The 57,671-nt window shown below is 49.6% G+C and carries 48 protein-coding genes and 1 riboswitch (1 of these 49 running past the window's edge); of the genes, 21 read left to right on the forward strand and 27 right to left on the reverse strand.

Going from position 1 to position 57,671, the window contains the following annotated elements; genetic code table 11:
* From BFJ94_RS18205 to BFJ94_RS18230, 6 genes are all read right to left on the reverse strand, one after another.
* Window positions 1-2,336: VWA domain-containing protein (locus BFJ94_RS18205; RefSeq protein WP_205571035.1), on the reverse strand; the 2,336-nt coding region annotated here is incomplete at its 3' end.
* A 171-nt stretch (window positions 2,337-2,507) separates the two neighbouring features.
* A riboswitch (cyclic di-GMP riboswitch) is annotated at window positions 2,508-2,612 on the reverse strand.
* A 140-nt stretch (window positions 2,613-2,752) separates the two neighbouring features.
* Window positions 2,753-3,493 carry a Bax inhibitor-1/YccA family protein gene (locus BFJ94_RS18210; RefSeq protein WP_120463936.1) on the reverse strand — a complete coding sequence of 247 codons (741 nt, stop codon included), beginning with the start codon at window positions 3,491-3,493 and terminating at the stop codon, window positions 2,753-2,755.
* An 86-nt stretch (window positions 3,494-3,579) separates the two neighbouring features.
* Window positions 3,580-4,689, reverse strand: a complete 1,110-nt coding sequence (locus tag BFJ94_RS18215; protein ID WP_120463937.1) for an FAD:protein FMN transferase — start codon at window positions 4,687-4,689, stop codon at window positions 3,580-3,582.
* A gap of 132 nt (window positions 4,690-4,821) precedes the next feature.
* Window positions 4,822-5,964, reverse strand: a complete 1,143-nt coding sequence (locus BFJ94_RS18220; RefSeq protein WP_205571036.1) for a hypothetical protein — start codon at window positions 5,962-5,964, stop codon at window positions 4,822-4,824.
* 184 nt (window positions 5,965-6,148) lie between these two features.
* Window positions 6,149-7,555, reverse strand: coding sequence for a hypothetical protein (locus BFJ94_RS18225; RefSeq protein ID WP_120463939.1), 1,407 nt, complete (start codon window positions 7,553-7,555; stop codon window positions 6,149-6,151).
* Between the two features lie 94 nt (window positions 7,556-7,649).
* Complete coding sequence (locus tag BFJ94_RS18230) at window positions 7,650-8,624, reverse strand: aldo/keto reductase (protein WP_120465297.1); 975 nt, start codon at window positions 8,622-8,624, stop codon at window positions 7,650-7,652.
* A 230-nt stretch (window positions 8,625-8,854) separates the two neighbouring features.
* Here BFJ94_RS18230 and BFJ94_RS18235 point away from each other — a divergent pair, with 230 nt between their 5' ends.
* From BFJ94_RS18235 to BFJ94_RS18245, 3 genes are read left to right on the forward strand one after another with little or no spacing between them, the layout of a single operon-like run.
* Window positions 8,855-9,808 (forward strand): iron-hydroxamate ABC transporter substrate-binding protein, encoded by a 954-nt coding sequence (locus tag BFJ94_RS18235; protein WP_120463940.1) that lies wholly within the window; start codon window positions 8,855-8,857, stop codon window positions 9,806-9,808.
* 27 nt (window positions 9,809-9,835) lie between these two features.
* Window positions 9,836-10,846 carry a FecCD family ABC transporter permease gene (locus BFJ94_RS18240; protein ID WP_120463941.1) on the forward strand — a complete coding sequence of 337 codons (1,011 nt, stop codon included), beginning with the start codon at window positions 9,836-9,838 and terminating at the stop codon, window positions 10,844-10,846.
* Complete coding sequence (locus BFJ94_RS18245) at window positions 10,843-11,847, forward strand: FecCD family ABC transporter permease (protein ID WP_120463942.1); 1,005 nt, start codon at window positions 10,843-10,845, stop codon at window positions 11,845-11,847. Before BFJ94_RS18240 ends, BFJ94_RS18245 begins: the two co-directional genes overlap by 4 nt.
* 112 nt (window positions 11,848-11,959) lie before the next feature.
* On the opposite strand, the gene BFJ94_RS18250 is transcribed toward BFJ94_RS18245, so the two are convergent.
* From BFJ94_RS18250 to BFJ94_RS18260, 3 genes are all read right to left on the reverse strand, one after another.
* On the reverse strand, window positions 11,960-12,238 hold the full coding sequence (locus BFJ94_RS18250) for a hypothetical protein (protein WP_120463943.1): 279 nt from the start codon (window positions 12,236-12,238) through the stop codon (window positions 11,960-11,962).
* A 136-nt stretch (window positions 12,239-12,374) separates the two neighbouring features.
* Window positions 12,375-14,051 (reverse strand): M20/M25/M40 family metallo-hydrolase, encoded by a 1,677-nt coding sequence (locus BFJ94_RS18255; RefSeq protein WP_229717003.1) that lies wholly within the window; start codon window positions 14,049-14,051, stop codon window positions 12,375-12,377.
* A gap of 148 nt (window positions 14,052-14,199) precedes the next feature.
* A complete protein-coding gene (locus BFJ94_RS18260; RefSeq protein ID WP_120463944.1) occupies window positions 14,200-14,838 on the reverse strand; it encodes a nitroreductase family protein in 639 nt (212 codons plus the stop codon).
* 191 nt (window positions 14,839-15,029) lie between these two features.
* On the opposite strand from BFJ94_RS18260, the gene thrC reads away from it, so the two are divergent.
* The 5 genes from thrC to BFJ94_RS18285 all read left to right on the forward strand — a co-directional run bounded on the left by thrC (window position 15,030) and on the right by BFJ94_RS18285 (window position 21,077).
* Entirely contained in the window at window positions 15,030-16,418 is a 1,389-nt protein-coding gene (gene thrC / locus BFJ94_RS18265) for a threonine synthase (RefSeq protein WP_120463945.1), read from the forward strand.
* Window positions 16,419-16,572: 154 nt separating this feature from the next.
* Complete coding sequence (locus tag BFJ94_RS18270) at window positions 16,573-17,265, forward strand: response regulator transcription factor (RefSeq protein WP_120463946.1); 693 nt, start codon at window positions 16,573-16,575, stop codon at window positions 17,263-17,265.
* A complete protein-coding gene (locus BFJ94_RS18275) occupies window positions 17,262-18,266 on the forward strand; it encodes a sensor histidine kinase (protein WP_120463947.1) in 1,005 nt (334 codons plus the stop codon). The genes BFJ94_RS18270 and BFJ94_RS18275 overlap by 4 nt, the downstream gene beginning before the upstream one ends.
* 101 nt (window positions 18,267-18,367) lie before the next feature.
* Window positions 18,368-19,138: an ABC transporter ATP-binding protein gene (locus tag BFJ94_RS18280; RefSeq protein ID WP_120463948.1), complete on the forward strand. Its 771-nt coding sequence runs from the start codon at window positions 18,368-18,370 to the stop codon at window positions 19,136-19,138.
* Window positions 19,128-21,077 carry an FtsX-like permease family protein gene (locus BFJ94_RS18285; protein ID WP_120465299.1) on the forward strand — a complete coding sequence of 650 codons (1,950 nt, stop codon included), beginning with the start codon at window positions 19,128-19,130 and terminating at the stop codon, window positions 21,075-21,077. The genes BFJ94_RS18280 and BFJ94_RS18285 overlap by 11 nt, the downstream gene beginning before the upstream one ends.
* Window positions 21,078-21,140: 63 nt before the next feature.
* On the opposite strand, the gene BFJ94_RS18290 is transcribed toward BFJ94_RS18285, so the two are convergent.
* Window positions 21,141-22,202 (reverse strand): LLM class flavin-dependent oxidoreductase, encoded by a 1,062-nt coding sequence (locus BFJ94_RS18290; protein WP_120463949.1) that lies wholly within the window; start codon window positions 22,200-22,202, stop codon window positions 21,141-21,143.
* Window positions 22,203-22,538: 336 nt separating this feature from the next.
* Between BFJ94_RS18290 and BFJ94_RS18295 the strand changes: the two genes are divergently transcribed.
* On the forward strand, window positions 22,539-23,504 hold the full coding sequence (locus BFJ94_RS18295; RefSeq protein ID WP_162944329.1) for a tetratricopeptide repeat protein: 966 nt from the start codon (window positions 22,539-22,541) through the stop codon (window positions 23,502-23,504).
* Window positions 23,505-24,168: 664 nt separating this feature from the next.
* On the opposite strand, the gene BFJ94_RS18300 is transcribed toward BFJ94_RS18295, so the two are convergent.
* Window positions 24,169-24,756 (reverse strand): NAD(P)H-dependent oxidoreductase, encoded by a 588-nt coding sequence (locus BFJ94_RS18300; RefSeq protein WP_120463951.1) that lies wholly within the window; start codon window positions 24,754-24,756, stop codon window positions 24,169-24,171.
* Between the two features lie 120 nt (window positions 24,757-24,876).
* On the opposite strand from BFJ94_RS18300, the gene BFJ94_RS18305 reads away from it, so the two are divergent.
* From BFJ94_RS18305 to BFJ94_RS18315, 3 genes are all read left to right on the forward strand, one after another.
* On the forward strand, window positions 24,877-25,329 hold the full coding sequence (locus BFJ94_RS18305) for a MarR family winged helix-turn-helix transcriptional regulator (RefSeq protein WP_120463952.1): 453 nt from the start codon (window positions 24,877-24,879) through the stop codon (window positions 25,327-25,329).
* Between the two features lie 194 nt (window positions 25,330-25,523).
* Window positions 25,524-26,588 (forward strand): endonuclease/exonuclease/phosphatase family protein, encoded by a 1,065-nt coding sequence (locus BFJ94_RS18310; protein WP_229717001.1) that lies wholly within the window; start codon window positions 25,524-25,526, stop codon window positions 26,586-26,588.
* A gap of 141 nt (window positions 26,589-26,729) precedes the next feature.
* Window positions 26,730-28,019 carry an MFS transporter gene (locus tag BFJ94_RS18315; RefSeq protein ID WP_120463953.1) on the forward strand — a complete coding sequence of 430 codons (1,290 nt, stop codon included), beginning with the start codon at window positions 26,730-26,732 and terminating at the stop codon, window positions 28,017-28,019.
* 229 nt (window positions 28,020-28,248) lie between these two features.
* Here the strand turns inward: BFJ94_RS18315 and BFJ94_RS18320 are convergent, their stop codons facing one another.
* Window positions 28,249-29,607, reverse strand: coding sequence for an IS4 family transposase (locus BFJ94_RS18320; RefSeq protein ID WP_120460909.1), 1,359 nt, complete (start codon window positions 29,605-29,607; stop codon window positions 28,249-28,251).
* Window positions 29,608-29,776: 169 nt separating this feature from the next.
* Here BFJ94_RS18320 and BFJ94_RS18325 point away from each other — a divergent pair, with 169 nt between their 5' ends.
* The 8 genes from BFJ94_RS18325 to BFJ94_RS18360 all read left to right on the forward strand — a co-directional run bounded on the left by BFJ94_RS18325 (window position 29,777) and on the right by BFJ94_RS18360 (window position 38,723).
* A complete protein-coding gene (locus tag BFJ94_RS18325; protein WP_120463954.1) occupies window positions 29,777-30,421 on the forward strand; it encodes a response regulator transcription factor in 645 nt (214 codons plus the stop codon).
* Window positions 30,422-30,444: 23 nt separating this feature from the next.
* Window positions 30,445-31,965 (forward strand): sensor histidine kinase, encoded by a 1,521-nt coding sequence (locus BFJ94_RS18330; RefSeq protein WP_229717256.1) that lies wholly within the window; start codon window positions 30,445-30,447, stop codon window positions 31,963-31,965.
* A 76-nt stretch (window positions 31,966-32,041) separates the two neighbouring features.
* A complete protein-coding gene (locus tag BFJ94_RS18335; RefSeq protein WP_120461597.1) occupies window positions 32,042-32,998 on the forward strand; it encodes an IS30 family transposase in 957 nt (318 codons plus the stop codon).
* A 241-nt stretch (window positions 32,999-33,239) separates the two neighbouring features.
* The gene (locus BFJ94_RS18340) at window positions 33,240-34,484 is read left to right on the forward strand and encodes a glycosyltransferase family 39 protein (protein ID WP_120463955.1); all 1,245 of its coding nucleotides are present in this window, start codon (window positions 33,240-33,242) and stop codon (window positions 34,482-34,484) included.
* Between the two features lie 4 nt (window positions 34,485-34,488).
* Window positions 34,489-35,217 carry a glycosyltransferase family 2 protein gene (locus BFJ94_RS18345; protein ID WP_120463956.1) on the forward strand — a complete coding sequence of 243 codons (729 nt, stop codon included), beginning with the start codon at window positions 34,489-34,491 and terminating at the stop codon, window positions 35,215-35,217.
* Window positions 35,207-35,602 carry a DUF2304 domain-containing protein gene (locus BFJ94_RS18350; RefSeq protein ID WP_120463957.1) on the forward strand — a complete coding sequence of 132 codons (396 nt, stop codon included), beginning with the start codon at window positions 35,207-35,209 and terminating at the stop codon, window positions 35,600-35,602. Before BFJ94_RS18345 ends, BFJ94_RS18350 begins: the two co-directional genes overlap by 11 nt.
* A gap of 30 nt (window positions 35,603-35,632) precedes the next feature.
* Window positions 35,633-37,663, forward strand: a complete 2,031-nt coding sequence (locus BFJ94_RS18355) for a stalk domain-containing protein (RefSeq protein WP_162944330.1) — start codon at window positions 35,633-35,635, stop codon at window positions 37,661-37,663.
* Between the two features lie 61 nt (window positions 37,664-37,724).
* Window positions 37,725-38,723, forward strand: coding sequence for a hypothetical protein (locus tag BFJ94_RS18360; RefSeq protein WP_120463959.1), 999 nt, complete (start codon window positions 37,725-37,727; stop codon window positions 38,721-38,723).
* Between the two features lie 301 nt (window positions 38,724-39,024).
* On the opposite strand, the gene BFJ94_RS18365 is transcribed toward BFJ94_RS18360, so the two are convergent.
* Window positions 39,025-40,320: an IS110 family RNA-guided transposase gene (locus tag BFJ94_RS18365; protein WP_120460554.1), complete on the reverse strand. Its 1,296-nt coding sequence runs from the start codon at window positions 40,318-40,320 to the stop codon at window positions 39,025-39,027.
* Window positions 40,321-40,451: 131 nt separating this feature from the next.
* On the opposite strand from BFJ94_RS18365, the gene BFJ94_RS18370 reads away from it, so the two are divergent.
* Window positions 40,452-42,653 carry an ATP-binding response regulator gene (locus BFJ94_RS18370; protein ID WP_308424715.1) on the forward strand — a complete coding sequence of 734 codons (2,202 nt, stop codon included), beginning with the start codon at window positions 40,452-40,454 and terminating at the stop codon, window positions 42,651-42,653.
* Between the two features lie 76 nt (window positions 42,654-42,729).
* Here the strand turns inward: BFJ94_RS18370 and BFJ94_RS18375 are convergent, their stop codons facing one another.
* The 14 genes from BFJ94_RS18375 to BFJ94_RS18440 all read right to left on the reverse strand — a co-directional run.
* Window positions 42,730-43,686, reverse strand: coding sequence for an SMI1/KNR4 family protein (locus tag BFJ94_RS18375; protein WP_308424716.1), 957 nt, complete (start codon window positions 43,684-43,686; stop codon window positions 42,730-42,732).
* 468 nt (window positions 43,687-44,154) lie between these two features.
* A complete protein-coding gene (locus BFJ94_RS18380; protein ID WP_120463962.1) occupies window positions 44,155-45,495 on the reverse strand; it encodes an FAD-dependent oxidoreductase in 1,341 nt (446 codons plus the stop codon).
* On the reverse strand, window positions 45,488-47,059 hold the full coding sequence (locus tag BFJ94_RS18385) for a helix-turn-helix domain-containing protein (RefSeq protein WP_162944331.1): 1,572 nt from the start codon (window positions 47,057-47,059) through the stop codon (window positions 45,488-45,490). Before BFJ94_RS18385 ends, BFJ94_RS18380 begins: the two co-directional genes overlap by 8 nt.
* Before the next feature lie 136 nt (window positions 47,060-47,195).
* Window positions 47,196-47,669 carry an IS200/IS605 family transposase gene (gene tnpA / locus BFJ94_RS18390; RefSeq protein WP_120460925.1) on the reverse strand — a complete coding sequence of 158 codons (474 nt, stop codon included), beginning with the start codon at window positions 47,667-47,669 and terminating at the stop codon, window positions 47,196-47,198.
* Between the two features lie 115 nt (window positions 47,670-47,784).
* A complete protein-coding gene (locus BFJ94_RS18395; RefSeq protein ID WP_120463964.1) occupies window positions 47,785-48,201 on the reverse strand; it encodes a cache domain-containing protein in 417 nt (138 codons plus the stop codon).
* Between the two features lie 40 nt (window positions 48,202-48,241).
* Window positions 48,242-48,616 carry a hypothetical protein gene (locus BFJ94_RS18400; protein ID WP_120463965.1) on the reverse strand — a complete coding sequence of 125 codons (375 nt, stop codon included), beginning with the start codon at window positions 48,614-48,616 and terminating at the stop codon, window positions 48,242-48,244.
* A gap of 100 nt (window positions 48,617-48,716) precedes the next feature.
* A complete protein-coding gene (locus BFJ94_RS18405) occupies window positions 48,717-50,213 on the reverse strand; it encodes an extracellular solute-binding protein (protein WP_162944332.1) in 1,497 nt (498 codons plus the stop codon).
* Window positions 50,214-50,310: 97 nt separating this feature from the next.
* A complete protein-coding gene (locus tag BFJ94_RS18410; RefSeq protein ID WP_120463967.1) occupies window positions 50,311-51,189 on the reverse strand; it encodes a carbohydrate ABC transporter permease in 879 nt (292 codons plus the stop codon).
* Window positions 51,189-52,133 (reverse strand): ABC transporter permease, encoded by a 945-nt coding sequence (locus BFJ94_RS18415; RefSeq protein ID WP_438803699.1) that lies wholly within the window; start codon window positions 52,131-52,133, stop codon window positions 51,189-51,191. Before BFJ94_RS18415 ends, BFJ94_RS18410 begins: the two co-directional genes overlap by 1 nt.
* Window positions 52,134-52,157: 24 nt before the next feature.
* Entirely contained in the window at window positions 52,158-54,131 is a 1,974-nt protein-coding gene (locus BFJ94_RS18420) for a ligand-binding sensor domain-containing protein (protein ID WP_120463968.1), read from the reverse strand.
* Between the two features lie 466 nt (window positions 54,132-54,597).
* The gene (locus BFJ94_RS18425) at window positions 54,598-55,293 is read right to left on the reverse strand and encodes an ABC transporter permease (protein WP_120463969.1); all 696 of its coding nucleotides are present in this window, start codon (window positions 55,291-55,293) and stop codon (window positions 54,598-54,600) included.
* Window positions 55,286-56,209, reverse strand: a complete 924-nt coding sequence (locus BFJ94_RS18430; protein ID WP_120463970.1) for an ABC transporter ATP-binding protein — start codon at window positions 56,207-56,209, stop codon at window positions 55,286-55,288. Before BFJ94_RS18430 ends, BFJ94_RS18425 begins: the two co-directional genes overlap by 8 nt.
* 85 nt (window positions 56,210-56,294) lie before the next feature.
* Window positions 56,295-57,236, reverse strand: coding sequence for a sensor histidine kinase (locus tag BFJ94_RS18435; RefSeq protein ID WP_120463971.1), 942 nt, complete (start codon window positions 57,234-57,236; stop codon window positions 56,295-56,297).
* 1 nt (window position 57,237) lies between these two features.
* Window positions 57,238-57,671, reverse strand: partial view of a response regulator transcription factor gene (locus BFJ94_RS18440; RefSeq protein WP_120463972.1) — the 3' portion only. The gene runs 292 nt beyond the window's last position; 434 of the gene's 726 nt are visible here — the last part of the coding sequence; its start codon lies beyond the right edge, outside the window; the stop codon is at window positions 57,238-57,240.

Consider the following 57,671-nt stretch of genomic DNA (forward strand, 5'->3'; position numbering starts at 1 on the left):
GTGACAGTTTGTTCATTGGCCGTGTAGTAGAAAATGTACTCGTTTCCTTCAGCCTTCACGGTGTACGTGTCTTCCGCTTTCTCTGGAGTATAGCCCGGAACCGATACCGCCTCTAGATTCACTACTTCTCCCGTTTTTCCTGCTACGGAGATCGGTGAAGATAGCTCTTTTTCCGTGCCTTTCTCCAGATACTTCACCGTGACAGTTTGTTCATTGGCCGTGTAGTAGAAAATGTACTCGTTTCCTTCAGCCTTCACGGTGTACGTGTCTTCCGCTTTCTCTGGAGTATAGCCCGGAACCGATACCGCCTCTAACTTCACTACTTCTCCCGTCTTTCCTGCTACGGAAGTCGGTGAAGATAGCTCTTTTTCCGTACCCTTCTCCAGATACTTCACCGTGACAGTTTGCTCATTCGCCGTGTAGTAGAAAATGTACTCATTTTCTCCGGCTTTCACGGTATACGTATCTTTCACTTTCTCTGGAGTATAGCCCGGAACCGATACCGCCTCTAGATTCACTACTTCTCCCGTTTTTCCTGCTACGGAGATCGGTGAAGATAGCTCTTTTTCCGTGCCTTTCTCCAGATACTTCACAACCACGGTTTGTTCGTTCGCCGTGTAGTAGAAGATATACTCGTTATTGTCTTTGTTTTCCACTAGATAACTGTATTCTGTAGGCTCTTCTGGGGTATAGCCCGGAATTGACTTCGCTTCAAGCTCGATATGCTGGCCGACGACAGCATTATCGATCACATCCGGATCAGCGATGGCTCGATCGGTCTCGCGGTCCACATATTTCACAGTCACCGACTTCTCGATTACCTTCGCATACCCAAACTTAACAATATTGTCTGCGACCGCTTGTGGGGTAACGATTGTCGGATCATCACCGACCTTCAGTTGGTACCCGTCAATCTGCCTGGATGGGACAGAAATTGGCGCTCCGCCGACCGGGAAGGTATTCTCACCGTTGACAGCATGATAATCGCTATACAATTGTTCTGCCAGATCTGGACTCGAGACCACCTCACCAGCCGCATTGACCGGCTCTCCATCCAAGTTGACGGCGTAGCCCTTAACAAGGATTTTCACATGACCGATCTTCACTTCAGGAACTATAAATTCCTTCTCAACATGTGGATCCCCATACACATTCGTGTAATCAATCGTCGTCTTGCCGTTCGTTGGATAGAGCGTATCTGAGACAGGATTCGCGGCAGGATCAATCACCACAATATAGCTTAATGTAGCCGGCTTGCCTTCAGAGATGGTGCCGACCTCCCAACGGAATGTCTCCATCGCTTCATCCCAGACGACCTCGCCTTGAGAGACTTCATAATCCTGTCCATTCAGCGCCCCAGGCTGCAGGTTGAACTTCTCACCCATCGGGTCGCTCACTACCGCATCTCTAGCCGCAAATTTAATGTCGCTGGAGATCTCGGAAAATACCCGCTGAAGATCTTCGCTAGTTGCAGAATAGTAACCCCGATCCTGACTGTTGCCGAGTACGTATTCAGCATTGTTATTGTTGCCCACTTCCAAACCAATGCTATAAATACTAATCCCTTGCTTGAGAAGTAACTTAGCGTGGGATATCGTAGGGAGCCCATTATCCTCGACCTTATATGAACCGATTCTGTAAGGATTCGGGTTTCCGAAAAAGTCGAGAAATTTATAGCTATTCCCTGCCCCTTTTACGGAGTTAAAATCAAATTTAGTAATCGCGAAGTTGTATCTGTTATCAGGCCAGACGGAGTTCTCAGCAGCCGTCCCCTGATAGCTATATGTCGGCTCCCCATCACTTAATAGCACAATATACTTCTTATCAGCCGGACTTCTGTTCAATAGATCATCAGCAGCGTTAAGTCCCGCTTGAATATTAGTACCGCCGGAGGCCGTGATCTTGTCGATATTCTTCTTGAAATCCGCTCTCCCGGAAGCATCTGTAAATCCGGACACCTGAGACGCTTTCCCTTCACTAAACGCGACCGCCGCCAAGCGAATACCTGAATCGCTCGTCAGCAGGGAATCCGCGAAGCTCTTAGCCGCTTCCTTAGCTTTGGTTAGGCGCGTGCCAGTATTCATGCTTCCCGACTTATCAATGACAAGTACGATGTCTGTAGTAGTCTTCAGTTGCTTTCCTTCCAGGGTTAATGTGACCTTCCACTCTCCGAAGTTACCAGTAGGCTCTGCTGTCTTATTCAATTTAATAGATCCTGGATTCGGCCAAGTTGGATCACTTCCATTACTACCAGCCCCCGATGCCATAGCTGGCATACCAATCACTAGAGATATCGCGCACAACCAAGAAACGATCCACCTCATTCTACTTCTCATAGCTCCTCCTCAATTTGTTCTAATCACTCCCTGGCTGCTCATTTTTTCACAAATCTCCTCCCCTCTTCAGTACTAATATTTATCTTACGAAGGCCATTCACTGGGAATGCCTCCACAAGAGAGAAAAGCATATAAAAACAAAAAAACGGCTGCCTCACCTTGAAAAATGGTGAATGCAGCCGGACGATCATCAGACCTAACCTTAAGCAAGGGTCAGGACTATTAGACTCCAAAGCTTTGCGACCTAATCTTTCGACTAGTGTGCCCAAATAAGAAATATAAAAAGGCCCTTGTTCTCTGGATGAAGAACAACGACCTTGATGTGACAATAATATATTTCAGATTTGAAGCTGGAGTCAATCGCTAAAAAAGGTAAATATATACTAGTTTTGTCGAAGCCGGATCACTAGTTTTGTCTAATCTCGGCTCCAGATTTTGGCGATTAAACGGAGCAGTTCGAGATACAGCCAAACGAGCGTGACCATCAGGCCGAACGCGCCATACCACTCCATATACTTCGGAGCCCCGTTCTGTGCGCCATTCTCGATAAAGTCAAAGTCCAGCACCAAATTCAGCGCTGCGATAATTACGATGACTACCGAGATCCCGATACCAATCGGCGTGCTATCATGCAGATAAGGAATCTGAATGCCGAACCAGCGCAGAACGATGCTAAGCAGGTAGACCAGCGCAACGCCACCGGTTGCCGAGACTACACCTAGCTTAAAGTTCTCTGTCGCCTTGATAATTCTAGTCTTGTAAACCAGCAGCAGGGCGAGGAATACTCCCATCGTCAACAAGGCTGCCTGTAAGGTAATTCCGTAATAAGCACTCTCATATATTGCTGAGATCGCTCCGAGGAAGAAGCCTTCGCAAAGCGCATAGACAGGCACCAAATAGGGGGAAATCGCTGGCTTAAACGCCAGGATAAGCGCTATAACAAACCCGGCAATAGCTCCGCCGATGGCGAAAGGAACTACATTCTTGCCCTCGAAGAACATCATCCATGTACTGAAGGCACTTCCCAGTAAAATAATGAGCGTAATGAACGCTTTATTCACTGTGCCTCCAATCGTCATCCGGTTCATATCACTAAACTGACCGGCTCTTTCAAAAGTCTTGTCACTTAAAGTGGGATTTCCGCTACGACCTATCAAGAATAAATCACCTCATCAATGAATTTGTATCTATATTACCATAATACTTCGTCCAATCCCATAATATCCCTACCATTTTAAACAAACTATAATGCCTTTGCCCCACTCGCCCCGCGACTCTTCATGATCTTCTGCATACCCTTCGTAGCTTCCAGCGTCCCGTCAGGCATCACCCAAAGGGCCTCTACCCCATCCAACTGCTTGACCAGAGCAGCACTCTCTTCATAAGGCAGCAGGAATATCACTGTGGACAGAAAGTCAGCCAGCCCCGAGTCCTCAGTGACGACGGTAACCGCGCGATAATAATCGCCCGGCAGTAACGTCTTCGGATCGATCAGATGATGATATCTGACACCGTCTACCGTATAATACCGCTGATAATCACCGCTGCTGACCACAGAAGCATCCTTTATAAAGACCGTATCCAGCAAATTATCCTCTTCCACCGTAATCAGCTTATTCGGATTCTGAATACCAACGCCCCAGCGCTGCCTTACTCCATCCAACGGCTGGCCTACAGAGCGGATATTACCGCCTGCACTGATCATGAAGGAATTCATTCCCGCAGCCTTCATTTCCTTGGCGACCAGCTCCGTTGCGTAGCCTTTAGCGACAGCCCCCACACTAAGCGACATTTGCGGATCAGCCAGATAAACCGTACTATTCACCTCATCGATAATTACTTGGTCAAAATCGGTGTGCTCCGCAGCCTTCCTCAGCGCTTCCATCGGTGGCAGCTCCGCCTTCTCCGGGTTGGCCATGCCGGCCTCACGATAGTCATGCCACAGATCAAGCACAGAGCCCATCGCGATATTGGTCTCTCCGACCTTCCAATACCATTCCTTAGAGAACTGGATGAGTTCAATAATCTCCCGGTCTACCTTCACAGGCTGAATTCCCGCTTGATCATTAATCGTCTTCAGGTTGTTCAAGCCTTCGTAATTGTTGTAGATATCGTATAAGCAATGCAGTTCAAGAAATCGCTCGTGAATTTTCGCAAAATATTGATCGAATTGCGCTTCATTCTCCGTATACGCCACCACCTGGGTCATCGTATCGAAAGCATCAAAGAAGCTGTCGCTAAACTTAGGGTATACAACGTTCTGTTGATCCGCCTTGGCTGTACAGCCTGCCAGCATGAGGACTGCGATCATGATAGCCCATAGCCATCTGCTCTGTTTTACTATTCTATACATGGTTCACCTCTCAACCGCTTCTTTCCGTGCTTCATCTATCTTAACCCGGTTTTAAGCAAAACTCCCCCATAAATATGGGGGAGTCTGTTCTCATTACTATTTGTACAAAAGCTTTATAAAAGAGCAACCTTATTATTTCGCGTTATCATAGGATTCAACCAAACCAGCGATATAATCCTGAACACTGATCGTAACGGAGGAGGTCAGATCTGCCTCATCCGGAACTGCTGGATGTGCCTCGTCTTTTTGCTTCGTCTTCATGCCCTTGATCTCATCAACTGACTTGCCAACCATCCAGTCACCAAGTGCCTTCGCTTGTTCGTACCAGTCTTTGCCGATGGAGGAAGCCTTCTTCATGCCGTACTCGTCGCCAAGCTCAACCTTCGTCTTGATCTCCGCATTCTTATCGGAAGTCACCTTACCATCCTTGTCGAAGTTCACCTTCGTCTGTGCGTTGTCGATGATCGTTCCCGCAACCTTGCCGTCTTTGTCAAATGCGGTAACTACCATAACTGTGTTAACTTCTGCAGCTGGCAATACCTCTTGGCCATCCTTGGAGCTCAAGCCCTTCGACTTGGCGATAGAGATGTCCGTGCCAAGGCCTAATTTCTCAGCACCCGCTTGCACATCCACCGCATTATCGTAAGCTTCAGTTACACCTTCAATGAAATCAGATACGTTCATCGTAACTGTAGAAGACAAATCAGCTTCATCTGGAACTGCCGGATGATGATCATCCTTCTTCTTCGTCTTCATCGCCTTGATCTCATCAATGCTCTTGCCGACCATCCAGTCGCCAAGCGCCTTCGCTTGCTCATTCCATTCCTTGCCGATGGTGGAAGCCTTCTTCATGCCGTATTCATCGCCAAGCTCTACCTTCGTCTTATTCTCTGCATTTAAATCGGTAGCCACTTGCATATCCTTGTCATAACTTACCTTCGATTGAGCATTATCGATCTCGATCTTAACTACCTTGCCGTCTTTATCAAATGCTGCCGCAACAATCGTCGTATCCACTTGTGCAGTAGCCATCGTATCGCCTTCCATATCCTTCGAGCTGCCAATGGATGTAATGTGACCAAGGCCGATCTTGGCAATTTGTCCTGCTGCCGCTTCCGACCCTGCTGCATTGTTCGTCGAGCCATTGTTCGTTGATTCGTTCGCTGCAGGTTGGTTGGAATCACCTGAGTTGGATTTCTTGTCACCACAGCCAGCCAGCATAGAGACAGCAACCATAGATACCAACAATGCATACATCATTTTCCTCATTTTCATGTAAGCCCCCTAAGATAAACTTTTTTAAATAAAAGTGAAATATTTCACTATATAGGTGAATTCTATCACAATCTTTTTTGGTATACAATACCTTAATTTCCTGTCCCAAAAGTGAAAACTCTGTGAACCACTGAAACAACTATCTCCAGATAGTTGTTTCAGTTAAGTTATATCTTAGTATACCTCATACCAGAAAAATAGCCACCAACGTGGTTACTGCAAGCCCGATCAGCACAGGCTTCAAATTGCGCCGAGCCAGCTCAAACGGGCTAACTCCGCAGATCGCCGCAGCCGGAATCAACGCCCAGGGAATGAGCGTACCGCCTCCCACCCAAATGGCCGCAACTTGGCCCAATGCAGTCAAGGTGGCCGTGCCGGAATGAGTCGCTGCCGCGAATAGCTGCGCTACCGAGCCAGCTAGCGAAATCCCAGAGAATCCAGATCCATCCAAACCGGTGATCACCCCGATGATCGTCAGCGTAATCGCGCCAACCGCCTTATTCAGCGGTACGATTTCAGCCAGTGCAACCCCGAGATCATTCACAATGCCATGGGAGGCCTCAGGGAGTACATTACCGAACAACTCCGTAAAGGCAGCATCTCCTAAATAGAAAAATGCAGCGATCGGGATAACCGGGCCGAACACTTTGAAGCCAAATACGAAGCCATCGATTAAATAGGAAGTAACTTTCTCCAAGCCACGATTGCGATGCGCTAACAAAGTAACGACGATCAGAATGAATACTGCCGTACCGCCTACCAGAGCAGTAGCGTCGCCCCCCTGTAAATGCAGCAGGAACATCGCGATGACGTCGGCCAGAAAAAGCAGAGGAATCGCGATCGCCAATCCTTTTCTCATCCCAGGCGAAATAACTGCTTGCTCCCCATCCTCTTCAGACTGTAAATGAGCTTGAGTCTTCCCCGCCACAAGTCCGTCTCTCCATGTCCCACGCTTCATATCGCGGCGCATCATCCAGAAGGCAGTGATTGTCGTCACCAATCCCATGACGATGACGAGTGGAATACTTGCCTCCATCACACTGGAAACAGGTAATCCAGCCGCATCCGCGGTCAGCTTCGGAGCGCCCTGAATAATATAGTCACCGGACAGAGCAATCCCGTGGCCGAACAGATTCATCGCCATCGCGGCGCCGAGCGCTGGCAATCCAACCCGGACCGCCACCGGCAGCAGCACCGCGCCGATTAAGGCTACACCGGGAGAAGGCCAGAAGAACCAGGAGGTGACCATCATAATGAGGCCGATTCCCCAGAAGGCGATCGCAGGCGTCCTTATAAAATGTGTCAGCGGCGCGATCATCGCTTCATTAATACCCGTACGCATTAATATCTGGCTCATCGCCACAATGATCGAGATGATCATAATCGTTCCCAGCAGTTCTCGGGTAGCATAGACGAAAGAATTGAAGACGCCGGATATCGACCCGCCGAGGGTCTCCGTAGCGATTATCCCTAATATGAAGATCCCCGCCACACAAATCATGGTCGTATCGCGGCGTCGGATCAATAACGCCATAATCAATACGATAAAAGTCAGATACACATAGTGGATTGCCGTTAAATGAATCCCCATCCCAGGCACGCCCTCTCCTGCTAACAAAGTCGTGCTATATGCTATGCTTGGGCCTGGGCAAGGGTTCAAGCCAGACTATTCCGGTCAAGGGAGCTTAAGGCAAACGATAGGTGGCAAATGGCTCACTATATCTGCTCGATTGGCTGATTCGGTCAAGTTCCTCGGCTAGAGTCGCATCCAGCTCGATCTCCACACTGCGCAGGTTCTCCTTCAACTGATCTGCACGGGTCGCACCGACAATGACCGTACTGACCGCAGGCTGATGCATCAGCCAAGCCAGGGCAAGACTGCTCGGAGTATAGCCATGCGCAGCCGCCAGCTCACTTACTTGGTCGCCAAGCGTGACCGTGCGCTCGTTAATGAAGCGATTGAAGCTAGGGTCTTTATCCGCCCGCGAATGCGCTGGAATTTTAGCTGTCAAGCTGTATTTTCCACTTAGAATCCCCCCTGCCAACGGATAATAAGGAATAATGCCAACCCCTTGATCCAGACAGAGAGGAACCATCTCCTGCTCTGGGGTCCGATCGGCCAAGGAGTAACTGATCTGCAGTGACACAAACCGATTCAAGCCCTTCAACTCACTAATACCCAGCGCCTTCATCAGCTCCCACGCTGCATAGTTGGAAGCACCGATATAACGCACTTTACCCGCCCGGACCATATCATCAAGCGTGCGCAGCGTCTCCTCCAACGGCGTATGAGGATCGAAGGTATGGATTTGATACAGATCGATATAATCCGTATTAAGCCGCTTCAGGCTCTCTTCCAATTCATGCTGCAGATGATAGCGCGAGGAGCCGCGCTGATTCGGGCCCTCTCCCCTTACTAGCCCAGCCTTCGTAGCGAGCACAACCTGATGCCGCCTGCCAGCAAGGGCTTGCCCAATGATCCGTTCCGATTCCGTCCCGGCATATATGTTGGCCGTATCTATGAAGTTAATGCCGTTATCCAGCGCCTCATCCATAATCCGTAGTGAGGTTGGCTGGTCCGCTCTTTTACCGAATGAATTCGTCCCGAGCCCCATTGCCGATACTTCAAGCCCACTGTTACCAAGTCTGTAATACTTCATATCACTCAGCTCCTCCACGTAAAAATAACCCTTCTTGCGCCACAACAACAGGCGGCCTCACCCCAGCATATCATATCTGGAATGCATGCTACATCTTGCCGTGTATCCTTATATTCGGATGCCTGGAGCTTTAAATTATTTATTGACATCTCCTGTACCTACCTATTATATTTATAACGTCCGCAAATGATAATCATTATCATTTATTATATTTTAAGGGAGTAATAGACATGAAAAAGATTATTCTACCTCTGCTGTTGATCTGTATTTTGTTGATCAGCGCCTGTGGCAACCAAGCACAAACTCAGAATAGCGCTGCTACAAATTCAAATACCAAGACAAATGCTGTTACGAATGACGGCAGCTCCAAGGATACAATTACCTATCCATCCGAGAACGGACCGATCGAGGTGCCGGCGCATCCAGAGCGCGTCATCGTCCTGTCCAGCTATGTTGGCGACGTTCTATCCCTCGGCGTCCATCTGGTCGGCGTCGATTCCTGGTCTAAGATGAATCCGAACTTCCAGGATCAATTAAAAGATGTCGAAGAAGTATCGGATGAGAACCTGGAGAAGATCATCGAGCTTAACCCGGACTTGATTATCGGCCTGTCCAACACCAAAAATCTGGACAAGCTCAAGTCGATCGCGCCGACGGTTACCTTCACCTATGGTAAGGTGGACTATCTGACGCAGCATCTTGAGATCGGCAAGGTACTGAACAAGGAGAAGGAGGCGCAAGCCTGGATCGATGACTTCAAGCAGCGGGCAGAGAAAGCTGGCGAGGAAATCAGAGCCAAAATCGGTGAGAATGCGACAGTGTCTGTCTTCGAGAATTTCGACAAGCAAATCTATGTCTTCGGTGATCACTGGGCCCGGGGAACGGAGATTCTGTATCAAGCTATGAAGCTGAAAATGCCAGAGAAAGTCGAAGAATCGGTGCTTAAAGACGGTTATTACGCTCTATCGCCGGAAGTATTGCCGGAATATGCAGGAGACTATATCATATTAAGTAAAAATAGTGAGACCGATAACTCCTTCATGAACACGGATACGTATAATAATATCCCGGCGGTCAAGAATGGCCATGTCTTTGAAGCGAATGCTCAGAGCTTCTACTTCAACGATGCACTGACGCTGGATTATCAGCTTGACTTCTTTATTAAACATTTTCTCGGAAAATAAGTCATTTCAAAAAGAGAGACGAAACTGATGATGAGATCAAATCGACGTTCCCTATCATTCCTGATCCAACTGATCGTTGGATGTATATTATTAGTGCTCATATTTGCGATAGCGATGACATTAGGGGCGGCGGACACGCCGCTTCGCGATGTCTGGTTAGCCCTGACTTCCCATGCTAGTGGGGAGTCTATTTCGATCATCCGGGAAATCCGCCTGCCGCGAGAAATCGGTGCGATGGTCGTCGGGGCCGCTTTGGCTATCTCCGGGGCGATGATGCAGGGGATTACGAGAAATCCACTGGCCGATCCCGGTCTGCTTGGCTTAACCTCAGGGGCTAATGCCGCCTTGGCGATTACACTCGCTTTTATTCCCGCTGCGAACTATTTCGGCATTATGATCGCTTGCTTCATCGGGGCGGCCCTGGGGGCTACGCTCGTGCTTGGCATCGGCGCGCTGAAGAAGGGTGGGTTATCCCCGCTGCGTCTCGTCCTGGCTGGTTCGGCCGTGTCTGCCTTCCTCTATGCCATCGCTGAAGGAGTCGGCATCTACTTCAAAATCTCCAAGGATGTCTCCATGTGGACCTCCGGCGGAGTGATCGGTACGACCTGGGGACAGCTACAGGTCATCGTTCCCTTCATTCTTATCGGAATGATTCTGTCCCTGCTCTTCTCCAAGCAACTGACCGTGATGAGCTTAAGCGAAGAAATCGCCGTCGGCTTGGGCCAGAGGACAGCGCTGATCAAAGGACTGATGATTGTACTCATCATTATTCTGGCCGGTGCTTCGGTCGCATTGGTCGGTAACCTGGCTTTTATTGGCTTGATGGTGCCGCATTTAGTCCGCGGTGTCGTCGGAACCGATTACCGGTACATACTGCCGATGTCCGGCATTGGGGGCGCTGCATTCATGCTGATCGCCGATACGCTCGGCCGTACGATCAACGCTCCCTACGAGACGCCGGTAGCGGCTATCGTCGCTATGATAGGCCTGCCATTCTTCTTGTTCATCGTACGCAAAGGAGGTAAGGGCTTGTCATGAACCCATCCACTGCTGTTAGAAAACAACGCCAGATCGTCGCGATCCTGATTCTGCTCATTATTGTAACCACCGTGGTCGGCATGGGAATGGGGTATTCGTCATTATCCTATAACAGACTGATTCCGACACTATTCGGGCAAGGGACATTCAAGGAAGAGTTCGTGCTATTCTCGGTACGCTTACCGCGTATTGCCATTACACTGCTATCCGGTATGGCACTGGCCCTGTCGGGGGCTATCCTGCAGAGCATTTCACGTAATGATCTGGCCGATCCGGGCATTCTCGGCATTAACTCGGGGGCTGGCGTCGCCATTTCCGTCTTCTTCCTGTTCTTCCCGATCGAAGCCGGCTCCTTCATCTATATGCTGCCGATCGTCGCCTTCATCGGCGCGGTGATAACGGCCTGTCTGATCTATATTTTCTCCTATAGCCGGACAGAGGGGCTTCAGCCGGTCCGCTTAGTGCTGACCGGGGTCGGATTCTCCATGGCCTTATCGGGAATCATGATCGTACTAATCTCCTCTGCGGAACGGTCGAAGGTCGATTTTATCGCCAGATGGATTGCCGGAAATATATGGGGCACGGACTGGGTGTTCGTATGGGCGATGCTCCCCTGGCTGCTGATCCTCTTGCCGTTCACCTTCTATAAGGCGAATCGGATGAACCTGCTGACACTGGATGAGCATGTTTCGATCGGTGTCGGAGTGCCCGTCGAGCGGGAAAGGCTCATTCTGCTCCTGACCGCCGTCGCTCTGGCTGCCTCAGCCGTATCGGTTACCGGGGGCATCGCCTTCGTCGGTCTGATGGCGCCGCATATCGCCAAGGCCCTCGTCGGGCCAAGGCATCAGCTATTCCTGCCGATCGCTGTCTTAGTCGGCGGCTGGATGCTGCTGCTGGCCGATACGATTGGCCGCAATATCGCTGAACCGAGCATCCCGGTCGGGATCATGATCTCGTTCATCGGCGCGCCTTACTTCGTATACCTGCTGTTAAAGAAATAAGAGACGCGCTATCTCTTATCAAGAAAGGCCCTCCTCTCCACTACAGATGGAGAATGAGGGCCTTTCTTAGGTGGCAGGACCTAAGATCCTGCCAAGCGAACAGAAAAAACGATTAGCGCTCTGAAGTTTCCTGCTGCTGATTCAGCTTGTCAAGTCTGTCCTTCTCCACGGCCAGCATCTCCTCAGCCAGCTCGACCCCTTGGGGCCCTAAAGAACGGTTGACCTGCCGAATCGATTGCTCGGCATGCTCCATACTATTCTCCGCCTGTTCCACGGTCTGTTCCGTAGGATGGCTAAGCGCCTGGGATACGGCATGGTGCAGCTTGTTCACTGAATTTTGCGCGCGAGCTACAGTGCTATCTGCTTGCAGACTGGAATCGTAACGTTTCATGAATGAGATACTCTCCCTTCTGAAATGTTTCTGTTCCCCATTAGCATGATGTAACTCGGAGCTTCTTATACCTTACTTAAGTGGCCTTGATCCGATCCGTGGACGTGTGGAATTCGTTTCGCTTCTATCGTATCTTTTAAGGAAACATAGCCCGATGCCGTTTCCAGGGTCTGCAGAACAGCGGGAAGATCAAAGAGAGCGCCAGCGCAGCAATAACCATAAGCGTCCCCGCCTTATCCAAGGTCATCAGATAATAGACAAGATAGACAATCGGCGTTAGCAGTACAAAGCCAGGCACGGCGAGTACGACAGAGAGCCAGACCCTCGCCTCCTCCTCCATGAAGAAGAGCAAATTCAGTCCAATCAGGCTAAAAATAAGTGGCCAGGTGAATACATAGCTGCCCCCAGGCAGATAAATACTCGTTCCTACACATAACAGGAGCCACAGCGCTAATACGCTGAGCCATATATTTTCCAGACGAATAAAGCGTGAGAATATCCTGATAATCAGAACGGTGAGCAACAGCGTGACCATCAGCGACCCCGCTAAATAATATACGCTTATCTGCGGATCGGTCAGAATCTCCCGGTAGCGCTCCTCCGTTACCCCGGAACGGAGCCATTTCCAGAGCCAGGTATTTACCAAGAATATGACAACCAAAGTTAGCAGACTGACCAGCAATCCGCCTAATAGCCCTAACCAATTAACCCGACGTGCATATAGTCCATGCCACGCCGTTGCGATGAATAAAAGTACAGCCAGGCCAGTGAACCATGGAATCCAGGACTTCGGATAGCTGATCATGCTCCAGCCCAACGTATTGAAATAGACCCGATCCTGCTGCTTGATCTGATCGAGATCGAGATTGCCGAAGTGCTGAGCCAGGCTTAACATATAGTCACCTTGGTGCTGTAAGCTCGACGGGTCCAGATTCGCTGCCGTATCAAGCTCAGTATGATAGGCATTCAGGCCGAAGCCGAAGGCAAAGTTCATTCCCGGCATCCCGCTCTCTTTGAAGACCGTTAAATCCGTATCATTAGGCATCAATTTATAAATATTGTATATAAGGGAGTAGGCTACCGGATGCGGGGCAGCTTGGAGAAATTCCCGAATGATCCAGCCGTTCTGGTCGCTGGTCTCAAACATAAATGAAGGACCCTTATTGCCACGCGCCTCAAAATTCAGAACCAGGCCTACCTCACGAGCCAAGGGGTGCTCATTCACAAACGCCTTGGCGCCCAGCAGCCCCAACTCCTCGCCATCCGTTATCAATAAAATGAGATCATTCTTCAACGGCTCTGAGTGCTGCAGTGCTCTTACCGCCTCCAGCATCGCTGCGACGCCTGATCCATCATCCGCCGCTCCCGGCCCTGTCTGAACAGAATCATAGTGGGCTGCCAGCATAAGCGGCTTGCTCGAATCCGTTCCAGGGATGCGGACGATAATATTCTCGAGCTTGCCTGTATATCGCCGAGACACCCCCGGCGCGACGTCGGATTGCTGAATCTCTGGATGCAATCCGAGCTGTTTAAGCTCCGCGATAATATAATCGCGGACTTCCGCATGAGCCGCTGAGCCCGACGGATGCGGTTCTCTGGCGATGATCTCCAGCTTCTCCATCGCTCGTGCAGATGAGAAGACTTCTGGTGATGCATCCAAGCCAGTTGGCTGCGGAGAGCGAATCTGCAGCAGGCCTGCCCATATAGCTACAACAAGAATGATCATGATCAGTATTCCCTTCAACCATTTACCATATCTCGGTCCGGTCCGGTGGCTTACTCGAATCGGAGTTCCATAATAATTAGGCTTCACGGCGTCCCCCTATAAGCATCGTCATTTTTATTGGCATCGTTTATTAATTCTATATAAGGGTTAAATTACCTTTACCCATGCTTCAAATTCTCCCTAAAATACGATAAAAACCGACGATAGGAGCATCGTCGGCTTTTCAGAATATTCATTACTTCCAGGTAGCGATATCCTCTACCGGCAGACGGGCGGATTGGAACCCTTCCTCAGCGGCTTTACCGATGGAAATAATCATGACTGGATAATAACGCTCGGGGTCCAACTCAAGGGCGGCGGCAATATGATCGCGATCAAAACCACCGATAGGATTCGTATCATAGCCATAGGCGCGTGCCGTCAGCATCAGTTGCATCGCTACCAGACCGCCATCGATCAGGACGATCTCGGTCTTCTTCTGCTTCGGCATATCCTTATACAGAGGTGTGATCCAGCCTATTTGACGCTCCTTCACTTCCGCTGGCATCCATCCGCGTTCCACGGCGGTACCATATATCTTCTCGGCCATTTCAATGCTATCCATATCACCAAAGATGACGATCATCGCAGCAGATGTCTCCAGCTGCAACTGATTGGAGCGAACTAATGGCTGCAGCTTCGCCTTGGCCTCGTCCGATTCCACTACGACAAAGCGCCATGGCTGCATATTTACCGAAGAAGGGGCCGTCGTCGCATCTTCAAGAATCGACTTCATCTCTTCCTTGCTTATTTTGACGGTCTCGTCATATTTGCGAATCGAACGGCGACCCTTCATGATCTGTGCGAAATCATTCTGTTTATACGCTGGTTTCATTGGAATGTCCCTCCAGTTATTTTTTATGTCGTTCAATGATTAGCTCGAGGATTCCCGAACAATGGAAATATAACATAATTATACGGCCTATGTCCCCTCATCTGAAATATCATCCAGAACTTTTCCCCTTACCAAAAGAGCATTTTCTGATACAATAATGAAAAACTATCAAAGCGGGGGGAAATCATTCTATGCACTATAAAAGCACGAGAGGGCAAGTTGCCGGAATCGGCTTCATCGATGCCATTCTGATGGGTCTGGCCGATGATGGAGGCTTGCTTGTTCCTGAATACATTCCACAGGTATCTGCCGAGACGCTGAAGAGCTGGCAGTCGCTTAGCTATGTGGAGCTGGCCACCGAAATATTCTCGCTCTTCGTGAATGACGAAATACCGCGCTCTGATCTGGAGAAGCTCGTTCAGGACAGCTACGGCACCTTCCGGCATCCTGAGGTAACACCGGTTCGCAAGCTTCGCGACAACCGTTATGTCATGGAGCTGTTCCATGGCCCGACCTTTGCCTTCAAGGACGTCGCCCTGCAATTCCTGGGCAATCTCTATGCTTATGTATCCCGGAAAACAGGCTCGGTCATTCACATTCTGGGCGCAACCTCCGGAGATACGGGAGCCTCGGCGATCGAGGGAGTTCGCGGCAAGGAAGGAATTCGCATCTGTATCCTGCATCCTCATCAGAAGGTGAGCAAGGTGCAAGAGCTGCAAATGACGACCGTGGATGATGCGAATGTGCTTAACCTGGCCGTCGAGGGAACCTTCGATGATTGCCAGCGCATTATCAAGGAATTGTTCGCCGACGTGGACTTCAAGCATCGTTATCATCTACGCGCAATCAATTCCATCAATATCGCCCGCATTCTGGCTCAGACGGTATATTATTTCTATGCTTATCTACAACTCGCCAAGCAGGGTCTGGCCGACAAACTGAATTTCAGTGTGCCGACTGGTAATTTCGGCGATATCTTCGCCGGTTATTTGGCGCAGCGCATGGGCTTGCCAATTCATAAGCTTATTCTGGCGACGAATGAGAATAATATTCTTGAGCGCTTCGTGAACGAGGGAGTCTATCAGCCGGGTGAATTCCGCGGCACCTACAGCCCTTCGATGGACATTCAGGTCGCCAGCAACTTCGAGCGCTACCTGTTCTACCTCTACGGAGAGAATACCGAGGATGCAGCAGCGTTGATGTCCCTGGTCAAGACAGAGGGCAAACTTGTCATCCCGGACGATAAGAAAGCTACAGTTGCCGCCGATTTTGCCGCGCATGCCGTGGAGAATGATGAATGTCTGGCCGTAATCAGCCAGTATTATGATGACTATAGCTATCTGCTCGATCCTCATACCGCCTGCGGTGTAGCGGCAGCAGACCAGCTGACTGGCACGGACGAAGTGACCGTGACGCTGTCCACTGCTCATCCTGCCAAGTTCAACGAGGCCATAGCATTATGTGAGATCAAGCAGTCTTACCCAGAGCAAATCGAGGCGCTCTTCTCCAAGCCGCAGCATCTGAAGATCGTCAAAGGTACAAATGAAGCTGTTCAAGACGAGCTTGTTCGCTTCTTCTAAGCGACTAGCGGGTAAATACTATACTAAGAGCGGGGCTCGTGGATCACTTTCAACGATGTCTTCGCTCTTTTTATCATAATGAGCTCCGTCCCTACTACTCTGTTATAATAATCGACAAATACATATCACTCTCGAATTAATGGTGGTGCTCGCTTTGTTCAAGATCATGCTAATTGAAGATGATGAAAGTCTCTATCATGAAATCAAGGATCGACTGTCACAATGGTCCTACGACGTATATGGCGTTAGCGATTTCAGCAACGTGATGCAAGACTTCGCGGCGATCAAGCCGGATCTGGTCATTATCGATATTCAGTTGCCGAAATTCGACGGCTTCCATTGGTGCCGAAACATCCGTGCGCATTCGAACATCCCGATCATATTCTTGTCCTCGCGGGATCATCCGACGGATATGGTCATGTCCATGCAGCTGGGCGCGGACGACTTCGTGCAGAAGCCGTTCCATTTCGATGTGCTGATCGCCAAGCTTCAGGCGACCCTTCGCCGGGCCTACAATTACAACGCAGAGCTTGTATCCCTTAAGACCTGGTGTGGAGCAACCGTAGACTACGAGAAGAACACCGTAACTAATGAGCAAGGATGCGTCGAATTGACGAAGAATGAGAGCTTCATTCTGAAGCAATTAATCGAGCAAAAGAATCGAATTATATCTCGGGAGGACCTGATTAGGAATCTATGGGATGATGAACGCTTCATCAGCGACAATACGCTGACTGTGAACGTTAACCGTCTGCGCAAGAAGCTGGAGGCGATCGGCCTGGGCCGAATGATCGAGACCAAGGTAGGACTCGGATATATCGCCATTGAAGAAGGGACCCTACCATGATCAAAAAATATCTCATCGAACGCCGCAGTTGGATCTTTCTATTCCTGTGTTTGCAGCTATTGACCCTATTGACAACTTACCTAGACCCGGCTATTCCTTTCGGTCCACTGCTCTATATCAGCTTCCTGTCCTCCATTATTTTCGTTATTTTCCTCGCTGTCCGCTATACCAAGGAGACGAGGTTCTACAAAAGCCTGGATGAATGGGACCCCCATCTCGACTTGAACAACCTGCCGCCTGGGGATAGCCCGTTCGAACAGATTGTACAGTCCCATCTCTATGAGCAAACGGAGCGGCTGCGGCAAGAGGCCACTCTGAGTCAAGGTATGCTGGAGGCCGAGAAGGATGAGCTGCTATCCTGGATTCATGAGGTGAAGACACCGCTGACTGCGATGCAGCTGATGATCGAACGGCTCGAGGACCGGGCAGCCAGAGAAGCCATGAATTACGAGTGGCTGCGCATCCATCTCCTGCTCGACCGTCAGCTGCACCAGAAACGCCTCCCCTTCATGGAGAATGACTTATTCATTGAACAGGTGGAGCTCCGCTCCCTGCTCTCTCAGGAAATCCGTACCCTGCGCCCCTGGTGCATGCGCCGCGGCATCGGCTTCGACATAAGGCTGGAGCTAGAAGAGCTTCTATCCGATGCCAAGTGGCTCGCTTTTATCGTGAGACAGCTGCTCACTAATGCAGTGAAATATAGCGAGAATGCTGACATTATGGTCAGCAGCTATCTACACGCTGGCCACGCCATCCTGGAGATCAAGGATCAGGGCCGGGGCATCGACCCCAAGGATCTACCGCGTATCTTCGACCGAGGCTTCACCTCAACGACGCTGCACAATGATCCGAAGGCGACGGGCATGGGGCTATATCTGGCCAAAAGAGCGGCACAGCCGCTGCATATCCGCATCGAAGCCAGCTCAAAGCCCGGGGAAGGCACCTGTATGAAGTTGATTTTTCCGCTCAGAAATGAGTTCCTGCAGATCAGGGGCGTGTGACAATAATGTCACATGCCTCTATTTATTGTTAGACGAATCGAAGGATTGAAGCGGGAGGATCAATTTATAATGGAGCTAACATGTGAAGGAGTGTGGGGATCATGAGTATCCTGGAAGCAGCCAAAATTCATAAGAGCTATGGCAATAAATTTAATAGAGAAGAAGTATTGAAAGGCATCGATCTGACGATCGAGCAAGGGGAATTCGTCAGCATTATGGGCGCATCAGGCTCCGGCAAGACAACCCTGCTTAACGTCCTCTCCTCGATCGACAAGGTCAGTCACGGCAGTGTGATCATCGATGGCCAGGAGATGACAGGACTGAAGGAGAAGCAATTGGCCGAGTTTCGTAAGCAACACCTCGGTTTTATTTTCCAAGACTATAATTTGCTTGATACCTTAACGGTGAAGGAGAACATTCTGCTTCCGCTATCGGTTGCGAAGATCTCCAAGAAGGCCGCCAATCAGAGATTCGAGAAGCTGGCGACAGAGCTTGGTATATATGAACTCAAGGACAAGTACCCCAATGAAATATCAGGAGGACAGAAGCAGCGTACGTCCGCAGCCCGGGCGTTCATCCATGACCCCAGTGTCATATTCGCCGATGAACCGACCGGGGCGCTCGATTCGAAATCGGCTTCCGATCTGCTCAACAAGCTCAGTCAATTGAATAAGCAGCGCAGGGCTACCATTCTAATGGTCACCCATGATCCGGTCGCGGCCAGCTATTGCAGCAGAGTGATCTTCATCAAGGACGGATTGGTCTATACGCAGCTTCATCGGGGGAATGAGACGAGACAGGTCTTTTTCAAGGATATTATGAAGACGCAAGGGATTCTGGGAGGGGTGCAGGATGAGCCATCTGAGTATTAATTACATCATTCTTCGCAACTTCCGCAAAAATATTAAGAACTACTATCTGTACGTCTTTGCGCTTATTTTCAGCGTGTCGCTGTATTTCGCTTTTGTAACACTGCAGTTCGATCCGGCCATGGAGGAAATCAAGGGCAGCGTCAAGGGCGAAGCGGGTCTCAAAGCAGCCTCGATTCTTCTGATCGTGATCGTGTCCATCTTCCTGCTCTATGCCAATAAACTGTTTATCAAGCGGCGCAGCAAGGAAATCGGGCTATACCAGTTAGTCGGTATAACCAAGCAGAGAATCTTCCGTATTCTATCGGCGGAGAATTCCATTCTCTACTGCGGCTCTCTGGTGGTCGGTATCCTGATCGGATTTTCCTTCTCCAGACTCGTTGCGATGGTCCTATTTAAAATTACCGAAGTGGAAACCTCCGCGAAGCTGCGCTTCTCCGTAGATGCGCTTATTCAGACGGCAATCGTATTTTTGGTTATTTTCATAGCTATTCTGTTAATGAATTATTGGTTCATCCGGCGGCAGAGCATTCTGTCCCTGTTCAGGGTTCAATCCTCTACCGAGGAGACGATCAAGAAGGTTACGCTGAACGAAATGGTGATCGGCATGTTCGGCATCGCCCTGATTCTGACCGGATACTACATCTCGACCGGTCTGTTCTCCGGGCGTTTCGGCACGATGAATCAACTCTTACTGGCCATGATCACGATTCTGGGTACAGTCATTCTCGGCACCTACTTATTCTATCGAGGCTCCGTCCGCTTCATCTTCTATCTGATTCGCAAGCAAAAGGGCGGATATCTTAACATTCGCGAGGTATTATCGCTATCCTCGATCATGTTCCGCATGAAGTCGAACGCGGTTTTGCTCACGGTTATTACGACGGTGTCGGCGCTGGCCATCGGGCTGCTGTCGCTGTGCTATATCTCTTACTATTCTGCGGAGAAGACGGCCAGGGGCGACTCGCCCGCCGATTTCTCCATCGTAAACGCACAAGATGCGAAACAGTTTAAGCAGAGCTTGTCAGACCAAGGCATCGATTATAAGGAAACGCAGATCGAAGTGATCCGCAGCATCGTCGATCCCAGTGAGATCTTAGATATCTCTTCGGACAATATTGTTTTTGATCCAAAGAAGACACCCTTGTCCATAGTAAGCGCCAAAGATGTGGAGGATGTTCAACTCGCCGAAGATGAAATGCTACTGGCAGGCTTCAGCGACATACTTAAGTCAGCGTTCTCCTATCAAGGAACAGGACTTGTTAAAATTCAGGGGCTGCATAAGACTATTTCCTTGCACCTGATTGGCCTAAGGGATGAATCGATCGTCTCCTGGCCTTTCACCAATGGACGACTGCCAGTTGCCATTATCCCGGAGGCTACCTTTGAACAATTGAAGCAGGACCTCGATCCGAAGCTTCAGGTAAAGCACACTACCTATTACGGCATCGATATTACTGACCGGGAGCAGGTTAAAGCAGCGAATGAGCTCTTCAAGACTCTGCCGCCTGGAGACGCACGGTTCAGCAATGAATCCCAGCTTGAATCGGCAATCGAACAGAAGCAGATGTTCGGGCTAGTGATGTTCATCGTCGGCTTCCTGGGCCTGACCTTCCTCGTCACCTCCGGTTGCATTCTCTATTTCAAGCAGATGGACGAAAGCGAAGAAGAGAAGCCGAACCTGACGATTCTTCGCAAGCTCGGCTTCACTCAAGGAGATCTGTTGACCGGGGTACAGATCAAGCAGCTATTCAACTTCGGCATTCCGCTTCTGATCGGCCTGTCGCACAGCTATTTCGCCGTCAAATCCGGCTGGTTTTTCTTCGGAAGTGAGCTGTGGACACCGATGCTGCTGGTGATGCTGCTGTACACCGCCCTCTATTCGATCTTCGGAGTTCTCTCCGTTATATATTATAAGAAAGTCATTCGCTCGGCCCTGTAGATACAGGGCCTTTTCTTTATGTCAGCGTCTCCGGTAATCTGTCCTTTTCTATCCTGCCGGATCTTATTCCTTCGGCTCGTCCGCGGCTTCCCAGCTCGCTATTTCATCACGTACTCGCGGGGCAACCTCTGTGCCCAGCAGTTCGATCGCATGCATGACATCCGCATGCGGCATCGTGCCCAGCGGCACATGCAGCATGAAGCGCGTGATACCTACATTCTTGCGCAAGTCGATAATCTTGCGAGCCACAGTGTCGGGATCACCTACGTATAAGGCGCCCTCCGGGCTGCGGGCGGCGTCATAGCTGGCGCGGCTATAATGGCCCCAGCCACGCTCTCTGCCGATCACATTCATCCCCTGCTGAGTCGGCAGGAAGAATTTCTCCACCGCGTCATCATGATCATCCGCGATGAAGCCGTGCGAATGTGAGGCGACTGGCAGCTTGGACACATCATGCCCGGCCTGAGCCGCCGCCTTCTTATACAGCTGCACCAGCGGGGCGAACTGCACTGGTCGTCCCCCGATAATCGCCAGCACCAAGGGAAGGCCGAGCAGACCAGCTCGCGCGACCGACTCTGGATTCCCGCCGCTGCCGATCCAAACCGGGAGCGAGTTCTGCACGGGACGCGGATAGATGCCCAGATTACGAATCGCCGGACGATGCTTGCCCTCCCAGGTTACATACTCAGATTCGCAGAGCTTGAGCAGCAATTCCAGCTTCTCATCGAATAATTCATCATAATCATCAAGGTCATATCCGAATAACGGGAAGGATTCGATGAACGATCCCCGTCCCGCCATAATCTCAGCTCGTCCATTCGATATCCCGTCCAAGGTAGCGAAATCCTGGAACACACGCACAGGATCATCCGAAGATAATACAGTGACCGCACTGGTCAAGCGAATCCGCTTCGTCTGCGATGCGGCCGCAGCCAGAACCAGCACAGGCGAGGATGCCGCATAGTCTTTCCGATGATGCTCACCAACTCCGAACACGTCCAGCCCGACCTGATCGGCAAGTACAATTTCCTCAACCACCTCGCGCAATCTCTGCGCATGGCTCATCACCTCGCCTGTATGTACATCCGGCGATGTCTCTGCAAACGTACTAATCCCTATTTCCATCCTGTGATCCCTCCTGTTTATGTCAATCTGTATCTATTGCCAGCAATTAGAGGTTGTTCAAAAAGCCCGCCATTTATGACGGAAGCAACCGGACAGCGGATGATTATCCTGCTATCTGCTGCCCCGCTGCAATATTGACTATATTGTGAAGCTTTGGCGCAGCTTTTTCAAGCGATTAGGAGAAAAGCATTACGCCCTACCGAACTTCATTTCTCATATGATTACAGTGTACAATGGAGGTTAGAGAATGAATCTACTTGAGGATAAACTTACTTTCAGTCATTAGAGAAAGGAAACTAGACAGCAATGGAATTACATACAAAGGAAAAGTTGGATATGGACAGACTATCTCGGCAAGCCAAACGTGGCGATGCTGGCGCTCAATTCGCTCTAGGCGAGGTATACCGGAATTTCAAAGATAATTGGCGGGCAATCTACTGGTTGAAGAAGGCCGCCAAGCAAGGGATGGCTCAGGCCAGCCGGGCTATAGCCGATATATATCGTTCCCAGAACAAGCAGCGGAAAGCAGATAAATGGTCCGCCCTAGCCAGACAGATGGAAGCTCAGAATAGGGATGAATATGAATCTATCGGCGACTCTAGCTCTGCAAGCCCTTCCGAGACGCTGGAGCATGAAGAGGAATCCGTTGAAGATATCGAGATCGCGGCCGCTGAGGGCGATGTCGAAGCGATGTACCATCTCGGCGTTTATTACGAAGAAGAGAATAACACTCAGATGGCCGTCCATTGGTATGACTTGGCTGTGGTTGAGGGTCATGTTCAGGCCGCGTTTAACTTAGCCCTAATATATAGTAAAGCAGGACAGAAGAAATACGCCCTGGAGCTGTTCAAGCTAGCGGCTGAGCAAGATCATGACCAGGCACAGTATCGCCTGTCGCTGCTATTGGCTGCTGAAGGTCTGGTAAGCGAGGCCAAGACATGGTGTGAAATGGCGGCAAAACAAGGCCTGATCAGCGCCCAATTCCAGATGGCCGCCTTGCTTGAAGAGGAGCAGCGGTTCGATGAAGCGATCGAATGGTATACCGTTGCTGCCAAGCGCGGGGATATTGACTCACAGTACAATCTCGCCAATCTGCTTGCCCAAAGAGGAGATCGCACGGACGCGATGAAATGGTACCAGGCTGCGGCCGAGCAGGGCGATGCCATGGCCCAGCATAATTATGCGATCATGCTGCATCAGGACGGGCGGATGGACGAGGCGCTAACCATGTACAAGGCCGCCGCCCGCCAAGGCCTGGAGGCCAGCCAGCTGCTGCTGCAGCGCAATAATGAGACCTGGTGACGGGGGACGGGAGACACTGACTATTGACCTATTAGCTTACAGCCTTACTGTCTACTGACTTATTGACTTATTGGCTTATTGACTTATTGGCTTATTGGCTTACTAACCTACTGTCTTACTATCTTACAGTCTGTAGTCTTGCTGACCTACTGCCCTTCCGGCTACTGGATGCTGAACCTATACCGGTGGCTCATTTGTCACTTAACACTTGTTGCACCTCAAAACCTGCAGAAATGCAGGTTTTTCCAACCAAACCGACCTGTTTTTAGGAAATTCCTGCAAATATGCAGGCTTTTTGCCCTTTTATCCTGAAATCGGGGTTATATGAAGAAAAAGCCTGCATTATCGCAGGAATTTACTATCGTGGGGCGGATGACTGGGCAAATTCCTGCATAATTGCAGGCTTTGGCGGGGACCGAGGCTTCGATAGCAAGCGAGCTAACCCGCTCTGCCACTCTAACGAAACGTCGTAACGCTATTCACGCCAATATGGACCTCCTAAAAATGCAACGAAACAGGGTAACGTTATTACGCCCAAATAGTAGCTTGAAGCATGGATTTTACTCAAATAGAGATACCGTGTTTCGTTAGAATCGAACTACCTCTGTTTTAGCGCAAATAGCGTTATGGTGTTTCGTTAGAGCGCTAGATCGAATCAACTATGTCAACTTTTCACCGTTCTGAAGTACCTGTACACTCGCTCCAGCTTCTGCTGATGTCTCCCTTTGGCGCTCTCCATACTTCCAAATTCAAAAAATTTGACTTTGCGAACCCCTACAAACTGCAGCAGCACCCTCCGCATCAACACTTTATGCGCATTGTTCAACCAGAAAAATGGATACATCGCCGGCCCTTTCATGACCGAGATACAGACCGCCGATTTCCCCTTAAGCAGCCCTTCGGGGAGCAATCCCCCCTTCTCCCGGTACGCAAACCCGGACGCAAACATTCTATCGATATAGCCCAGCAGCATAGCTGGCGGCCGCCCCCACCAAATCGGGTAAATGAACACGATCTTATCTGCCCAAATCAGTTGCTCCCGATATAATTCCAGGCTTGGCTCCTTATGCATATCCCTTCTGCGCCGCTCCTGATTGAAGACCAGTACAGGATCGAAGCCCTCCTCATACAGATCAAGCACCTTAATATCGCTAATTGCTGCGTTCTCACCCCCACCTTGCAGGGTTCTCTGCAAAAAGGCATAACTTAAACTCTGATGGTTCGGATGCGTATAAATCACTAACAGGTTCATTCTCCTTCTCCCCCTACTTACTTATCATTTGACAACAATATCGTATCACCTGGAAACAAGTTGTCAAATGATAATTGTTAATTGATAATTAGTTTGTTATGTTGGGATGGAGGTGATTTCATGGACAAGACCCCATTATTTCAGAAATTCGTGAAGTTTATATCATCCGTACATCAAGTGACCCACAAAATTACAATCGGTGTTAGAGATGAGACAATTACTCCACTTCAATACAGAATTCTCGAATATATCGTTGTATCCGGCCCCATTACTCCCAGCCAGATCAGCGATTGCATGCATATCTCTCTGCCCAACACAAGCCGTGAGATCAAAAAACTAATTCAGAAAGATTTATGTAAGAAATATACCTCTTCCGAAGATCGACGCTTGCAATACATCTGCCTTACGGATACCGGAACAGAGATGATGAGTCAAGCATTTTCGACCATTGAGGCGCGATTCTGGGAGCGAGCCCGAAGCTTTTCCCCCGCAGAGCTTGCAGAGATTGAACAGGCTATTGAATTACTGCAAATGAAACTGTTCAATGAAACAGAAGAGCCCCCATCGCGTTGATCTCGACAGGGGCTCTTCATTTTCCCGCAAATCCAATAACCGCTATAATACACTTATTTCACGTACAATAGGAGAAGATGACCATACTGATGTGCATTTCAATGCTTGATACAGATTAATGGAGCCTGATCCCGGCTTCATGCTATATAATCATAAATACATATTGCTTTAAATTTAAGGGGGTATATTGGCCAATGATAATCAGGCTAACACTTAAAGCGCTTATCGGGATCATACTTGCACTTCTCGCGGTGATCGTTATCTTCATCATTTATATTACAGCCTCTGACTATAAGCCTGCGGCTGTGGTCGCGCTGACGACCGATAACAACCCCGAGTCCAAGCTCAAGCAAGGGGAACCGTTCTCCGTCACTACATTTAATATCGGTTACGCCGGGCTGGATCAAGGGCAGGACTTCTTCATGGACGGAGGCACGATGTCCCGCTCCAGCAGCCGGGAGCAAACTGAGGCCAATCTTCAAGCCATCATTCAATTTCTCAAAGAGTCCGCCTCTGACTTCTACCTGCTACAGGAAGTAGACGTTGACTCCACGCGGAGCAATCATATTCATGAAGTCGAGCAGATCCGTACGAATCTGCCAAGCTATGGTCAGACCTTCGCTCATAATTACAAAGTACCCTGGGTACCTGTTCCGATATCGAAGCCGATGGGTGCCGTGCAGAGCGGTCTCGTAACCCTATCTTCCTTCCATAGCTCAAACCAGAGACGCTTCGATTTGCCAGGTAAAGAGAGCTGGCCAGTTCAGCTGTTCGAGCTGGATCGCGCATTTATCGAGAGCAGAATTCCCGTCGGCCAGGATCGGGAGCTTATCCTCATTAACCTGCATCTGTCTGCTTTTGATAAGGGCGGAACCATCCGCAAGCAGCAGCTCGATTTCATGGAGGAATACATCCAGCGTGAAATGCGCAAGGATAACTATATCATCATCGGCGGTGACTGGAATCATTCTCTCCCAGGCACAGATCCGAGCGATTTCCCTACCCAGCAAGGATGGCCGGAATGGCTGCAGCCCTTCCCGGACAGCTTCGGCCCCACAGATTTCAAATGGGCTGTGGACGCGAGCACGCCGAGTGTAAGAACGCTGGATTCGGCCTATCAGCAGGGAGTTAATTTCCTGGCTGTAATCGACGGCTTCCTTGTCTCTCCCAATGTTGAGATCATCAGCGTTACAGGGCATCCGCTCAGCTTCAGCCATAGCGACCACAATCCGGTTACAGGGCAATTTATTCTAAAGTAGCAGTAGAAATCGCGTTCGATCCAAGAACATATTCCTATCTTTTTGCGCCCGAATCGAAGACTTATTTTGTGCAGCGCCTTATATTCATCTCACTCCCGGAATATAATTTCTATAAATTATAGACCCAGGGAGGGGAGCATGATGAAGAAGAAGTGGATCAACTCACCGTATACCTTCGCATTAGGCATGTTCGCAATGATGGTGCCAAGCCAGGCCTTCAGCTCTTTCTATAGTTATTTCTATGTGGAGAAGCTGGGGCTGGGCATTGGACTGGCTACACTGGCTCGAACCATCTTCCTGATCTGGGATGCGGTCAACAACCCATTATTCGGCTATTGGTCAGATCGTACGAATACCCGTTATGGGCGGCGACGGCCTTGGGTGTTCGGGACGATTCCACTCTTCATGCTGTTCTTCGTCATGATCTTCTCCCCTCCTGGCGGCTTGACCCAAAATGGACTGTTCACCTGGTTCCTGGTGGCGCTTGTTCTATTTGAAGCCGCTGCTACCGTACTATGGGTGAATTATGGAGCCCTGTTCCCCGAATTGTTCCGGGGCGATCGCCTGCGTGCCAAGGCCTCGGCAATTCAGCAGGGCTATCAGGTCGTAGCGCTGCTTATTGCTTCCGCACTGACCCCCATTATATATACCGCGCTCAACTTCAAGAGCATGGCTCTGATCTATGCTCTTCTATTCGGAATCAGCATGCTCCTGTGTATGGCCTATGTGCAGGAACGGCCGGACTCCTCCGGCAAGCCACAGCTGAAGCTGGCTAAGGCTTTCAAGCTGACACTAAGTAACAAGAAGTTCTGGATATTTAACATTTCCAATTCCTTCGCTCAGACCGTAAATGGACTGATCAGCTCCATTATCCCGTTCTACGCCAAATATGTACTGAAGATTTCAGAGGCTCATGTCTCGATTCTGCTGGCCTCTGTATTCGTCTCGGTCATTCCGCTCGTATTCGTCTGGTACTGGATCATCCGTAGAATGGATGGCGTCAAGGCCTGGCGGGTATCCCTCATCGTCTATGCCCTCTCCGTCATCCCGCTCTGGTTCGGCACGGATCTGATCAGCGGCATCATCGCCGGGATTGCCGTCGGCTTCGGGCTGGCCGGCTTCCTCGTTACTCCCGCGATGGTAAGCGGAAGAATTATCGATGAGGATGCCGAAATCACCGGCTTGAGAAGAGAAGGCATCTACACGGCAGTCGCCGGATTTATTACCCGTTCGAGCGGCCTCATCTCAGCACTGGCCTTCTTCATCGTCGGCCTCATCTTCGGTTATGAGAGCGGCGATCGCCCCGGGCCGAACCCTGAGTTAACCTTCCGTTATCTGATCAGCGCCGTCCCGCTCCTCCTGTTGAGCACAGCCGTCATCATTTCCTTTTCCACGAAATTCAAGTTCAAGGACGAACCCTCATCAGATTAATAGAACCTGCCACTGTGTGGCATTATATGGATGTTTATATAGATTATCTCATCCCTCTTCAAAGAATAATAAGAAAATTAAGCGATTCTTAAGAAATTTGCTTGAAATGAAGTGCTATAGTCTTAATAGAGCATTCTAAGTAAAATGTAACTTCTACATAATCAGGAGGATATACATGTCTGCAAGAGGAACGATATTGCTAGTCGATGACGAGAAAGAAATTATTAACTCAACTTTCGCAGCTTAATTTCGGCAGGTAGGCCTTGATGTAATTAGGCAAACCAGCGATCCATTGCTGGAGTTGTGTCTGGATGAGTATTGTGATCTTCTTACTGGCCTTCTTGGCGATATCCTCAAGCAATTCAATAAGTTGTGTTAAGGCGACTGCCCAATCTAGTTGACTTACTTCGTCGCACAGCAAATGAAATAAGCCGCCCAGCGTGCGGTTGTCAGTGCTTTGTCGGTGTTGCCATGCCAGCAAAATGTAACGTGAAAAGACAATCGTCGTATGACTAATCAGCAGGTCATAAGAACGGCCCTGAAACTCCTTTTGTAGACGCAGCAAGGATTTGGCGCACTTGAAAAACACTTCAATATCCCAACGAATTCCGTAAATCCGGATAATTTCTTCTTCGGGGATCGAGAGATCGGTGCATAGAATCGCAAGCCATTCCTTCTTCTTCGAGCGGTGGCGGACAAATACCATCATAACCGGAATCCCTGGGGATAACTCGGTACGGATGGAACGTAAGATTCCCTTGTTTTTTCCTTGGACAGGGGTTGCTCTAAAGTAAAGCTCTTGCAAAGTTAATCGGCTTCCGCCAACAAGATAACGCTTCTTGTCATCTTTAACCATGCCGATCACATCCAGACCGCGATCAAGTATCGATTGGATCAATGGGGCATGAGTGAACCAACTATCCATGAGGACGTATGAAGCCTGCACACCCGCTGAAAGCGCCCGATCAATCATCGCCGGAATGACTTCAGGAGCAGGAAGCAAAGCTTCAACTCGCCGCTTGTAGCCGGACGTACGCTTATCAATCTCTTGCATGATGCCGTTCACTTGAGACTTCATCGAAGCAAGCAAGGAGAAGTCCACCGGAATGAACGTATGGCCATCTGACCAACCTAGAGTAAGCATACGAAATCCCTTATAGTAGCACCCCGTTGCATGGTCTTTAAATCGGGAAAGCAGTTCAACCGCTTTGCTGCGATTGCGCTCGAACATGGAGTCGTCAACTACAAATACGGATACGCGATCTTCTCCCGTTAGCGGTTGAATTTTCTCAATTGTAGAGGAACTGAGCAACGACAGAAACCGCCGCCATGCATAGCCGCTGTGATTCAGGAAGCGATAGACCGCATCTTTGCCAGGAAAGGATGCACCTTTCTCGCTTTCCAGTAGACGAAACCAGTTCTTGTGGTGGAACAAAAGGACAAAGACAAGCTGGAATAAAAACGAACAGGTATAACCGAATTTCTTTTTAAAGCCCGCTGTTCTTAGGTGTTGCAGTACTTTTAGTTCTTTAAAGGCTGGTTTAATTTCATTTGGAAGTTGATTCTGCTGTACGTTTTGTTCTATCATGTAGAGGACACCTCTTCTGCGTGGTAGTGATTGCTTAGGACACTCTCACTTTACCAAACGAAGCGGTGTTTTTCTATTTTTACAACTTCCATATTGAATCGACATTCTACCCAGTAACACCATGTAATAAGGCTAGTTTTCGCTCTGCGAAAGTTGAGTTATTAAGCTAATGGATATATATCTTAAGAACGAGGGTTACAGACTCTTGAAAGCGAATGATGGTCAGGAGGCCCTTGAATTACTGGAACGTTATCAGGTAGATTTAATTATTCTGGATGTGATGATGCCACGGATGGACGGGATTGAAGCGTGCATGAAAATCCGCGAGAGCAAGAATATGCCTATCATCATGCTGTCAGCGAAAGGCCAGGATATGGACAAAATCGCCGGACTCAGCATCGGTGCGGATGACTATGTGACGAAGCCGTTCAACCCGTTAGAGCTAATGGCCCGGGTTAAGTCACAGCTCAGACGCTACCATCAATTCAGCGGTCCGCAACGGTCGGATGAGAGCGAACTTGAAATCGGCGATCTTGTGATCAATACCTCGACGCATGAGGTTACTGTGGATGGACAAGAAGTCCAGATGACTCCGCGGGAGTTCGCTATTCTGGAGCTGCTGGCATCTAATCAGGGCATTGTGCTGAGCATGGAGAGGATCTACCAGGAAGTATGGAATGAGCCCTTCATGGAATCGAAGAACACCGTCATGGTACATATCCGCAAAATCCGCGAGAAAATTGAGAAGGATACTCACAATCCCCGCTATATCAAGACCGTCTGGGGAATCGGATATAAGATGGAACGCCTCTAAACTTTCAGAGAAGGAGAACTGCTATGAAATCAAAAAAGGTCATTACGGTGCAAAGGAAATTATGGGCAATCGTACTGGCCGGCTTAGGGACGGCTATTCTATTATATATTGGATATCAGCTAAGCTCTATTCTAATCACGGTCCCTCGGTATAACGGAATTATTATTTTCTTAGTACAAGAGTACGGCTCTCGCATGGTCATGAGTATAGTCGGGCCTATCTTATTCATCATATTGTACTATCTCCTGACGCGGAGAACGAACGAGAAAAATAAAGGGATCACGGAATTAAAATGGGTCAACACGATCCGTTGGAAATTCCTGATAATCGTACTGACCAGCTTGGGACTGACAGCGATCCTGCTATATGTTGGATATCAGCTTAGTGAATTTCTGATTACGGTTCCTCCGTTTAGCAGCATTCTTATTTTCATCATACAGACGTATGGGTCCCGCATGGCAATGAGTATCGTGGGGCCATTCATATTCCTCACACTGTATTATATCTTGACGCGGAAGATCATTAAGCGACTGGATAACGTCAACCACAGTTTGCAGAAAATTGCCGAGGGCAACTTCAATGAAGTGCTCCCCGCTTCCTCGCATGATGAGATCGGACGGGTGGCGAATAGTACGAATGAGTTAGCCTCCCAGCTGCGTACCAAGGTAGATGAAATCTCCTCGGGACTCGGGAAGGTAGCCAGTGGTCAACTCGATCACCGTCTGCATCTGGAGGATAATCCATTAAGCGAATGGAGGAAAATGGCGGATAGCATCAATCAAATGGCGGAGAAGCTTGACCATTCGATCCAGGAGGAACGTAATGCCGAGAAGACCAAGAATGATCTCATCACCGGTGTATCTCATGATCTGCGCACACCGCTCACCTTGATCCTTGGCTTCCTGGGGGTCATCGAGAACGACCGTTATCAGGATGAGGTTGAACTGCGGCATTACGTCAACATCGCCTATGAGAAATCTATAACGCTTAAGAAGCTGGTGGACGAACTGTTCGAATACACCCGCATCAATAACGGTATGCCACTGCATGTAGAGAAGCTGGACATGATCGCCTTCCTTCGCCAATTGGCTGAGGAATTCGTCCCAAGTCTGGAGAAGGCCGGCATGGCCTGCCGCATTACTACAGAGCTGGAATCGTTAATCATCGAAGGGGATGGAGACCTGCTCGCCCGCGGCTTCGATAATTTGATCTCCAATGCGATTCGTTACGGGCACAAGGGAGAATATGTTGACATTCAGATTAGCCGTACGGAGGAGAAGGCCTGCGTCAAAGTGATCAATTATGGTGAGCCGATACCGCAGAGCGATCTCCAGTTTATATTTGAACGCTTCTATCGGGGAGACCGCTCCAGATCGTCGGGAGGCACTGGGTTAGGGCTTGCGATCGTCAAAAGTATTATGGAGGTACATGGAGGCAGCATCTCCGCGACGAGCGACCGAACCCAGACCACCTTTGAAGCCTGCCTGCCTTTACATTTGAATATGACGGATTGTAAAATGAAGTGCGACACCTGCTGGAAATAAATAAAAAAGAGCCCATGGCCGGATTCGTGTAGAATGAAAGTTCCTACACCCTACATTCACACAAGGAGAATCCACCATGAACTACACACATCTTAGCATAATCGAGCGCAGCAAGCTAGAAATCCTCCACCAGCAGGGGAAAAGTGCCAGAGCGATTGCCAGAGAGCTCGGCAGACATCATTCCACCATCAGCCGTGAACTGGAGCGTCACGAGGGTCAGGAGACCTATGGTGCACAGCGAGCCCAGGAGAGCTATACCCAGCGTCGTAAAACCTCGGTTCCCGAAGGCAAGTGGACGCCGGAGCTGGCTAGAGTCATCGAAGAGAAGCTTCAGGCCACCTGGTCTCCGGAGCAGATCACACAGCGGTTTCGGCAGGAGAAGCAAGCCATCGTATGCTTTAAAACGATCTATCGCTGGCTGTACGCGGGCCTGTTGTCCAAAGGCATCCTCACCGTTCTCAGACACAAAGGCAAGCGGCAGAAGCCTGCTGAGACGCGTGGCAAGTTTACCGTGGGCAAGTCTATCTCTCAGCGTCCCAAAGAGGTACGGTCTCGGGAAACGTTTGGTCATTGGGAACTCGATACGGTGGTCTCAGGCCGTGGGAAAAGCAAGGGCTGTGTAGCTACGTTCATTGAGCGTAAAACGCGCTTGTACAAAGCCATTCGGATGCCAGACCGCACAGCGTTGTCTATGGAGATCGCTTTTGGTGTAGTTGCTTCTGAGTATCCTATCGGAGCCTTTCAAACCGCTACAGCAGATCGTGGCAAGGAGTTTGCTTGCTACACCAATCTGGAGGCCACCCATAGCATACAGGTGTACTTTGCTGATCCGTATTCCTCCTGGCAACGAGGCTCCAATGAGAACGCCAACGGCCTCTTGCGAGAGTTTTTTCCCAAAGGAACGGACTTCGCTCAAGTTACGGACGAGGCTTTACACCATGCTCTTGATCTGATTAACCACAGACCACGAAAATGTCTGGGATGGAGAACCGCTCGCGAATCTTTTTCAGAGGAACTGTCGCACTTGCCTTGACAATCCGTCATATATAAAAAGACGCTGAGACTTAAAGTGACCGACTAAGACCGATTTCCATCCTCACGCAATGGTGAGCCTAAGGAGTCGGTTTTTTTGTCTTTATTCCATTGTTAAGGAAAATTTAAGGGTTTAGATAGTTAGTTATTAAGAATTCCTTCATTAGCCAATAAGAACTCTCTTATATGCTTATTAGACCGCTAGTCGGACTGGAATATAGAGAGGAGAACACAGATCACTTATGTTGTCAAATCTTACTAACTGGTCAAAGCGTCTGGCCAACCCTAAAACTGTAATATGCATATTAATTTTTGCTGTAGCTTTATTTATACGTATCGATTTCGTAAATTCCGTCAAACATCATGTCCCTCATGACAGCCTCAATTACGACATCATGGTCAGACAGCTGTTGGAGAAAGGGGTCTACGCATATAAAAGCGAAGAGCCGAATGCTCAGGTATCACCGGGATATCCGCTGCTGATGGCGGGAAGCTACCTGCTCGCTGATTATAAGAACCATGACCCCTACCCATTGATCAGATATATTCAAGTAGGATTCAGCATGGTGACGCTGTGGCTGGTATATGCAGTCGGAAGAATGCTGCGGGGAGAATGGGCCGGAATCTTCGCCGCCGCAGCCTTGGCTGTGTATCCGCCCTATGTATGGGCGAACGGAGCGATATTAACGGAGACGCTGGCAGCCATGCTATTCATGCTATATATCTATCTGCAGCTTAAGGTGTTCAAGAAGGAGACCAACGTGTCCGCCCTGCTGGCCGGGGGAGTGCTGGGATTGCTGGTTCTTACAAGACCTGAATTTCTCATCCTGATCGTACCCGCATATGCATTCTACTGGCTATGGAAGAAAAGATCGGTTCACGTTGTGAAGCTGGCGATAGTGTCCTGTCTGGGGCTGTTCCTGACGTTATCGCCCTGGATTGTACGGAATATGGTCACCCTGCATGAATTCGTCCTGACCGCTACGCAGGTGAACCCTTTCGCAGCCGGGACTTATCCGAATAAAAATTATGATGACGACATGGTCGACCGCAAAGGCAAAACCCAGATGGAAGTGGCCAAGGAACGGTTGAAGGTCGGATTTACAGAGCATACCTGGACCTTTGTCAAATGGTATACCATCGGCAAGACCAAATATATCTATGGGCGGATGTTCTTCGGAGCAGGACATGCACCGATGTATCCTGTCATTCCGTTTGGCACGCTCTATCACAGGATGATTCTCGTAGCGGGATTCGTATCGAGTGTAGCCCTGCTGCGCAAATGGCGACAGCCCGCGCTGCTACTAGTTGTACTGGTGGTGTCGATCAGCATTACTCGCTTAGCCTTTGTTCCTGAATTCCGCTACAATTTCACAGCCATGCCGCTGTTCATTATCCTTGCCAGCTTCCTCGCTGCCGCAGCTCTCGATTATCTGTTGGGACGGCGGACGATGAAGGGGCAACCATCGGTTGGAAAGGAGTTCTAATCATATGAGAAAAGAAGTGCTTATTATCATTCCAGCCTATAACGAGGCCGAGGGAATCAAGGAAGTTATAAATGATGTTCGTAGACAGGTCCCTTACGCGGATATTCTCGTCGTCAATGATGGATCGAAGGATCTCACCGGAGAGATCGCTGCTGAGGAAGGCGTGCTCGTCGTCAATCTGAGCTGTAATCTGGGCATTGGCGGCGCAGTTCAGACCGGTTATCAATATGCTCACAGGCATGGATATCTGTATGCTGCCCAGCTAGATGGAGATGGTCAGCATAACCCGCGTGACTTCGGCCGGCTGCTCAATGAATTGAAGCAGAGCAGCTCGGATATGGTCGTTGGCTCCCGCTTCATGGAGAAGCAGGGCTTCCAATCGACCTTTGCCCGCCGAGTCGGCATTGACCTGCTGTCAGGGCTGTTAACCGTGCTGCTGCACCGCAAGGTGACGGACCCGACATCCGGCTATCGCCTGTGCGGACAGCGAGCTATATCGCTGTTCGCGCAGGAGTACCCTACCGACTATCCAGAGGTAGAGGCGCTCGTGCAGCTTGACAACAGAGGCTGTAGCTTCAGCGAAGTACCTGTGATTATGCGGGAGCGGACCACCGGGTCCTCAAGCATCCGCCCCTGGAGCTCGGCCTATTACATGTTCAAGGTAATTCTGGCCGTTCTGATTACAAGAACTAAGAAGAAAGAAAAGAAGTGGGATATAGGCTATGAGAATTGATATTTTTGTACTCAGCTTTATAATCTGTTTGATTTTCCTTGGTACCATACTGTACTTGATCCGTAACGGAAAGCTGCGGGAGCAATACGCAGTTCTCTGGATCATTCTTACTGCCGTGATGATGCTGTTATCCCTGTTTCCTTCACTGATCGACAGCATGGCCAGGTGGATCGGTGTCTCTTACGCACCTTCCCTGCTCTATCTGCTGGGACTGATCAGCATTCTATTCATCCTGCTGCATCTGACTATAGCCGTATCTTCGCTCACCGCACGGTTTGTAGTATTAACCCAGAAGATCGGCTTGCTGGAACAAGAGAACCTGGCGCTTAAGAGGGGTGAAGCAGCGATCCATCCGGCTGTTCCGCCAACGGGCGCAGAGAGCTAAGAGTATGCAAGACTGCAAATAGAGAGAGGAGTGGACAACATTAAAACGATAGGTAGAATAACAACAGGACTGGCGGCGGCGATGATCATTGGACAACTGACCGCAGCCGTCCCTGCCGTCAAAGCGGAGGCTGCTATAACAGCACCGCAACAAGAGCAAGAGAGCAAGGTATCATCAGAGAAGTCGAATTGGAATCATATCATTCTTTATATGAATAGCAATAAGGTAGAGCAAGGTGGTCAGACATATCAAGCACCTCGTCCTACAGTGGTCAAGAAGGGAACAACCTATGTGGGTCTCCGATTCATGGCCGAGCGTCTGGGTGCGAAGGTATCTATAGACTCCAAGACGAAGGAGACGGTGATCAAGTTCGACAGCACCGAGCTCAGATATAAGAATAACAGTAAGAGCTTTAGTGTAAATGGAAAAGAAACCAAAATGAGCGCGGAGTCCTACACGGACAACCATATGCAGATGATCCCCTTAATTCCGTTCATTCAGAGCCTGGACATCCCTTATACCGTAGAAGAGGAGACCATTACGCTGAAGCTTTCTACCAAGCCGGTCGCCTCGTTCAAGGTACAGCCCGATGAAATTATCGCGGGCGAAACAACCGTGACCTATGAGACGAAATCTTCTTCCCCACTGGGGCTGGATATCGTCGATGAGCGTTGGGAAGGAAGACAAGAGCGATTCGATGCGCCCGGCAGCTATGCTGTCACCTACTCCGTACAGGATTCGGCAGGAGTCTGGAGCGATCCTTTCACGCTGACGCTGGAAGCCGCCAAGCCTAATGAGCCTCCGGTTGCGAACTTCACAACAGATAAGGACACCTACCGGATGGGGGAGCCTATCGTATATACCGATCAGAGCTATGATGATGAAGATGCGATCGTAGATAGAACCTGGATGAACAAGGAGGAGGCCTTCTTCACCCCAGGCGTCGTAACGGTGAGCCTTGAAGTCAAGGACCGGCATGGTGCTACGGGTATATTCAGTAAGAAAATAACGATTACCGAAGAGACTCTGTATACTCGCGATGAGTTCTATAAGCTGTTCACCCCTGTTGGCAATAAGCTGGCTGTAGACGGATATTCCGTCAAAAAGATGGAGGCCGTTCCCTATAGCTACAAGACTGAACCGATCACACTGTTCCGCAGCAGCGGACCGGAATCGATCGATTCAGAAGGGATTCTCTATCAGGATACGATCACTGGAGCGGCCCGATTCCTGCTCCATCACAAGAATAAGATGGATCAGCCAGCGAAGCTCTACACCCTTGCCGAGAATCTAGGGACTACGCCAGCCACCATCACCTTCAAGAATGAAGCGATGGCTGGTCCATCGACTTATGCGGAATGGGCAGGCAGAGTATCGCTTACCCGCTATTTCGAGGGCATAATAGCTGGCGATAGCAATAAGGAGTTGGTCCTGCAGCCTGGCGAGAGACGGGTCATATGGAACAGTATCAATAAGAATGTTATGAACCCCCAAGAGATTATTACTTTTACAGGGGAACTTAGCAGCGATGCACCTATTCGCTATACCACCTTGCTGATATCTGCGAAGCGCGATCCGATTGAAGATCTGGACTCGCTGCCTTATCTGGACCCGAATGAATCGATCGTCCGTGGAACCTTCGCCGACTCTAACCGTGTATTCGAATATAACGAGCCGCTCGGCAGCCGCTCTGTCAAATTATCTTTAACTGACAATAGAGAAGATCCCTTCCAATCAGGGTCGGACGGAATTAAGGGAACCGCTGCCATCAACTCAGGCAACTACGGCTTGGTGTACAAGCTGAAATTGAATCATGTCGCCCCTAACACGCTCATTTTGTTCAATCCACGCGGAGGATTGTTCGTCGGATCAGCACTGGTGAACAATAAAGTAGTGACCTTCGGTCATAGCGGCAAAGAAGATATCTCCAGTACCGCTAGTGTGCTGTATCGCACCGGAGATCGTGAGGAGAGTGTCGAGATCTGGATCAGCCCTGCTGCGGGAAGCAATCTCCCGTTCGTGCTGCTGTTCGAACCGATGCCACAGAAGAAGACACCTTAACACTTAGCTAGTCGGTAATGTGAAAAAAGGAATAACCCCCTTTTATGCCGAATTCTTATATATGATGCGAAAACCTAATACTTCAGCTCTAAAATATATAGTTATTATCACGTTATTTATCAGCATACTGCTCAGCCTGCGGTGGATTTGGTCGGAGCTTCTCTTCTCCCCCGCAGAGCAGCTTGCTGCCGTCAACGGTGTACTTGATCTGCGTGGCAGAGAATTCGATAACACATCAACCTATGCATTGACTGGCGAATGGGAAATTTACCCCGGGGAATTGTTATCCGCTCAGGATATACAAACGAACGGGGTCTCTTCACGTTCTATTCAGGTTCCAGGTGATTGGAGCGGGGCCTTATCTGAGACCCCGAAATCCTCCTACGGGTATGGAACATATCGGCTGCGGATTCTGATCGATCCCCTGGAAGAGCCTTTAGCCTTCTGGATTCGAGGCATCCAGGCCTCCTCCATCATCGAAGTTAACGGATTAGCCGAGTCTCCTTTTGGCCGTCCTGCTGAGGATGCACTTCATTATCAGCCGAGAAATGTATCCTATACCGTTTCTTATTCCAGGACAGGCACCACGGAAATCGAGCTGCTCGTTCGTGTGGCCAATTTCGATAATCCCTACGATGGAGGGATTGCCAAGTCGATTCGCTTCGGCTCTCAGGCGGCGATTGATCATGTTCGCTGGTACTCGATTGGATTTCAGCTGGTTACATTTATTACTTTATTGCTGCACGGTATATATGCGTTGATCCTCTATTTATTCAATCCTAGAGAGAAAACGCTGGCCTTGATCAGCCTATTAACGATAGCTGTAGCTACAGCGACTGCAGTCGGCAATGATAATCTGTTCCTGCTATGGCTGCCTCTTAACTATACCTGGGCACTTAAAACTCAATTGCTGGCTCAATTATGGCAGCCCTTGCTTATTCTGATTGTCTTTAAAGGCTTCATCTCCCACTATAAATTAATGTTTTCTTTCATTTGCTCACGTTTTCTTAGAATCTCAAACACGATGTTCTCAAGAGATGGGGATATCATGCTGTTATGACATATTTTTCTCGAGGAACCGGTGACGGGAATAAAGCCTGGAACACATTTTCCAATCTGTGGATGGTACCTATGATCGCACCTTGGATATCCACAATTCCCTCGACGGTTTACCCTCCCATGTCACACTGGGTCTATGCCCTCACATTCCTTCGTTCTACCTCTCAAGGGGTGGATGCCGCTTCTTGCTCCTTTACTGGGTCGTTGCCCTTATGATGAAAAATCTGCGGCTACTCCGTGCTTCTGTTTGTCGCGTTTGAAGTCTAAGCACTGTGAAGCAAGATGAATCGTTAATGTTTGAATTAAGCAACCATCTGTAGCTGAGACTGGCGTACCGGTCCCAATACGTCATTTGCATTGTAGCGTATCTGTTTTGTTCCCAACGTATGCAATACTCGAATGAGTTTTCCACATAAGGCTACAATAGATTGTTTCTTCTTTAGCGGGTTCTGGGCTCGTTTCGTGTAATAGTGATGCAGCGCTTTAAATTCTGTATTTTTTGCCACCATGGGCATCATCGCACGGAACAGTAAAGCTCGAAGTCGAGACCGTCCCCGTTTGGTAATCGTGGACTTCCCTTTCTTCTTCCCAGAACTGTTCTCCCTTAGATTAAAGCCCGCAAGCCGTATAATCTGCTGACTATGATTATATCCTTTGAGATCGCCTACCTCGGCCAGAAATCCAGCCAATGTTACGACTCCAACCCCAGGAACCGTTAGCATTTCTTCCGAACCAGGGATCTGTTCAAGCAGTTCTACCACCTGTCTCATGATGTCGTCTATCTGCCGAGTAAACAAAGTATGCTGCTCCAGCAAGTTCTTCAATTCAATCTTGGCTGCCATTAAACCCTCTGTGAGGCCGATAGAGTCCTGAGCTGCTTGAACCAGTTTCTCTGCTCGCTTCATGCCAACCGCCCGTTTAACCTCTTGTTTCCACCGTTTCAAAACTGTGAAAGCTCCAAGTGTTACAATTTCTTGCGGGGTAGGAAATTCTGCAAGCGTGATGAGAGAGGCTTTTCCTTCCCAGTCAGCAAACACGTTTTGATATTCAGGAAAGAACCGGTCGAGCCAATTTTGAATCCGTCTTTGGACTTGACCCAGGTTTAACATAACCTTTTCTCGATGATTCATGAGGATGCGTAAATCCGCATAAACGCTCTTTGGAAGCCGGGGCTCCGAATAATGGCCGTTACGAACGAGATCTGCAATAACCTTGGCATCCTTGTAGTCGTTTTTCGTTGGTGAATTGTCTTCAAGTTCTTTACTCTTGCTAACATGATGAGGGTTTACGATAACTAGTTTAATGCCCTCATGCTGTAGAAACTCAGCCAGGGTAAACCAGTAGTGTCCGGTTGGTTCGATGCCGAAGATGACGTCAGTCTTGGCATGTTGCCGTTGAAGTTCCTTCATCCACGATACTAGTTTTAACAAACCTGAACGGTCGTTTTTAAATACACAATCTTTTCCCAATTCGATCCCACGAAAATCGATCCCGCGTGCTACATGGGTTTCTTTGGCGATGTCTGCACCGATAACCAGTGTATTTTCGGTAATTTGTTCAATACGTTGATTCTGTTTCTTAGATTGTTTATACTTCATATTGAGCGTCCTCCTTCTAACTTAGGGAATGAATGTCGACCATTCGGAACCCAGCATACAGGAGACGCTCTTTTTATTCAAACCTCAAATTAATTCATTACAGGAATGGCTCCTTTAATCTGAATCATGGTTTGCTGAGAGCTTACAGCTCATTACTCGTTATATATACTTTGTGCCTGCTCATTGCGCCCGCGACCTTCGTTAATGGAACCGTTGAGCTGGGCATATTCAATCTGATCTACATCCTCCCCTTCCTCTGGTTCATCTATGTCATCGTGGATATGATCCTGAGAGGGCCGACGGATAGCGGCAGCGTCTTCCTGCTCTTGTCAGCGTCAGGCATTATATTGAACATTTACTGGACCCTGTGGAATTCCTATAAAGACTCAGCGATGGTCTATTACCCCTTGGATATGATGGCGGCCATCGTCGGTTTTGCAGCGTACTGGTTCAGGGAGTTCTTCCTTAATTCCCGAGAAAATGAGCTGCTTACTGAGAAGCTCAAGAAGGAAGACAAGCTGAAGGACCAGTTCCTGGCCAATACATCGCATGAGCTGCGAACACCTCTGCATGGCATTATTAATATTGCTCAGACTGTCCTAACCAAAGAGAAGCATAAGCTTGATCCGACCAGCCTTAAAGATATGGAGCTGCTGATCACGATCAGCCGCCGAATGTCTCATATGCTCGGCGATCTGCTCGATGTGGCCCGTCTTCATGAGCATCGCATTATCCTCCAGCAGGAGCCCATCAAGATTCAGTCTATCGTTCCTGGAGTGTTTGAAATGCTGAGATATATGACGGAGGGCAAGCCTATTCAGCTGCAGATGAATATTGCAGAATCGGTGCCTACGGTGATGGCGGATGAGAAGCGGCTCGTACAAGTTATATATAACTTGCTGCATAATGCAATTAAATACACGGAGAAAGGAAGAATCACCGTCTCTGCCCGGGTGAGAGATAACCGCGTCGTCATTCGAGTAACCGATACAGGAGTAGGGATGGATAAAGAGACACGTAAACGTATATTCCTCCCTTATGAACAAGGGGCTTACGGGGTAAGCGACGGCAGAGGGATCGGACTTGGGCTAAGCATCTGCCAACAGATGATAGAGCTGCACGGAGGAACACTGAATGTGCGTTCAGAACCAGGTAAAGGCTCGATATTCAGCTTCGATCTGCCCTTAGCCAGTTCATCCGATGTTCCGGTATCTAGTAACACTCCGGACCTTCAAGACATAACTAACCGGATCAAGGAGGATTACGCGGAGCTCGTACTTCCTGATACCTCAGCGGACGAGGCTATGTCCGCATTGGAATCTCCACTGCTCACGATCGAGACGATGCATATTCTCGCTGTAGACGATGATCCGGTCAACCTGAATGTGCTGACCGGCATTCTCTCAACAGAGCCTTATTCTATTACCTCGGCTCATTCAGCCCAGGAGGCACTCGAGCTGATTGGAATAAAGCCATGGGATCTAGTGATTGCCGATGTGATGATGCCCCATATGTCCGGATATGAATTGACGCAGCGGATCAGGGAGCATTATTCCTTATCGGAGCTTCCGATCCTGCTGCTAACTGCACGCAGTCAGCCAGCTGACATCTATACAGGGTTCTTGTCGGGGGCCAATGACTATGTGACCAAGCCCGTTGATGCCTTGGAGCTAAGATACCGGATCAAGGCGCTAACGGCCTTGAAGCGGTCGATCAATGAACGATTACGCATGGAGGCAGCATATCTGCAGGCCCAGATTCACCCCCATTTCCTGTTCAATACGCTGAATTCTATCCTGGCGCTTAGTGAGGTTGATTCAGAGAAGATGCTCCAGCTAGGCGATGCCTTCGCCTCTTTTCTGCGTATCAGCTTCGACTTCCTGAATACCGGGGAGCTCGTTGAGCTGTCTCATGAGCTGGAATTGGTCCGAGCCTATCTGTACATTGAGAAGGAGCGCTTCGGTAACAGGCTGAACATCGTATGGGAAGTCGAGCAGAACGTTCAACTGCTGCTCCCACCGTTGTCGATACAGCCGCTGGTCGAGAATGCGGTCAGACATGGCCTGCTAAGCCGCCTTCAAGGGGGAACCGTGCGAATCCGGATTACCCGCAAGGAGAGCGACGGTACCGGTACACTCATTGAAGTCAGTGACAACGGTAAAGGTATGAATCAAGAGCAGATCAGCCAGCTGCTAAATCCTGTGATGCAGGGCAAGAGCGGGATCGGAGTGACCAATACCAACCGACGCTTGATTCAGTTATATGGACAGGGCTTGTCCATCGTCAGCAGGCCTGGTGAGGGAACGATTATTTCTTTTGTGATTCCAGATTAACTCTCCCTAAGAAACATAGAAAAGGCACAGAGCCTGGCGCGAAACCTACGCTTTGCTCTGTGCCTTTTGGATTGACTTAGTCTGCGCTATCCTCCGCCTTCACCAGACCTTGGATGAAGGCTTCAAAATGATCTGCCAGCTTAATGACCTTATTGTCAGCTTCCCGGTCTATATAGATCACCACAGGCTCGCCATCGTTGCCGGATGGACGGTAATCCAGCATTACCGCGTCGCCTGTAGCAGGACAATCGCAGATGACCACGCCAATTTCAGGATAGTTCCAATTCTCAATCATATATCGACTGCCTTGCTTCCCGCATAGAGATTTGGGCTTGTCCCGTCCAATGCCGAAGAAGCCGGAGATGGTGATATGATTATCCCCGCGAGAAGTCTTCTCACCTATTGGGAATTTCGTGTTATGAGGCACTCCCCCATTATGCAGCTTCATCATGCGAATATAGGAAGCCGGCAGCTTGAAGACGAGTCCTTCCTCTATGGAAGCAATCTGCTCATCTGTGACCGGATCTGATACGTATTCTTTTAGAGCAGATTCACTGTCATTCCAGAATTCCGACCATTCCGGGTCTGTAATGGGTTGAGGCTTCATAGCGGGCTCTGGGCTTGTTTCGGTCTCGGGCTCCGGATCCGGTTCAGCGGGAACGCTCTCTGCGGTTTCTTGTTCCGTCTTGCTTGCAATCCACTCCAGGAACTCCAGGGTATCCTCATCATCAGGCTCAAGCTTGTCGGCAAGCTCAAATTCCTTCCGGGCTTCCTCATACCGATCCAGATAGTAATAAGCCAGCCCCATGCGATAATGCCATAATGCATCATCCTTGCCTTCCTCAGCCACGCTCAGAAACTGCTCGATCGCTTCTTCATAACGCTCAAGATTGTTCAGCGCTCTTCCCAAATGGCTGACCAGCGAATAGTCTCTGTCCTCTGCGGGAATGTCCTTAATTGTATTTACGATTTCTTCAAATTGGTCTTCTTCATGTAACGCATTCAGCTTAGCCTCAAGCTCGTCTCTCATCATCCTTACCTCCCAGGGCGATAACTCAAATTATATAAATTATACCATTCCAGGCAGGACAAAACGAAATCACACTGACGTTATGCAGCCAAATCGCCGAGCAAAAGGGATAAATTTGTGACAAACGAACAAGCAACCCGTCTTCCGCAGCTCTAACGAAACACCATATCGTTATTCCCGCAAAAACCCACCCAACACAAATCTAACGAAACACCATATCGCTATTTCGATGGAAATCCGCCATTTCGCCCCTATTTCGCCGCAATAGCGATCCCTAGTTTCGTTAGATTTCTAAATCGCCCTTTTTGACGCAGATAGCGTTACCTAGTTTCGTTACAAGACACATGACCTTGCGGTCAAATTTTAAAAACTTCGAATTAACTTTTTGGAGTGGAAAATCTTTTCGTCTCAAAAACGGAAAAGCTCATTTTCGTATAATTTAGGGCAGCGACGGCCCAAGGGTCGGTCGGCCTACATACCTAATTCTGCTCCCGCCGCGAGCAGCGTCCGCTGCAGCTCCTGCACCGATATATCCCTCACCCCGATCCCATTCTGACTTGCCTGCGCCGCTGCCGTTCCAGCCGCCTGGCCAATAGCCATACAGCTCGGCGTTAGCCGGGTCGTCGCCTGTGCCTCATGCGTCGTCGAGATACAGCGCCCAGCAAGAAGCAGATTCTCAACCCGTGCAGGGATAAGCGAGCGGTAAGGAATGTCATAGGCGCCGCCGCCTTTAATGAAATTGGCCGTTACTCCGCTCCCCTCCGGATTATGGATATCAATCGGGTAACCACTGCGGGCAATGACATCGTCGAAGGCTCGGGCACTCAGCACATCGATTCCGTTCAGCACATATTCACCGACCACCCGGCGGGTCTCCCGAACACCGATTTGCGCCCCGGTCTGAGCCACGTAAGCCGCCGAGAAGCCGGGAATATGCGAGCGGAAGAATTGCTCCAGGAGCTGTACCTGCTCCCGTCCCTCGACTTCTGCAGCAGTCAGATCTTCCGGCTGCGTTGGATCGAGTCCAGATACGCGGGACACATTGATGAGCACCTCGTCGGGCTCGGGGCCTGTAAAGAACAGGACGCCATCTCGCTGAATCGGCAGCCCGGCCTGGCGCCACTTGCTATAGAAGCCCATCACGCCTGTCAATGGGAGTTGATCCAGTTCTGAGATTAGTGATCTCTCGTAGAACTCCTCTGGATGCCTTTTCATATATTCAGTCACTTCATCCAGCCTGACCCCCTTCATTCGGAACTTCATCGTCATCGGCTGAACCTTGCCCACTTCATTCCCCTTTTCAAAGCTTGCTCCGGCTAAATAAGCAATGTCCGCATCACCACTCGCATCGACAAAGACCCGCGCCTCAATCAGCATCCTCCCCCCCTTGTTCCATACAGCGATTCCCTTCAAATGCTGGTCAGACATCTGCACCTCAGCTGCGAACGAATGCAGCAGAAGCTTCACCCCCGCTTCCCGCAGCATATGGAAAGCCAACCATTTAAATGTCTCGGGACAGAATGGGGTCAGCGTATGCACGAAGCCGATCGTATCACGCAAATGGCCGGGCGAGGCTCCAAGGGCGGCGAGGCGGTCGACGATCTCTTGGGCGATTCCCTTGACAGCCTGATCACCAGAAGCCGTATGGAAGGTCATCCATGGGTAGACCAGAGATGCTGTCGACATCCCCCCTAAGAATCCATACCTCTCCACCAATATCACGTTCGCCCCGCTGCGCACTGCCGCCAAGGCCGCCGCAATCCCTGCTGGACCTCCACCCAATACAGCTACATCGTACACTACTTTACTCAATCATCCCGCTCCCCTTCCCAGGTATTGTCGTCTGTCCATTGCCACGATGACCAATCATCGCGGGTTGCCCCGCCCACGAAGCCCTGAAATCTCCCGGTGTTGCACCATGGATCCGCTTGAATACGCGAATGAAGTTCTGCGAATTGTTATATCGCAGCTTGTCGGCGATCTCCGCCACCTTCATATCCGTCGAGATCAGCAACTCCTTGGCCTTCTCCATCCGATAGGCGATCAGATAATCGCTGAACGTCATGCCGAGCTCCTCCTTGAAAATATGGCTGAAATGCGATGGAGGCATACCCGCCAGCTCGGCCATCATCGGCTGCGACAGATCATCGTCATAATGCTGCTCGATATACTGCTGCACGGTCGTAATCGATTGATGATTGCTGTCCTTGCGGCGCAGCATAATATGGCGCGAAATGGCCGGGAATACCTCTTCCTTCAGCCAGGCGATCATCTGGCTCATCGTCCGCAGCTCATTCACCCGCTCGTACGGACTGTACGTGAACAGCAAGGGGCCACCATCCGGATCAAGCTCATACAGCTCACGCAGCAGCCGTGATATGAGCTGCATGAACGCCATTCGTACATGCTCTGTAGAGATCCCGCCCCGCTGCTGCAAGCCTTGCCCGAACTCATCGAGAAGTACAGCCAGCTGCTGTTCATTACCCAGCTTAACCTGCAGTATCATCTGCTGCTCCAGCTCGGATGGATAAGCAAAGCCTTGCTGCTGTCTATTCGGCTCGACCTGCTCCACATAGATCACCTTGCCGCTGCCAAGGATAAGACGATACTGCAGCGCATCCATCGCCTCCTTGAACGAGTGACGGATGCTGCTCAGCCCTTCATGGCAACGTCCGACGCCGATAGTAGCCGTTATATTCAACACACACTCCACCATCGTGTGAATTTCCTCCGCCAGCTGGAAGGCCTCTGTCCTCCGGGAAGCGGTTGTCCCCGATAGTTTATGATTGATCAGCAACACGACATCCGCCCTCATCTTGATAACAGTACCGCTGGCCACTCCACCGAGAATTTCTTCAGAAATATTCTTGACCGCATACACGAACAGGTTAATATCTCGCTCCGTTTTCCCCCGGACATCATCCAGTTCAATGCACATGACGGTATAATACGGGCTGATTCGCGGCAGATCATAATAATCGAACTTCTCGGTCAGCTCATGGGTCGGCACTGCTTCCGTCAGAACATGCTGCATAAATCCAGCGGCCAGCAACGGCTTCGAGTTCTCAATCTGATCATTCAATGAGTCATTGACTGTATGTAGCATTTCAACATAGTGGCGGATGAGTCCGAATTCGTCCTGCTTGCCATTCGAGAGAGGGGGCCGGTTCGCCCTGCCACGAATCAGGTCCAATATGCTCTTGATCAGACGGTAGAAATGCTTGGATAGCAGCAGCGCAGCCGTTAAGCATCCTACAATAAGCGTCAGGCATAGGATCATTGTCAGCACCTTAATCCGGACGAACATAGGCGTCAGCTCCTTAATCGGTACGATCGATACATAGATCCAGCCGTTATAGGGGGACTGCCAAATCATGACCACCCGTCCAACGGGTGGTTTGCACTTGGGGTATAACCCCCTGTTGCCAAACTGCGCCTAAAGACGCTAGCCTGACCACAAATCTGTTCAGGCTCAGTGTAATTTGTCACTTTCACTAACCAGTTAAACTGGTTTATTTCTTTTTGCTCCTGTTACTGCTAAACGGATCTTCGTACTCTTTTACACTCAACTTATCTATTGCTTGGTCATGTGCTTCTTGTTCACGAATGTATTTTGCTACGGTTGCTTCATTTAGGCCCACTGTACTTACATAATAGCCTTCTGCCCAAAATTTTCGATTCCCATATTTATACTTTAGTTGCGCGTGCTTTTCAAAGATCATTAGCGAACTTTTCCCCTTCAGATATCCCATGAATGTGGACACGGCTATCTTTGGGGGGATCGCTACCAGCATGTGTACATGATCTGGCATCATATGACCTTCCAGGATGTCCACTCCCTTATACTTACATAAACGTTTGAAAATTTCGATTAAGTCTTTCCTCACTTGATTATAGATCTCTTTCCGTCTATACTTCGGGGTGAACACAATGTGGTATTTGCACATCCACTTCGTGTGAGCTAGACTATAGCTCTTGTTTGCCATCTAAGACCATTCCTTTCAATTGAGCCTGAACATCTCAATTCTATCGGGATGGTCTTATTGGTCAAACCCTCGATCCCTCCACCCGCATAGCGGGTGGTTTTTTGTTTCGCGCGTTTCACGCACTCAACTGGCTAAAGCCATAATAATTAATGAGCATATCCTGCCCATCCACCTTCTCGGTGTAGCCGCTCTCCTTTAGCCCGCTCCTGCGGATATCCGATAAGAATTGATAAGAAGCGAGATCATCCTGCAGCAGACTTTTGTTCCAATCTGAGAAAATATTGCCCGAAGCCGTCAAGACGAGCATCTCACTGTTCACTTCCCGGTCCATCTCGCTATAGACCTGGAAGAACGCTCGATCATTCAGCTTGACTATGATGTAGCCGCGTGGATTATCGCCACGAACGGGAACTTCGCGCACATAGGTAACCTCCTGCGAGCCGCCGCGCGTCATCCTGCTGTCCGTCTTGCGATCGATCCAGAAATAGGGCGCAGAGCGGCTGCGAAGCCGAGCCTTCAGCTCAGGATCCATGCTATCCGCCGGATTCAGGCCATTCGTAACAGATAGAATCTTATCCTCTCGTACAAAATAAAGCTCGGCCGAATCGACTATTGTCGACCAGAACCTCGATTGAATTTAGGTTGGCAATCACCTCTTGATACAGCTTGATATTCGCATAGGGATCATCCAGTTTCAAAAATTCGTCCAAGGAAGGATTGAATAAATGCTGCAGGATCGTTTTATTCAAGGCAATGAGCTTATCATCGATTCTCTGTTGAACCTGCTTCAGCGTCTCACGCTTGGCCCGGCCCACTTCCTGCTGCAAGCTGGTCGACGCAACGGTATACGTTCCGATGCTAATAATTAGCACCGGAACGATCGACAATAGACACGCCGCTAATATCAGCTTCAATCGGATATTACGTTTCACGGAAAACCGCTTCATGTACGCTCACTTCCTCGGATCGTAGTCGGTACTGCTCCAGTACAAGCAAAATGGGGGACGTGAAGTCCCCACATATAAGCAAATCCGCTCTATTGTAGCTTTATTGCTGTTTATACCATTCGTTCACTTCCTCAGTCATTTTCCTGCCGCCCTTATTCATCCATTCCTCAACATATTGATCGAATGAATCGAGCGACTTTCCGCCGATCACTATTTTGATAAAAGTCTCTGTACTATATTTCTCAAGATCAGCCATCTTCTCCTGCATCGTAGGCGTCAGAGCTGCAACTGCCGGATTAGGGACGCCAAGCTGCTCAATATTCTTCCATTGATCGAGCTGGGCTTGCGCAACCTCCTCTGTCGCACCAGGCGTAGTGAAGTATGGATTATACTTGTTATGCGCGATGAGATTGATTACACCGTCAGCGTTATATTGCTCATTGACTACAGGAACGCCGTTCTCCAGCTTGTGATGCACGCCTTCTATTCCTTTCCGTTTGAATTCCAGCGCTTCATCGGTCGCTTGCCAATCGAGAATCTCCATGATCTTATCCACCTTTTCCGGTGAGGTCTTGGCACTGATTACCCAATGTCCGTAGAACCCAGCGGATTGCGGCGTGCCCTTCGTACCGCTCGGCCCTGTAGGCGGATCAATCATGATAATCTCCGCATTCGGGTTAACCTTCTTCATGTCGACCATGAATTGCCCGAAGTTCGCAATACCGCCACCGATCAGGATACCGGCCTTACCTGCGATAAATTTCTCATTCACCTGTGTATACTTCAGAACCGGGAAGTCCTTATCGATGGCGCCCTGCTTGTAAAGGTCGGCCAGCCAGCCTAGCGCCTCCTTGCGCCCCGGCGTAACATCTGAGTTCATCAACGTGCCGTCCTCCATCTTGCGCCAGCCATTTCCTGCATCAAAAGCAAGCCATAGCTGCTCCAGGAAACTCAGATTCTCACCTACACCAATACCGAATGTATCCGCCTTGCCATTCTTATCAGGGTCCTCCGTCGTAAACTTGAGTGCCACATTCGCGAAGTCCTCTATCGTTACTGGAACTGGTAATCCTAGATTGTCGAGCCAATCCTTGCGGATCAAGACCGCATTCGTCTGCAGCGGACGTGTGCGTGGGATCGAATACAACTTCTTGTCGATCTTCACATTTTCGAAGGCCTGCTGCGGGGTCTCCATCAGGTTCTTATAATTGCCGACCAGATCATCCAGCGGTAGGAATGCATTCTGCTTCACATATTTGTTCAATTCCGGGTCCGGGTATGTCGTCCACACCATCATGTCCGGTAGTTCTCCCGAAGCGACCGTCAGCCGCAGCTTCTCGGCATAACCGTTAGCCGGGATCGCCATCAGATCAAGCTCCACATTGAACTTATTCTCCATCCACTTCCAGGCCTCGCCCTTCTTCGGGGCATCTCCATTCAGCGGATACATCATGCTGATCTTGAGCCTCTCCTGCTTATCTTTTCCGCCGCTTCCCGCCTCACTCTTGCCATCCTTACTCCCGCAGCCGACGATGATCGTCGCTAGCAGAGACATAGCTACCGTGAAGCTAACGATCTTTCTCCAGTTCATGTTCATACTTGGTTGACCCTCCTTAAATGGTATATATCGCAAGCAGATTAATCCGCGACTTGCCGCACTTGTATGCGCATTCATTTTCAAATAAGGACTTACCTCAGCCCTTGACCGATCCTAACAGCACACCCTTGGCAAAATGCTTCTGCAAGAATGGATAGACGAGAAGAATCGGAACTGTAGCGACGACAATCGCTGCCATTTTGATCGTCATCGGGATGACCTGAATGCTCTCATTGGCAATAGCCGCCTGGTATTCCTCGGTAGAACCCTCGATAATCATCTGCCTCAGGATGACCTGAATCGGCCATAGGCTTGAATTAGTCACATACATAATCGACTGGAAGAATTGATTCCAATGTCCCACCGCATAGAATAATGTGAAAGTAGCCAGTGCAGGCATCGAGAGCGGCAGCACAATTTTCAACAATACTCCGAAGTGGCTGCATCCGTCGATGCGCGCTGATTCTTCCAACGCCTCGGGAATGCCCTGGAAGAAGTTCTTGAGAATAATCAGGTTGAATGCGCTGATCGCTCCCGGCATAATGACTGACCAGAATGAATTAAGGAGACCAAGCCATTTCATCACCAGGTACCCTGGAATCATCCCACCGCTGAACAGCATCGTGAACAGTACGAGGAACAGGATGATCCGCCGTCCCTTAAGACGGGTTTTAGAGAGCGGATAAGCCATCAATACGGTCAGAGCCAGATTAGTAATCGTCCCGACAACCGTAATCGATATAGTCATCCAGAGTGCCTGCATGAAATGCGAGTTGGAGAAAATCATAGAATAAGAGTCCCAGGTGAACTTCTCCGGCCACAGGATCAGCCCCCCGCGCATCACCTGTTCCATTGGAGATAGCGATACGGCTAACACATAGAGAAAAGGGAATAATGTCGCTGTGCCGCACAGTACCAAAAGGAATCCATTGATGCCCCTGAAGACCATGTCACCGGTTAAACGATACTGCCGCATTAGTACACTCCCTCCTCTCCGAAGCGCTTGGCCAGGCGATTTGCTGCCACGACCATAATCAGGCCAATCACCGATTTGAACAGTCCAACGGCTGTCGTATAGCTATAATTACCACCTACCAGGCCTTCGCGATATACGTATGTCTCGAAGACGTCGCCGACCTCATAGGTCGTTGCACTCAGCATCAGAAAGATCTGTTCGAAGCCGTTATCAAGGATATGACCTAGCCTCAGAATCAGCATGATGAGAATCGTGCTGCGGATGGCTGGCAGAGTAATATGCCAGATCTGCCTCCAGCGGTTCGCGCCGTCGACGACTGCTGCCTCATAGAGCTGGGGGTCGACACCAGATAGAGCGGCGAGGAATATAATCGTCCCCCAGCCCGCTTCCTTCCATATACTCTGCGAGACGATCAGGGTACGGAACCATTCATTCGAGGTTAAGAAATTGATCGGCTCTCCCCCGGCCTTGACGACAAACTCATTTACGATGCCCCCCTGAGTCCCCAAGAGCAGATATGTAATTCCTGCCACGACCACCCAGGATATGAAGTGGGGCATATAGATGATGGACTGAATCGTGTTCTTAAAAGCCCGCTTACGGACCTCATTCAGCATAAGCGCGATAATAATCGGCATCGGGAAGAAGAAGATAAGATTCAGCATGCTCAGCACAATCGAGTTACGGAAGATGCGCCAGAACCCGTCATACTGCAGCAGCGCTACAAAATGCTGCAGACCGACCCATTCGCTCTTCCAGATCCCGCCGAACGGATTATAATCCTGGAAAGAGATAATGATTCCCCACATCGGGAAATAGCGAAATAGAATGAAGAATAATGCTCCGGGAATCAACATCATGTATAATTCCCAGTCCTTCCATGAGCTCCTGCGCCGGACTCCCCGAGCTAGCTCAGGCCTTGACAGCAACGATGGCTGGTTCATAGAGTGGGCTCCCTTCTTCGTTGTTTAGTTGACTAGATTTAGGCTGAACGGATTATCCGGCAGAATAAGCCGATATAACTCCTTATTCTGGGCGTAATACAGCCGTCCATGATGGTCCAGCGCCATGTTGCCGACGATCGCGTTACTAAGCTGCACATATTCAAGCGTAGCCGGATCGACGACAATCAAGCGTCTGGCCAAGGTCGTATATAAATAACCATCGGCTCCCCATCGAAGATAAATCGGCCGATACTTGCTGTACTTGTACTCGCTCGGGAAGAAGACTCTACTCTTGACAATTCGCGTCGTCACCGGGTCCATCGCGAATAATGTCCTGTCGATAGCTCCCCAGATTAGTCCATCAGGCCCCGCGCTCAGTTCTCCGATCATGCAAGGCGGCCTATCCATATCTGGAATCTCCGGCACGAACTCCGCCACCTTTATCCGCTTGTCCACATCCCAGATGAACATCCGGGCAGGCCCGTCTGCGGGTGTAGCACCAAGACCACCCCATATGCTAGTTCCCCCATAGATTAAGCCGTCCTTGTAAGCCACGCCTTGGATGCTATGTTCCGGCATGATATCCGGGTAAACCTCCCAATGGCCGACGCTAGGGTCATACATCGCCAGCGCTCCGCCGCGCAATCCATAATCCGGTACCGTCCCGGCGAATACTCGCCCGCCACCTCTTGTCATGGCAAACGGGCGATCCTGCGCATGACCAAGCTCCCCGATCCACCCCGGATTATGCTCCAATGTGGTACCGAAATCGACCGGGCTCAACGGGTCAAAGCGGAACATATGGGCATGGGTATACGTCCCAAAATAAGCGACTCCGTCCAGGAAGGTCATTCCCTCCGATTGGGGAAATAGTTCAAAGGTGTGCCGAATTTCATCAGTTTCCGGATCGAACAGGCTAAATCCCCGTTGATAACCCCCGATGTACAGCTTGCCATCATCGCCGGTTTCTAAACAGTGGATAAGGATCGGCTGCGGCTCAATGTCCAAACTGCGAATGGTCACCTGACCGTCCAGGAAGCTAATAAGAGCCACCTGGGCATTTACAGTCACTAGAGCGAGTGTGGACTCTTCAGTTCCAACCTGTTGCCCGCCAGACCTAGATCTCCCCGCTCCACTCTCAGCTCCAGGCTCACCGTCCACACACACCCATTCAAGTGCCTTGACTCTGCCTTCAGGCAGTGTACAAATCTCTGTCTCGCTCCAGCTCTCCCCAGCGATATCCCAATAGCATAACTTCCTGCCCTGCTTGAAGTAGACTCTCCCCGGGTGCCTAACTCGCGAATTAATCAGCATGTTGTCATAGGAGAAAGCGCCGACCTGGGTTAGCGTATCAAGCCGGAAGACGCGGGCCTCCGTATAATTACAAGAGACAAATAAGTAACCATCGATCACCCAAAGACGGTCTACGAAGCCTTGTGAACCGCTGATTCCCTCTAGCTTCAGCTCCTCCAACTCACCGGTCGTCCGATCGATTCGTACTACATGCTTAGTAGCCCCGATTCCGGCGTAGATCGAATCTTCATCGGCGGTAAGCCCGCGTACATAATCCTGTCCTTCCTTCACAACTCCGTAGTCGCGAAATACGCCTGTCTTGAGGTGATACTCAAACACTTTAGCTCCCGGATACGTCCCGCCGAATACTCTGTCATGGGTACTGAATAGCTGCCATACCCAGCGATCCGATGGGTTCGTACCGATGGTCTGCAATCCGTCTGATGAATAACGATATAGCACACCATCATTGATTCCGCTTAGATAGATATCACCGTTTTCTGCAGCGCACATTCCCCAACAGCAGTCTGTATCAGGGATAGACTCGCGGAACAGCAGCTCGCCAGACAGCAGGTCGAATTCCTGCAGAACTGCCGGTACACCATTGCTCGCGAAGCATACCGTATAACGCGCACCATCAAAGCGGAAAGCCGCTGCTTGCCCAAAGCGGGATTGGATCATCGCCCCCAGATTCTGTACCTCCACTGTACCTACTATGTAAATCTCCTCCCTCTCCTTCTCTCTATCGTGCTGTGCTACGACGTGCTACGGGGCCTGTTGGCCCATAGCAATACGCCTGTATATCTGGATTGTAAGGGGCGTAACCCAGATAAAGAAATAATCAGATCAAATGATTACATTAAAAAAAACGCCAATAGGTGTAATGATGAGTAGATCATTAGGAAAGGACTATTTAGAAAAACAAAAAGGAGTGGAAAATGATCAATTCCACTCCATTATGATTCGCTTTTCAAACTTACCGCCTCTTCTTGAACAATAACCCGATTCCAACCAGGACGCCTATTATTGCACTGCCAAACAGATTGATGAGCACTCCAGGGTTACCGGTCCCCCAATACAATAGTACGTTCAAGACGAAAGAAACCGCGCAAATCAACAACACCCATTTTAATACTCGATATACCATCCAGATCTCGCCTCCCGCTTCTCGCTACTTCAGCACATCCACATGCTCGATGTTACGAATCGCCATATAAGCAATGCCCGCTCCAAGGAGTGCAAACCCGATCGGCACCGCAATGATGGAATACAAGGTGAAGCCATTTACATTCTGGCAGATGATTCCGACGACGATGAGCGATGATACGATGGTAGCTGCGATGGAATGCTTGCGCATGCCGAAGTATAGCGGAATGAGGCTCAGGAAGCTGGTAGCCAGCGCGCTCATCATAAACTTTAATATTAATTGGACTGCAATTGCCCCTGTGAGCGGCTCTGGAATAACAGATACGGATAGATTTAAAATATAGAAGCCTAGGCCAACAAATAGATTGGCCACAATATCCGCAACTAACGTAAACAGCACTACGATGAGTAGCTTGGCGGCGATGAGCTTTTTACGGTTGATCGGGTACATGAACAGCACCGTGATCGACTTGCTACGGTATTCATCAATGATCAGCCGTGAAATAAGCACCGAGGCGAACACGATATAGGTTGCACGAACGAATGTATCGATGACAGAGAATACCATATCATAGCTGTTAAAGGGCAATTCTTCCTTGAATTCCGTAGTAAAGCTGATCAGGAAGATAAAACCCAATATTAGAATGTTGGCGACAATCGCTCCCCAAACATAACCCCCTATCCGGAATTTACGCATTTCCAGTTTCATCAGCTTAAGCAACGATGCCACCCCCGTTCAGGATGGATAAGAAGTAATCTTCCAACGACCCTTTTTTCTTATGAACCGCCTCAATCGCTACATCGTGCAGCACTAAAGTCTTCATCAGCTCGCTCTGAGGAATACGGCTATCATAGATGCGGACCTGGCCTTCATCGGTAATGCGTACATTGGATATGTTCAAATGGTGCTCAAGCACATAAGCCGCCTTGCTGCAATCGTTCGTGGTAATCTCGATATACTCCGAGGTTTGCTGAACGATATGCTCCATCGTAACCTCCTGCAGCAGCTTGCCATCATTCATCACAGCGATCGTGTCGGCGATCAATTCAATCTCGCCAAGAATATGGCTGGAGATGAGAATAGTGATGCCATATTGCTTGCATAGCATTTTGAAGAGATCACGCAGCTCCTTGATTCCGAGCGGATCAAGACCGTTAATCGGCTCATCCAGAATCAGCAGCTCCGGCTTTGTCATAATCGCCCGCGCGATACCAAGCCGCTGCTTCATCCCCATGGAGAACTCCTTGACCGCTTTATGATCAATTCCCTGCAAATTGACCAGTTCAAGTGCCTTATCGATCGATTTTTTGTTATGGTAGCCCATGTATTCACAATGCAGATCCAGATTCTCACGAGCGGTCAGCTTGTCATAAAAAATAGGATGTTCGATAATCGTCCCCATCCGTCCTAACTGTCGGTACGATGTGTCCGTCAATCGCTCCCCGAAAATTTCAATTTCTCCCGCTGTCGGCTTAATCAGATTCGTGATCATTTTCATGACTGTTGTTTTGCCGGCGCCATTCGGGCCAAGCATGCCATAGATTTCCCCTGGCTTGATGTTAATATTGACGTTGGATACGACCTCTTTGCCCATGTAAGCCCGGGTCAACTGCTTCGTTCTAACGATATATGTCATCCGCTTTCCATGCCTCCTTAGCTAGTTACAGCCTTATTGTAAGCAGCGAATTTAGCTTTTTTCTTACTCGATTCTTACAAATTCCTTAAGTTGCAAAGGCGATTCGCTTCAGCTTAACAGTAAACACCGTTTTTTCATAAGGCTTGCTATGGATGTGGATCGTTCCTCCCTGCGCTTCGACCAGTCTTTTCGTAATCGTCAGACCGAGGCCGCTACCCTGATACGATTTATTACGCGAGTCCTCCAGTGTATACATTCGCTCGAATACCCGATCCTGATGCAGTTCGCCGATTCCTTTGCCCCGATCCCATACATCCACGTACACATACTCGTCATCGCCTCGCAGGGTTAAGCCGACGACCCTTCCCTCGCCGCCATGCTGAATGGCATTGGAGATTAAATTGTTCAGCACACGATCCAGCGCTTCCTCATTCCCCCGAGCTAGCATCGGCTTATCCGGCATCTCAATCGCAACATCAAAGCCCTTGACCGTCAACGTATCATAGAAGGTTAGCATGTTCTTCCCGCAGATGTCGTTCATATGAACCTGGGAGAGCGAGATTGGGGTATCCCCCGACTCAAGTCTGGCCAGATCAAAAAACTGACGGATCAGCTCCAATACCTCATTTGCCTTGGCATGCGCCTTGGACAGCAGGACCCGCCTCTCCTCCGCATCCATGTCCGGGTCGAGATGGATCGTCTCGATGTAACCCAGTACCACCGTCAAGGGGGTCTTCAGATCATGCGAGATATTCGAGATCATTTTCCGTATTGACTGCTCCATCTTTAGGAAGTGGGCCGCCTTCTGCTGATTATGCTCCAGCAAACGATTGATCTCGACCAGAACCGGGATTAAGCCAGGGTCATCCGTAAAAATAAGCAGCTTCTCGCTGGTGTCCCCCGTAATTATTTCTTTTAGCTTATTATGTATCTGCCCCAGGTTATAGCTTCTGACCCGATAGGTGTGATATTGGAGTGCGATGATCGCCAGCAAAATAACGACGAGTATGGATAGCGCAATTACCATATCATTCTCCTACCCATTTATAGCCGATGCCCCACAGCGTCTTAATATATTGGGGTGCGGACGGCTGGTCTTCGATTTTCTCGCGCAAGCGGCGAATATGTACGTTAATCACGTTCTCATCGCCATAATACTCGTCGTTCCATATAAAACCGTACAGCTGGGCCTTCGTGAATACACGATTCGGATTCGTAGCGAACAGCTTCAGAATTTCAAACTCTTTGGCCGTCAGCTTCAGATCGACATCGTTCCTCGACGCTGAATAATTGTCCAGGTCTATACACAGGTCGCCGAACGTCAATACTCTAGCTGGCAAAGGGGCCTGATCTCCGACCGCGACGGCGGTCTGTCCGAGAGTGGAATAGGTCGTGGCACGGCGAATCGCTGCTTTGACCCGGGCCGACACTTCAATAAGGGAAAAGGGCTTCGCGATGTAAT

It is taken from the genome of Paenibacillus aceti, assembly GCF_003614185.1.
GTDB classification, from domain to species: Bacteria; Bacillota; Bacilli; order Paenibacillales; family Paenibacillaceae; genus Fontibacillus; species Fontibacillus aceti.

Excerpts from the sequence above, each read along its gene's own strand:
- BFJ94_RS18240 (WP_120463941.1), top strand. The coding sequence starts at position 9,836 with ATGATGAGATCAAATCGACGTTCCCTATCATTCCTGATCCAACTGATC.
- BFJ94_RS18300 (WP_120463951.1), bottom strand. The coding sequence starts at position 24,756 with ATGAACCTGTTAGTGATTTATACGCATCCGAACCATCAGAGTTTAAGT.
- BFJ94_RS18245 (WP_120463942.1), top strand. The coding sequence starts at position 10,843 with ATGAACCCATCCACTGCTGTTAGAAAACAACGCCAGATCGTCGCGATC.
- BFJ94_RS18315 (WP_120463953.1), top strand. The coding sequence starts at position 26,730 with ATGAAGAAGAAGTGGATCAACTCACCGTATACCTTCGCATTAGGCATG.
- BFJ94_RS18385 (WP_162944331.1), bottom strand. The coding sequence starts at position 47,059 with ATGATTTGGCAGTCCCCCTATAACGGCTGGATCTATGTATCGATCGTA.
- BFJ94_RS18435 (WP_120463971.1), bottom strand. The coding sequence starts at position 57,236 with ATGGTAATTGCGCTATCCATACTCGTCGTTATTTTGCTGGCGATCATC.
- BFJ94_RS18320 (WP_120460909.1), bottom strand. The coding sequence starts at position 29,607 with ATGATAGAACAAAACGTACAGCAGAATCAACTTCCAAATGAAATTAAA.
- BFJ94_RS18430 (WP_120463970.1), bottom strand. The coding sequence starts at position 56,209 with ATGACATATATCGTTAGAACGAAGCAGTTGACCCGGGCTTACATGGGC.
- thrC (WP_120463945.1), top strand. The coding sequence starts at position 15,030 with ATGCACTATAAAAGCACGAGAGGGCAAGTTGCCGGAATCGGCTTCATC.
- BFJ94_RS18230 (WP_120465297.1), bottom strand. The coding sequence starts at position 8,624 with ATGAAGTATTACAGACTTGGTAACAGTGGGCTTGAAGTATCGGCAATG.
- BFJ94_RS18280 (WP_120463948.1), top strand. The coding sequence starts at position 18,368 with ATGAGTATCCTGGAAGCAGCCAAAATTCATAAGAGCTATGGCAATAAA.
- BFJ94_RS18360 (WP_120463959.1), top strand. The coding sequence starts at position 37,725 with ATGATGCGAAAACCTAATACTTCAGCTCTAAAATATATAGTTATTATC.
- BFJ94_RS18295 (WP_162944329.1), top strand. The coding sequence starts at position 22,539 with ATGGACAGACTATCTCGGCAAGCCAAACGTGGCGATGCTGGCGCTCAA.
- BFJ94_RS18215 (WP_120463937.1), bottom strand. The coding sequence starts at position 4,689 with ATGTATAGAATAGTAAAACAGAGCAGATGGCTATGGGCTATCATGATC.
- BFJ94_RS18405 (WP_162944332.1), bottom strand. The coding sequence starts at position 50,213 with ATGAACATGAACTGGAGAAAGATCGTTAGCTTCACGGTAGCTATGTCT.
- BFJ94_RS18225 (WP_120463939.1), bottom strand. The coding sequence starts at position 7,555 with ATGGGGATTCATTTAACGGCAATCCACTATGTGTATCTGACTTTTATC.
- BFJ94_RS18395 (WP_120463964.1), bottom strand. The coding sequence starts at position 48,201 with ATGGATCCTGAGCTGAAGGCTCGGCTTCGCAGCCGCTCTGCGCCCTAT.
- BFJ94_RS18350 (WP_120463957.1), top strand. The coding sequence starts at position 35,207 with ATGAGAATTGATATTTTTGTACTCAGCTTTATAATCTGTTTGATTTTC.
- BFJ94_RS18415 (WP_438803699.1), bottom strand. The coding sequence starts at position 52,133 with ATGAACCAGCCATCGTTGCTGTCAAGGCCTGAGCTAGCTCGGGGAGTC.
- BFJ94_RS18250 (WP_120463943.1), bottom strand. The coding sequence starts at position 12,238 with ATGAAACGTTACGATTCCAGTCTGCAAGCAGATAGCACTGTAGCTCGC.
- BFJ94_RS18260 (WP_120463944.1), bottom strand. The coding sequence starts at position 14,838 with ATGAAACCAGCGTATAAACAGAATGATTTCGCACAGATCATGAAGGGT.
- BFJ94_RS18365 (WP_120460554.1), bottom strand. The coding sequence starts at position 40,320 with ATGAAGTATAAACAATCTAAGAAACAGAATCAACGTATTGAACAAATT.
- BFJ94_RS18335 (WP_120461597.1), top strand. The coding sequence starts at position 32,042 with ATGAACTACACACATCTTAGCATAATCGAGCGCAGCAAGCTAGAAATC.
- BFJ94_RS18340 (WP_120463955.1), top strand. The coding sequence starts at position 33,240 with ATGTTGTCAAATCTTACTAACTGGTCAAAGCGTCTGGCCAACCCTAAA.
- BFJ94_RS18400 (WP_120463965.1), bottom strand. The coding sequence starts at position 48,616 with ATGAAGCGGTTTTCCGTGAAACGTAATATCCGATTGAAGCTGATATTA.
- BFJ94_RS18375 (WP_308424716.1), bottom strand. The coding sequence starts at position 43,686 with ATGATGAGAGACGAGCTTGAGGCTAAGCTGAATGCGTTACATGAAGAA.
- BFJ94_RS18275 (WP_120463947.1), top strand. The coding sequence starts at position 17,262 with ATGATCAAAAAATATCTCATCGAACGCCGCAGTTGGATCTTTCTATTC.
- BFJ94_RS18325 (WP_120463954.1), top strand. The coding sequence starts at position 29,777 with ATGGATATATATCTTAAGAACGAGGGTTACAGACTCTTGAAAGCGAAT.
- BFJ94_RS18220 (WP_205571036.1), bottom strand. The coding sequence starts at position 5,964 with ATGAAAATGAGGAAAATGATGTATGCATTGTTGGTATCTATGGTTGCT.
- BFJ94_RS18290 (WP_120463949.1), bottom strand. The coding sequence starts at position 22,202 with ATGGAAATAGGGATTAGTACGTTTGCAGAGACATCGCCGGATGTACAT.
- tnpA (WP_120460925.1), bottom strand. The coding sequence starts at position 47,669 with ATGGCAAACAAGAGCTATAGTCTAGCTCACACGAAGTGGATGTGCAAA.
- BFJ94_RS18410 (WP_120463967.1), bottom strand. The coding sequence starts at position 51,189 with ATGCGGCAGTATCGTTTAACCGGTGACATGGTCTTCAGGGGCATCAAT.
- BFJ94_RS18345 (WP_120463956.1), top strand. The coding sequence starts at position 34,489 with ATGAGAAAAGAAGTGCTTATTATCATTCCAGCCTATAACGAGGCCGAG.
- BFJ94_RS18305 (WP_120463952.1), top strand. The coding sequence starts at position 24,877 with ATGGACAAGACCCCATTATTTCAGAAATTCGTGAAGTTTATATCATCC.
- BFJ94_RS18235 (WP_120463940.1), top strand. The coding sequence starts at position 8,855 with ATGAAAAAGATTATTCTACCTCTGCTGTTGATCTGTATTTTGTTGATC.
- BFJ94_RS18330 (WP_229717256.1), top strand. The coding sequence starts at position 30,445 with ATGAAATCAAAAAAGGTCATTACGGTGCAAAGGAAATTATGGGCAATC.
- BFJ94_RS18310 (WP_229717001.1), top strand. The coding sequence starts at position 25,524 with ATGATAATCAGGCTAACACTTAAAGCGCTTATCGGGATCATACTTGCA.